Genomic DNA, 55,837 nt, shown 5'->3' on the forward strand with positions numbered 1-55,837 from the left:
TGCTCCTCGAAGGGCGTGTCCACGTGCGCGCCCTGTACCCGCAGCACGTACTCACCGCGGTCCGTCGTGACGGCGTAAACGCCCGCGCCGGACTTGCCCATCTGAAACGCCTCGACGGCCTTTACGGTTCCCACTGCCGAGGCGGGCAGCAGCGGGCGAAGGGATTGACCCACATCCACGGGCGGAGTCTAAGGTCGCCATGGACGACAGCAAGTTCTTCCCCGACCTGGCGCAGCAGGTCATTGCTGGCCTGCAGCGCGCACGGGGGGACGAAAGCGCGGAAGAAGCCGTGCTCAAGAAGCTGGTGAAGGATTACACGGCCGCCGCGCGGCAAGCCGGGGAAGCGGGGGAGCTGATGATCCCGGAGCGCTTCTGCGAGGACGAGTACGAGCACCACTTCTCCGTCATCGAGACCGCAGCGGGAGACTCGGAAGACGACGAGTTCCGTTGGCGCGAAATGCTGGCGGATATCTGCGGCTACTGATCCGCCCGCCGCACCGTCGCCTGTACTTTCACGGGCTTCGTGGTGGTGTCGAAGATCGGCGAGTGGGTCTGCGCCGCCTCCAAGATTTCCGCGAGCGTCGCGTCGTCCGCCTCGGCGTCGACGGAAAACTCGAGCTTCACGTTGGAGAGCCCCGGCCGCACCGGTGCGAGCCCGAAGAAGCCGTTCAGGTCGATGTTGCCCGAGACCTCCAGCTGTAGCTTCTCGACCTTCACGTCGCGCGCAGTGGCCTGTGCCGCAAACGTCCCGGCCATGCACGCGCCCAGCGCCGCCAAATAGGTCTCGATGGCCGTAGGACCGGTGTTCTTCCCGAGCAGCTCCGGTGGGTGATCTCCGCGCAGGGTGAAGTGGCGATGCATCACCTCGCCCATCTGTTCGATCTCGCGGGTGTGCACATCCAGCCCAAAGCCTCCGTCCCACTCCACGCGCCCGCGCCAGGTGAGGCGTCCTGCCTCGGGTGTCTTCTTCACTTCCTCGATTGCCTCGGTCATGGCCTCCACGTTCCAACCATTGAGCTCTGTTGTCATGTTGCCTCCTTTGCTTTTGGCTACAGGCGTCAACATCGGATCTCTGGTGTGATCTGGTAAGAGCCAAATTCGACAGCACCGTTCCGTTTGCGCCAAGGTGAACGAGATGACGCCGCTCCATGTCACTCTCGTCGCGACTCCGGACACGCAGGTGTCGCCGTTGAGCGGCTTGTACGAAACGCTCGAAGCGTTTCCGCTGCTTGCGAGCATCGAAAACGACGTGCCGACCCGTCCGTTTCACGTCGATATCGTGGTGCCCAACGACGGCGTGAAGCGAGGCGCCAGCGGGCTACCCCTGGGCGCGCACCTCACCCACGACGACGTGGAGCAAACGGACATTGCCATCGTGCCATTGATGATGGTGAGCGACCTGCACTGGGAGACCGGCCGCTACCCACGCCTCGTGCGCTGGCTCGAGCGCCAGCACGCAGGCGGCGCCGTCTTGGCATCCGCTTGCACCGGCGTATTGCTCGTGGCCGAGACCGGACTTCTCGAGGGGCGGGAGGCCACGCTGCATTGGGCCTTCGCGCGCACCTTTCGCGAGAACTTTCCTGGCGTACGGCTCCGCACGGAGGAGGTCTTGATCACCTGCGGCCCACGTGGCGAGCTGGTGATGACCGGGGGCGTGATGTCCTGGCACGACCTTGCACTGCATCTGATCGCGCGGCACGTCGGGCCCATCGCTGCCCAGTCCATGGCGCGCTTGCTGATGTTGGAGTGGCACGGCAAGGGGCAGGCGCCCTACGTACATTTTTCTCCCCGCCTGGACCACGGCGACGCGGCTGTGGCCGATGCACAGCGCTGGCTCGCGCTGCATTACATGTCGGACAATCCCGTGGAAGAAGTCTGTGCCAGGACAAAGCTCTCGCGCCGCACTCTGGAGCGGCGCTTCCGCGCAGTCACGGGCCACACACCCATCGCGTACGTCCAAGAGTTGCGTATCGAAGAGGCACGGCGACTGCTGGAACGCACCACCCACTCCGTCGAGCAGATCGGAGCCGAGGTAGGCTACGAAAACGGTGGCTTCTTCCGCCGCGTATTCCGCCGCGTGACACACCTCACGCCCAGCGCCTACCGTCGCAAGTTCCAGCTCCGCGGGCTCGGCGCTTGACGTCTTTCCTTCCGCGCCGCCCCGCAATAGAGATCGGTAATGCTCACCGAGTTCGGCGTCGACCCGCGTTGGATGGCGGCCTTCGAGCCGTGCATGAACGACTACGATTGCGGCGACCGCGCGTTGTACGAGTGGCCCAACAACGTCCTGTCCGTGAAGACCGTGGTGTACGAGAACGGCGTGATCTCCAAGCAGGGAGAGCCGGTGGATCACGCCGTGGAACCCGACGAGCTCGCCCTGTGCAAGCGTCTGTCGGACGCAATGCACGCCTTCGTGGCCGACGTGCTCGTCGGCATGAAGAGCGAGGCTGACGTCCACTGGGTGCCGTACTTTTGCGCGACCAGCGCCGGGTCTTCCGAGTTGGACGAAGCCAGTGTGCGCGCGCTCTTTGGCGGCACCATCATGCCGCTGGATCGCGTCGTGGTAGAGCCCATGAAAGAAGCGGGCAGCTTCTGGGACGACCTGTGCTCGGGAGAGGACGAAGCGACACTGGCAGCCTGGCGTAAGCTGATGAGCTTCGTCGAAGCGGAGCCGGAGCTGCAGAGCGGCTGGTTCGTGCAGATCGGCTTCTACGAGTACGGCGAGACGCTCGACTTCGAAGGCGAGCCGCCCGCAGGCTACGAGATGAAGGGCAGCTGTCTGCCGCGCATGGCGCTGGCGCTCACGAAGGCGGGCAGCGTCGTGGGCGTGTTTGGCCACGTCGTGTGGACCTGAACGCGAGGTTCCGCGGCGAGCCAACAAAGGAAGCCGTACCCTCCACGTAGGCTTGTTGGTGCGGCGCGATGCCCGTCAGATGGGCGGATTGAAGTAGCACGTGCCGGCGATGCAATCGCCCAGCACGCAATCTGCAGTCGTCGCACATGACGTCTTGCACTGCGAGCCGCCGCACACCAAGAGCCCGCACTGCACGGTGCCCTTGTCCACGCAGGTGCCCGTGCCGTTGCAGGTGTCGGGATTCGTCTGCAGGTAGGTGAAGTTGTTGGCCGGGTCGAGCTTGCAGTTGCCCAGCGTGCACACCGTTCCGCCGGGCCACAAGCGACAGCCGCCGGACCCGTTACACGTGCCGTCCTTGCCACAGGTGGAAGCGGCTTCTTGCGCGCAGTCGTTGTCGGGATCCTGACCCGCGACCACGTTGCCGCAGGTGCCGTTGGCGCCCGCTCCCTTCTTGGCGGCCGAGCAGGCCTGGCACGAGGCGGTGCACGCGGTGTTGCAGCACACGCCGTCCACGCAGTGCCCGCTGGTGCATTCTTGTGCGGAGCCGCAGCTGGCGCCGTTGGATTTCTTTCCCTCACAAGTGGAAGACGAGCAGAAGCTCCCGTTCACGCACTGATTGTCGGCGCTGCAGCTGCTGCCGCAGGTGGCTCCGTTGCATAGATACGGGCTACAGCCCGTGGTGCCGTTGCCCCCGCAGTTGCCCTGGCCGTCGCACGTCTTGGCGTTGGTCTGCGTACTACCGGAGCACGTGGCGGCGGCGCACACCGCGGTGGGCCCGTACTTGCGGCACGCGCCACTACCGTCACATTTTCCGTCGTTTCCGCAGCTGGCGGCACCTTCGTCCGCGCAGTCGTCGTCGGGATCCGTTCCGGCAACCACCGGCGCACAGGTTCCGCTTGGAGCCAGCGTCAGCGATCCATTGCAGGCCTGGCAAGCGCCCGTGCAAGCGCTCTCGCAACAGGAGCCATCCACACAGAAGCCGCTGCCGCACTGCGAAGGTTGAGAGCACGTCTGCCCCAGGTCGACTTTCGCGACGCAGTCCCCCGTGAGTAGATCGCAATACTCACCGCTCTTGCAGGACGCGTCGTTGGCGCAATCACCGGAGCAGACGTTGCCGGCGCAACTGGCGGGCTGGCACTGCTCCGACCCGGAAGCGACGCACTGACCGGCGCCATCGCACAGCTTGGGCAAGGTCTTGACGCCACCGCTGCAGGTGGTGTCGCTGCACAGCGTTCCGGCGGGGTGCTTCTCGCACGCTCCTGCGCCATCGCATTTGCCGTCGTTGCCACACGTGGAGGGCGCTTCTTCGTCGCAGTCACCACGCGGATCCGTGCCGGCTTTGGCGGGACCGCAGGTGCCGTCCTTCTCGCCGCTCTCCTTGGCCGCCGCGGCGCACGCCACGCACGGCGAGTCGCAGGCGGTGTCGCAACAGATGCCGGCAGCGCAGTGACCGGACTGGCAGGTCGCGTTGGCTGCGCACAGCGCGCCGAGGGGCAAGCTCGCCCCGCTGCCCGCGCTCCCACCACCGGTGCCGGAAGCGCCGCTCGCGCCCCCATCTACGGACGCGTTGGCCTTCAGGTCGTCCAGGCTCTTGAACGAGCACGCCGCACAGACGAGCACACAAGCGAAGGCCACCCCGCGCCCCGAGAGTCCCATGGCAGAAGTCTTACCCGTTTACCGGGAGAAATCTCGCGGATCTTCGCGAATCCGAGCGTCGACCCCTAGGCGGACGCACCCAGATCCTTCCGCGGGCGATCGTGCTTGGCGCGGTTCACCTTGCGCAGGGCTGCCAGCGCGGTGCGCCGGTCCCGCTCTGGCAGCCGAGCGACGGCGGCCACGAAATCCGAGTAGCTTCGCATCGCGAAGCTCAGGAACAGTGGGTTCGTGATGGCGTCCACCTCGCGCCACAGCTTGCCGAGGGGCGTGGTGAGCAGAGCGACGGTGAAGCCACAGGCGTCCTTGCGGCTCCAGCTGCTCCAATAGCTCACCAAGCTCCGCTTCCCCGCGAGCGCGGCGTCGAGCTGGGCGGTCCATTTCTTGGGCCACTGTGCGCTTGGGCCGCGGGCTTGGGAGTGCCCGTGGGGTGGCCCAAGCGGCGAGAGGCGAGAGGCGAGAGGCGAGAGGCAAGAGGCAAGAGGCAAGAGGCAAGAGGCGGAGAGTTGCAGGGATGAGAGCGCGCAAAACCGTTCGGAGCCGAACGAATTTCGCGAAGCGCGAGGGGGGATGAGAGCGCGGGAAAACCTCGAAGTGCGGAGGGGGATGAGAGCGCGGAAAACCGTTCGGAACCGAACGAATTTCACGAAGCGCGAGGGGGGCGGAGAGCGCGGGAAGACCTCGAAGTGCTGAGGGGGATGAGAGCGCGGAAAACCGTCCGGAACCGAACGAATTTCGCGAAGCGCGAGGGGCGGGAGCTGGAGAAGCATGGCAACCGTTTGGAGCAAAGCCGACGTTCCCTTCCGCTGGTCGCCGAGAGCACCCACGAGAGTGTTGGGGAGCCGGGCGAGCCGGCCGATCCGAGAGTGTTGGGCGAGCCGAGAGTGTTGGGCGAGCCGAGAGTGTTGGGGGGAGCCGAGAGTGTTGGGGGGAGCCGAGAGTGTTGGGGGAGCCGGGCGAGCCCCAATCGAGACCAGTCTGATTTTGTCGCGGCGGCGCGGAACCTCGCGGCCAACCTGCTACAATTTGGCATGCACAAGCATGGGGTGGGCTTTCTTGCGGTAGTGGCAGCGCTGTTTGCGGCAGCGCCGGCGCGGGCGGAGGATTCGGCGCGGGCGGAGGATTCGGCGCGGGCCGAGGATTCGGCGCGGGCGGAGGATTCGGCGCGGGCCGAGGATTCGGCGCGGGCGGAGGATTCGGCGCGGGCGGAAGATCCGCCGAGGCGCGGCCTGTACGTCCAGCTCGCGGCGGGGCCGGACTACGTCAAGGGCAGCGTGGACGATCCGTCCGTCGTCGATGGCGACTTTGCCGCCGGCGGCGCTTCGCTTCGCTTCGGCGCGGGCTACGCACCGCTGGACGGCCTCGCCCTCGCCGTCGGTTTCGACGCGTCCGTGGCCGGTGGCGAGGTGATACGCAGCGACGGCACCGACTCCGGGCTCGGAGCTTGGAGCATCGGTCCGCTCGTGGACTGGTATCCCAACGCGCAGGGCCCGCTTCACGTGGATCTCGCAGTGGGTTATGCGGTTGCGGGCTTCATGTCCGGGAGCCGAAACGGCGGTGGTGGAGGCGGCACGAGCGACGGCGGCTTGGGCGGCGCCGGCATCGGCGGCCACACTGGCGTGGGCTACACCTTTCGCAGCGGAGGCGTCGGGCTCGGACCGATGCTGTCCGTCTCCGCGCTCCACACCGAAAACTCCCACGCCACGCTGAACGCGTTCGGCGCGGCGCTCTTGATCCAGGGTGTGGTGCTGTAACCGGTCTTCGGCGATCACGTTGCGGCAAACGTCTAGGGTCATTCCCTCACGCTTCGCGATTTTCCCGCGCTCTCATCCCCTCGCGCATCGCGAAAGTCGTTCGTGCTGTAACCGCGGTCTTCGGCGATCACGTTGCGGTGCACGTCCAGGGTGAGGTGCTCGAACCGCGGTCTTCGGCGATCACTTAGCGGTACACGTCGAGGGTGTGGTGCCTTAACCGCGGTCTTCGGCGATCACTTTGCGGTACACGTCCAGCGTGCGGCGCGCCATCTTCTCCAGGCTGAACTGCTGGGCGCGAGCCACGCCCCGCTGCGCGAAGCTGAAACGTGCGTCGGGGTCGGTGGCGAGCTGGACGATGGCGTCGGCGATGGCGTCGGTCTGCTCCGGATCCACGAGCACGGCGGCGTCCCCAGCGATCTCCGCCATGCTCGAGCGGTCGCTGGTGATCACCGGGCAGCCGGTGGCCATGGCTTCCACCACCGGGTAGCCGAAGCCCTCCGCGCGGGACACGAACACCTGTGCCACGGCGCCGCGGTAGAGGGCCGCGAGCTCGTCGTCGGGCACGTAGCCGATGAGACGCACGGCGTCCTCCACGCCCTCTTGCCGCGCGGTGCTCACTAGCAGCCGTTGCGTCTCGCTGCCCAGGCGCGCCGCCCATACCAGCATGAGGTTCTGATCCGCCACGGACTTGCGGGCGCGGGCCAGCGCTTGGATCGTGCCCACCGGGTTCTTGCGCCAGTTGGCGGCGCCCACGCCCAAGATGTAGCTCGCCTCGCTGAGCCCGTAGCGCGCGCGCACCTCGGCGTCGCCCTCTCCCGGCTCGCTGCTCCAGCGCGAGAGATCCACGCCGTTGTACACCACCGTCACCTTTTCGGCGGGCACACGGAGCAACCCGATCAGGTCGTCCGCCGTGGTCTGGCTCACGGCGATCACGTGACGCGCAGAGTGGTAGCGCCGGTGATCGAGCTTCTCGCGACCGACGCGATAACCATCGCGCCAGGTGAGGTAGTGCTTCGGGTAGTGCAGCGGAATGAGATCGTGGCAGGTGGTCACCCGCGGGCAGGGCAAGTCCCCGATGGGCGTCGCGTTCGGGTGACCGGTGTGGATCAGATCCGGCGCCACGCTCTGCGCGGCTGCCGCCAAGGACACGCGCACGCGATACGCCCAGTTGGCGTGCGCGCGGGCCGGCACGCTCAGATCCGTGAGGCGCTCCACGGCGCCTTCGAGATCTTCCGTCACCACGGAGTTGCCGACCCAGCCCAGGCGCTCGATACCGAGCACCCGCAGATCCGTGGTCTCGCGTTTGGCCCGCGCGATACCCAGGGCGAGATCCGCCACGTAACGCCCAATCCCGCGCGTGCGGGTGTTGGTCGCGAGCACGGAGAGATCGAGAAGGGTGGTGGCCATCTACTCGGGCGCGGCCGCGCTCGCGCTGGGCGCGGGCTTCACGGGCTTCACGGGCTTGTCCGAGTCCTCGATGTCCGGCGGCGTGTCGCCCTTCTGCACGAGCACCGGCGCGTCCCGCACCGTGAGGCTGTCCCCGGTGGACGCTTGCAGTCGACCGCGCAACACCTTGCCGTCCTGCTTCACCAAGAAGAAGCCGGTGAACTTGCCGTCTCCCGGCTCCTTGGGAACGAGCCGCACGCGGAACGAGGTCTCGTCCACCTCGCCGGAAGCGACCAGCTCGCCCAGCGGGCCCTTGGAGCTTCCGACGATGGTGCCGCCTTCCGTCACGTCCAGAGAAATGGTGCCTTCACCGCTGCCCGCACCGCCGTCGTCTTCGGCCCAGTTGCGGACCACGCCGTCGCTCTTGCTCATCTCGATGAGATAGTGCTGCGCGTCGTACGCTCCACTGAAGTGACCCACGAACCACGGGAGCTTCTTTTCCGGTGGGGCCGCGGAGCTGGCAGCCGGCGCCGCGACTGTTGCGGCCGAAGCTTTGGGTGCTGCCGGCGCGGTCTTCTTTTCGTCGCAGGCGGAAACCGCGAGCACCAGTGCCAGGAGCAGGACTCGTCGCTTCATTCGTTCCCCGTGGACAGCGAGCGAATGCGCACGCCGACTTCACCTTCCACGCTCACGAGCTCGCCCCGCGCGACCTCGCGCCCGCCGATGCGCAGCACCACCGGATCCGCGATGCGATGCCCGGTCTCGATCACGTCTCCCGGTCGCAGCGCGGCCCATTCCCGAGCGCTCAGGGTCACGGAGCCGACCTCCACGCGCACCACCAGCGGAGCCTCCGCGATCACGTCCCCCACGTCGCCTTCGCCGTCTGCCATGTCCACCTCGGCGCTCAGCGCCACGAGATCGCCCCGTACCACGATTCGACCGTCGGGCGAGAGATCCACGCCCAAGCCGTGCTCCGTTCCCGGCGCAGCGAGCGCAGCGCGGCCGGCGCCACCCGCGTCGATCCAGAGCCCTTCACCCGGAAGCCAAGCGTCGCCGACTTGCAGCGCCGTCAGCTCGCCGGGATCCGCGAGCCCGAGCGCCACCACGACGCCGAGGGCTACCGGTGTGTGTCCCAAACGGGACAGCACCCCGCCGACCGAACCGCGCGTGGGCTGAGGGGGCAAGCGCACCCAGGCGCGCGCGCCGAAGCCGCGACCATCGAGCAGCACCGTGGCCACGGCCTCGACGCCGGGCCCGGCCGCAGCCGGCAGTGACGGCCACACCGACAGCAGATCCTCACCGTGCGCGCGCCGTGCGATCTCCATCACCAACGCGGCGAAGGCACCCCGCAGCGCGGGGTCCGTCGGACGGTGCGGCGCGCCGAGCTTCACGGGCTGCGAGAGCAAGCGCGCCACCGCCGTGGCCGCCAGCTCGTCGTCCACGGTGAGCGTGATCTCCGCCGAGCCATCCCGCGTGCGGGCGGAGATCGCCGTGCCCTCGGTCGACGAGGGCGCGTCTGCCGCGCGGATCTCCTGCAGCACGACGATCACCTCGCCGGCCAACACCGCCGACGCCGCCTCCGACAGCCGGTCCACCCGTACCGCCCGCGCCACCGCGTGGCGCGCCCCGGTGGAGAGCGCGACCGCCGAGTGGCTCAGCCGCTCCAGGGCATCCCAAGGGTAGGGGGAGATCCGCATCCGACCGGCATCGTACACAGCCTCTCCCCCATGGATAGACGGGGGATTTTGTCGGGGCAGCGCGGGTACACATTTGTGCAGCGCACGTCAGGGCTACGGACCGGGGCGTACCCGCGGCGCACCAACATCCAGGCGCGGAAAGCCGGCAGGGAAACCAGCGCTTTTCGCCTGTTGGGCAGAGCATGGTAGCCTCGGCGGCGGAGGCACGATGAAGCGCTTGGTCGGAGCTCTGGTGGTGGCAGCGGTCCTGATCCCCTCGGCGGCAGCGGCGCAGAAGCCCGCAGCGAAGGACAAGGCCGCGGCCAAGGGCGACAAGGGCGGCGACAAGGCCACGACCGGCGGCAATGGTGACGTGCGACGGGATCCCAACGGCATCAAGGGCATCAGCCCGTTCTGGGAGAACGTGAAGAAGGGCGACGACCTCTACGTCGCGCGCGACTTCGACGGTGCCATCTCCGCGTACAAAGATGCGATCACCAAGGAGCCGCAGAACGCGCTCGGGCACTATCGCATCGGCGAGGCGTACTTGGCGAAGGGCAGCATGAAGGACGCCGAGGAGTCCTGGGTGGCGGCGCTGCGCTACGTCGGCCGCGACGGCGGACTGAAGGCGAAGATCTTGTTCGTGCTCGCGGACCTGCGGGAGCGCCAGAAGTCCTACGACGACGCTACGGATCGCTGGATCGCCTACGAGACTTTCGCCAAGCAAGCGACGCAGACGAAGACCTATCCGGCCACCGCCGCGGACCGCAAGAAGCGCGTCGCGGAGTGGAAGCAGCTGCTCGAGCAGTACGGTGCGGTGAAGAAGCGCATCGAGCAGCGGCTCAAGGAAGCCGACGACAAGGCCAAGAAGAGCGCGCAGTAGCGGAGAGAATGGTTCTTCAGCGTCGGCTCATCCAGTTTTGGACGGGCGGCAATCGCGGCAACTTGACCGCTTACGAACGGGGGCTTCTTGCCTGCTCGCTCGAGGCGGGCTCGCTCGGCGCCGTGCCACGCGGCTGCGCGCTCATCGTAGGGCAGGATCGGCAACGTGGGTCGTACTACATCGTTCAGGAAGGTCTGCAGCGCTGTCCTGCGTTTGCCGCGAGGAAGCCGCTGCACACCGAACTGGAGCTCGTGCCAGACCGGTGCGCATATCGCGCACGCACCGCCGTGGACGCTCAACTGATCGAGGACGCCGGGATCTGATCTCGTAGCTCTTGAGCCCAGTCCCTCTCCACGCCTACTTCACTCAGATCCGCCTCTTTGCGGAAGGTCTCATAGGCTGTCATGAACGCCACGCGGTCGCCGTGTAGCCGTGCGTATCGCGACGTCGATAGCAGGACCGCCACTTTCTTCCCTCGCCGGGTCAGCTCGACATCCGTCCCGGCGGCGACCTCGTCCACGATCTCCGCAAGGTTCGCGCGGGCGTTGGCCACCGTGTAGCTCTTCACCATTCAAGTAGTGTACATTTAGACCCACTATTCACCTGGGTTGACCACAACAGACGCCACTCTGAAGAGAACGACTGACGGTCGCGCTGCCGTTGCCGCGCGTCGTTCGCGGGCGGGCGCGCGCTGCCTTCTGAGCCAAGCGACCGGAAGAGCACAACACGAGACGAGCGCGAACTGACGACAGAATTCGTTCAGTGCCGGATGGCGCCCGGCTTGTCGTGACGTCATCGCGCTGGACCAAGGGCGTGGGCTTTGCCGGGGTGGACCCGCGGAATTGATGGGGTCTGGGGTGCACGGAAATCGGTTTACATAGCAACTGATCTAGGCGCGTCCGAAGCCCCTGATCGTTGCATCCGAAAGGGTTCGGCAGGCTTGAGAAGGGCAGAACGGGGACGCCCAGGGGTCATTGGCGTAGGAAAATCAGTTTACATAGCAACCGATTTGGGCGCGACCGCTCCCCCCTGATCGGCGAGCTCGAGCTGGGCCGGAGAGAGAGCCTGAAAGCGAAGCTCGAGCACGCCCAGGATCTGTGACGATGGATCCTCCAATGGTCGGATCTATTGCAGAGGCCACAATTTGAGCGCGGCCAAGAAGACCTTCGGCCGCGAGTGCTTCGGCGCGCCCTGGCGCTGCTTGTTCCGCGATAGGCGGGCTGATTCCGCGCCGAATCGACAAGCCACCCGATGAAAAGATCGTCGTTGAGCCGCCGCTTTGCGAGGGAGGACCGACTCAGGTGAGCACTGGGGTTAGATGTACACTTCATCGAAGGGAAGAAGCGGATTCCGCTGCGGCTCACGGGGCGGCGGCGTCTTTGTCGAGGCCGACGACGATGGGCGTCGCTTCGGTGCCGCGCCCGATGGACAGCCAACGCGCGGCGTGCCCGAGCTCTGAGCGGGGAGGCGCCGCGGCGGAAACGGCTGCGGCGGAGGCCGACGGCGCGGGTACCGGCGGGGCCGCGGCTGCGCGCGGGCGCTCGCGGCGGGGTGCGACGGGCCGCTCGGCGCGGGGCGGCTGCGGCGCGATCTCCGCGGGCGCACGGTTTCGGCGGTGACGGCGGGCGGCGCGGCCGCGCGGGACGGCGCGCTGGGCTCTGCGGCAATGGCCGGCGCCGGGCGCGCCGGCGCGCCCAGCAGCAGCATCGTGAGCACCCCCACCGCGGCGCCGGCCAGACCCCAGCGCAGCAGCGATCCGACGCTGGGCGCCGGCGCGCGCGCCACGGTCGCTTCATAGCGCGCGCGGGCCGCCGCGATCTCCACGCGGCTGGGCGCGTCTTCACGAAAGGCGCGGCGCATGCGCGCCAGGGCGACGGGGTTCATCGCTGTGCCCCCCCGGCTGCGTCGCCAAAGTACGGATCCTCGCGCAGTAGCTTCGCGAGCTGGCGATGTCCGTCGCGCAGTCGCGACTTCACGGTGTTTCTCTTGGCGCCGACGATGTCCGCCACCTCGTCGATGCTCAGCCCTTCGAGATCGTGCAGCACCACCACGGCGCGTCGCTTCGGCGCGACGCAGGCGAGGGCGGCGCGGAGCCGCGCGACGCGTTCCCGGCGCAGAAGCTCTTCTTCGGCTAGGGGCGTCGGGTCGTCCCACTCCGGCGCCTCGCGCCCCACGATGAACCGTCGAAAGAAGCGCGACGACCAGCGCTCGTGGCTGACGAGCGCGTGGTAGCAGATGCGATAGGTCCAAGTGGACAGCTGCGAGCGGCCCTCGAAGCTCGGCAGCGCGCGGAACGCCTGCTCTGCCGCGATCTGCACCAGATCGTCGAGCTCCTGGTGACGCGCCGCCGCGATGGCCCGCATCTGCGTGTACACCAGCTCGAACACCTGGTCGGCGAGGTCCGCCGCCTCGGGTTTGGCGGCGAGCTCGGTCCAGCGATCGACGGCGGCGGCCATGGCTATCCAGTTAGACGCCCGGCGGCCGAAGGCGGAGCACTCAGCGCGAGACGCCGAAGGCAATTTTGGCGACGGAACCCTGTTTCAGCAAATCCAGCACGTGCACCACGCTGCCCCAGGCCACGTCCTTGTCCGCCCGGATCACCGCGCGAACGTCCGGATTTCCGTCGTGGGCCTGCTGGGCGATGCGCCGTAGATCGTCCACGTTGCTCAGCGGCTTGCCGTTCACGGACACGGCACCGTCCCGGGTGAGCTCGACGCTCAGGACCGGCGATACCGCTTCCGCCGTGCCGGCCGTGGGTAGCGCCACTGGCGGCGCGAAGTCTTCCGTTTTCGGCAAATCGTAGGGCACGGCCTTCACGGGTGGCGGCGTGCTCTCGCTCTCTCTCGTGCTCGTCGGCGTTGCCGGTGCTGCCGCAGGCGTCGGCTCCGCGCAGCGTGCCGGAGGCGGCGTCGTTGTACTGCAACCGGCAGTGAAAACTACAAATAGCGACAGCGCTGCGCGAATCATGGCGCCGATCTTATGCGTCGAGTTGCGCGCTGCACGGACAAATCGAACCTCCGCCGGTTGTGCACCCCTCGCGTCTCGTGAGAGAAGGAAGGATCTATCCTCAGGCCAATTTGCCGAGGATTGCAAAAGGGAAGAGATCAATGAGACGAGACACGAGGTCCCTCTACGGGGGACTGATTGCGGGAGCGGTGTTGCTCCTCGGCGCTCTGGCTCCCATCGGTTGCGGAAGCGACTCGAGCAGCTCGTCGCCCGGTGGCGGCGGTTCGGGGGCAACTGGTGGCTCTGGAGCGACCGGCGGTTTCGGCAATACCTCAGGAACCGGCGGCGGAAATGCCGATGCCGGCCCGCAGTGCCCTGGCGCGACCTTGTGCAACGGCGCTTGTGTGCAGACCAACTACGATCCGGCGAACTGCGGCTCCTGCGGCAACGCCTGCGCGACGGGTGAGGTGTGCTCGAGCGGCACCTGCGGCCTGACGTGCACCGGCGGCAGCACCCAGTGCGGAACGACCTGCACCAACACGGACGTGGATCCCGCCAACTGCGGAGCGTGCGGCACGGCCTGCGCGACGGGTGAGGTGTGCTCGGCGGGAACCTGCGCGTCCCAGTGCCTGGGTGGCACCACGGACTGCGGCGGCAAGTGCGTCGACACCGCCCTGGATCCGGCGAACTGCGGAGCGTGCGGCACGGCCTGCGCGACGGGCGAGGTGTGCTCGAACGGCACCTGCGGCTTGGCGTGTTCCGGCGGCACTTCCAAGTGCGGGACGGCGTGCGTGGACACCAACACGGATCCGGCGAACTGCGGCGCGTGCGGCACGGCGTGTGCGACGGGCGAGGTGTGCTCGGCGGGCACCTGCGGCCTCAGCTGCGTGGGCGGCACCACCAAGTGCGGGACGGCGTGCGTGGACACCAACACGGATCCGGCGAACTGCGGAGCGTGTGGCACCGCGTGCGCGACAGGCGAGGTGTGCTCCGGCGGCACCTGCGGCATCGTGTGCGCCGGCGGAACGACCAAGTGCGGGACGGTTTGCGTGGACACCAGCACGGATCCGGCGAACTGCGGCACGTGCGGCACGGCGTGCGCGACGGGCGAGGTGTGCTCGGGCGGCACCTGCGGCCTGTCGTGCTCGGGCGGCACCACCAACTGCAGCGGCCAGTGCGTGAACCTGCAGACCGACGTGGCCAACTGTGGTCAGTGCGCGAAGCCCTGCGCTACGGGTCAGGCGTGCGTGGCCGGCGCGTGCGAGCTCACTTGCGGTGGCGGTACCACCAAGTGCGGCACGGCCTGCGTGGTGCTGGACAACGATCCGAACAACTGCGGCGCCTGCGGTACCGTGTGCGCTGCAGGTAATTACTGCGCGGCGGGTGTGTGCAAGGCGGCTTGCTCCAATCCGACGCCCACGGTGCTGTTCACCGAGGACTTCTCGAGCAACGGCGCCGGTTGGACGCTGGGGACCGACTGGGGCATCGGCAACGCCACGGCTTCCAGCGGGCAAAACCACTTCAATCCGGATCCCGCCACGGATCACAGTCCCTCCGGTAACGGCGTGGCCGGTGTGGTCATCGGTGGCAACGCGCCAACGGCCCAGCACGGCTTCTACTACCTCACCAGCCCCATCATCAACGCGGCGGGCGCCACGTCGCTGCAGCTGAGCTTCTGGCGCTGGCTGAACAGCGATTACACGCCGTTCATGCAGAACAACGTGCAGGTGTTCGATGGCACCAACTGGGTCACTGTGTGGCAGTCCGGGCCCTCTCCCGGCATCCAAGACAACCAGTGGACGCAGCTCACCTACGACATCAGCGCGTACGCCAACGCCAACCTGCGGGTGCGCTTTGGCTACAGGATTGGCAACGCGGGTGTGTACACCGTGTCGTCCTGGAATCTCGACGACGTCACGGTGACCAAGGTCACCTGCAACTAGTCGTCGAAGCGACGTGAACCGTGCCCCCCGCTGGCCGCGCCGGCGGGGGGCGTTTCTTTGTGGGCGCGGGGTTCCGCGGCGTCGCGACAAACCCAAACATCGAGCCTTGGTGGAAAAGGGCGGCTCGAGTGGATTTATCGAGGCGTATCGAGCTGGAAACGACGCTGCCGAGCTTGCAGGATCGAGCCGGGAGGAACTTTTCGTGACGAAGGGTGTCGCGAGCGAGATGGCTCAACCGGACTTGTTGCATCCGACACCGCGGGTGCGGGTGGATCCGCAGGGGACGCGGCTCGCGGTGGAGCTGGCATTTGCCGGAGGCACCGGCGGCGGGCTGTTCGAGGAGACGCTGGATCGCGCGAGCTTCGCGCCTTCGAGCTGGGAGCCCGCGGCTTTCATGAACGACCTGTTCCTGACGCGCTTCGTGGCGGGCTGCTTCAAGATCCGACTGGGCAAGAACGAGGTGCTGCCGCTGGGCACGCACCTGGTGCGGCTGCTTGGGCAACCTCCCAAAGAGCTGGCCATCGTGGAGCACCGGCGGGCGATCCTGCGGGAGCTGTCGGCGTCGCCGGAGCTGGTGAAGGAGCTCCGGGAGCTGTACGTGGCGCTGGCGCGGCTCCGGGCGCTGCTGGAGAACACCGGCGGCGGGCGCGATTGGGATCCGGTGCGGCGTCAGCTCGACATATTGCAAGCGCTCAAGCTGGTGTTCGATCGCATGGCGACGGGGTTTGCGTCGTCGCGCTCGGGGCTCTCGGTGCTGGCGGAGTTCGGCTTGCGGGTGCAATCGGGGGAGCCGTATCAGTCACTCTCGGATCTGCTGCGCTACGACGAGCGGCGCGCGACCCTGAGCTTGAACATCGGCGTGGGGGCGGACGGGCGCATCCGCGGGTTCGAGGTGGTGTCGGTTCAAGAAGACGCGGACAACCCCTTCACCAGCTCGCCGCTGCGGCGCCTTCTGTCCAAGGTGGAGCTGTTCTTGCGCGGCTATCGCTTCGGTGATGGCGAGGTGATGGCACGGCTGGTGGACGCGGTGTTCTCCGGTGTGGTGGACGAGGTCGTCGCGCTGATTCAACTGTTCGGCGACATGGAGCTGTATCTCGGCGCCATCGGGTTTGCGGAGCAGGCTCGGGCGGCGGGTCTCGAGGTGTGCTTGCCGGAGCTGGTGGAGCCCGAGGCGCCGCGGAACCTCGAAGGCCTGTTCAATCCGCTGCTGCTCATCAGCGGGATCCAGCCGGTGCCGTGCAACCTGCAGACGGCGGAGCTCTGCACCACGGTGCTGGTCACCGGTCCGAACTCCGGCGGCAAGACGCGGCTCCTGCAGTCCGTGGGGCTGACACAGCTGATGGCGCAGTCCGGCTTGTTCATTCCGGCGCGGGCCGGGGCCGTGTCGCTCACGTCGAGCTTGGTGATGTCCCTGATCCAAGAGACGAAAGCGGATCAGGCGGAAGGCCGGCTCGGGATGGAGCTGATCCGCATTCGCGATCTGTTCGAGCGCCTGCCCCCGGGAGCGATGGTGCTCTTGGACGAGCTATGCTCCGGGACGAACCCGAGCGAAGGCGAGGAGATCTTCGAGCTGGTGGTGACCATGCTGGCGAAGCTCCAGCCGCAGGCGTTCATCACCACGCACTTCTTGGCCTTCGCGGCGCGGCTCGCGCGAGAGCAGAAGATCCCGAAGCTCGCCTTCATTCAGGTGGAGCTCGACGAAGAACGGCGCGCCACGTATCAATTCTCTCCTGGCGTGGCCACCACGTCCCTCGCGGGCCACGCGGCGGAGCGCCTGGGCGTGACGGGGGAGCAGCTGGAGACGCTCATCGAGCGGAACATCCAGCGCTGGAAAACGGCCGCTGAATGACGCTGCTGGCCAACAAGAAGATGTCCCCGGAGCTGGCCGCCCGGGTGCGCGCCAGCGTCTCCGGCCGGGGACAGTCCGGGGCGCGGCTGCCGCCGCGGATGATGGCACTGGTGCGCGCGGGGCTGTTCACGGTGATCGTCGCGGGCATCGCCTGGCTGTCGTGGACCTTCCGGCGGGCACAGAAGGAGATCGACCGGCAACGCGCCGAGCTCTTGGAACGCGTGCGGCGAGAGTCCGCCGGAGTAGACGCGGAATCTCTGGAGCCGCGGCTACGACCGTGGCTCACGCTGTTTGCCGGGCGTTACGACGGCGACAAGGTGTCGGATGCGCTGCGGGCACCCGGTGCCCTGGAGAAACAGCTGGCGGACGCGACCATCTACGTGCGAGGTCCGGTGTCCGGATTCGGCGGTGGCGAGCTGGCGGAGAGCGCGGCGCACTCTTACGAAGACGCCTTCGTGCGCTGCCTGGTGAAGCCGCCCAAGAAGCGCACGGAAAAGGAGCTGCGCCGCCGTGCGCGCAGCCGCAGCGAGCTCGACAACGTGCTTCGCTTGCACGACGCGTTGGTGGGCGCCGCGTTCATGAACGAGAAATGGCAGGAGCTGGTGGCGACGGCGACCTCACCGGACGAGCTGACGCGCCTGTCCAAACAGCTGGACAAGGCGCCGCTGGAGGAGACGCGCAAGGCGGCCAAGGCTCGCCTGTTGCTCGTGGCCATGGACGAGCCGGGGGATCGCGAGAAGCCCGCGGAGCTCGATGGCGAGCGGCCGCACCAGGTGCGGGTGGGGCTCGTGGATCTGGCGTCCAAGAAGGTGTTGCTCAAGCTGCGCCGTCCGGTGGATCCGAGCTGGGTGTCACCCGCGGCACGCGCCGAGCTGGCCAACGGCATAGACAGCTGCGCACTGGCGCTGGACGTGCGTGAAGCCATCACCACGCCTGTGGCATCGGACGCACGTTGAGGGCGTAATTTTGCTGGAATTCCCAGCTGGAACGGTTTCTGCTCTCCGCTTCTGCCATGAAGAAGCTCGCACTCGTTGCAGTCACGTTCCTGGGGGGATGCACCACGCTCGGCCCGATGCCGGCCACCACCGGGATGGTCGCGCCCGCCGTCGGCAAGGCCGGGGTGGAGCTGCAAGCTGGAGCGGTGCCCGGGTACTACCTGAGCCAGTCCACACGCGAGGAAGCGAAGGGCACGGCCATCGGCCAAGCCGGCGGCATGATCGAGCCGGTGGCGGGGGTGGGCGTTGGCGCGCGCTACGTGAACAGCGCCGGGAGCGACGGCTACGTGGAGCCGATGATCCGCTACCGCACCCACGTAGACCAAGAGAAGCGCTTCACCGCCGTGGCCGTGGGTTATGGCACGCACGCCAAGGGCGGCGAGAGCAAGGCCGACTACAGCGCCACCCGCGGCGGCCTCGAGCTGGGCGCGGATGCGCTGGTGTCGCCGGAGAGCAAGTGGGCGGAGGTGCACGCCTTCGCGGCGGCTTCCGTCACCGGGCTGGACGTCAGCGGGCACTACTGCATGGACGGCAAGGGCTACGGTACGGATTGCGGTGACGCGGGCGTGGCCGTGGCGGCGGATGCCGGTGGCTTCTACCCGGCGGGCACCGCGGGCGTCGCGTTGGACTTCGGGCGTCACCTGGACTCCGTGTTCCACGGCGGGCGGCTGGCGCTGATGGGCAGCGTGGGGACGCAGCCGGCGCTCCAGAACGCAGAGCAACAGAGCGCACGGCCGTACGTTGCCGGCGGGCTCACCCTGACGCTCGGGGGTGGCGCGTCAAAGTGAGAGCACGCGCAACATCGGCTCGACGAACAGCGGGGAGCAGCCGAGCACCGCGCACACGGTCCACACGTGCTGCGCGGCGCGCGGCCAACGCGCCACCTGAACGCGGGTTTCGCCCACCGCGATCAGACCTTGCGCCAGGAAGAAGCCGGCCATGGGCAGCGCCCAACGGACGCCGATGGGCGCCGCGACGAGATAGAAATGGAGCAGGGCGCTGGTGACGAACCCCGCCGCGACGCCGAGCCGCGCATGACCGCGGCGGGCCAAGGGCAAGAATGCGTGGCGACGGAACCATGCTTGCACGTTGAGGTTCCAGTGCTCGCCCCAAAACTGACGCACCGTGTGGGCGCGAATGGGGGAGCGGTGTTGCGTCGGTACGCGCAGACCGCCGGCCGCGAGGACGCCCACGGTGAGCGCATTGGCGGCATCCGCCGCGGCGTACACGAGCACGGCACCGCCGAGCCAGCGCAGGGTGAGCCCCGACGCGCCGCCCACGGCGGGGGCAACGCGCACGACGAGCGCGAGGCCCAGCGCGCCGAGGGTGGCGTAGGCGATGAACGTGGCGAAGTGGCGGAGCTCGAAACTGCGGGGGATGCGCCGGCGCGCGCGCACGTCGAACACCGCGAACATCAGCCACACGCGGTCCACTGTCGGCCACTGACGCGAGTCCCGCGCGAGGTCGATGGCGCGCACGACGAACACCATGCAGCCGAAGGCGAGCAGCACCCGCGCGTAGAGCGGCTCGACGAGCAGCGGTAGTGCCAGGGTCGTCAGGGCCAGCGCGACGCCCAGCGCTCGCGTGCGCCCCGCCGTCACGACGCCCACGGCAATGCCAGCGACGGCAAACGCAGCCAAGGCGACGGGGGCGGACAGCATCAAGCGAGCATGTAGCAAGGCACATGCCGCGCAAATCCGCGACGTTTCCCCCGTTGCGCCGCTGCCCACCGCACTTTGTGTCAGCGCCGCCGCAGGGGCACTGCCAATTCGTCATTCATCATGGGGATGTTGGTCCGGCGCGAGCCCCGTCTTGTTTGCGGAAGGCGAGGAGCGCAAGATCACGGCGCGATGTCGGACGACCGCGATCGCCGTGCCATCCTCGCGCGCCGCAAGCTGCTCGTCGCGTCGGCCCTCGCCGGACTCGCCGCCACCAGCTGCGACAAGGTGAATCCGTTTCGGCCGTGCCTGTCGCCGGCGTCGATCCCCGAGGGCGGGACGACCAATACGGGAGGGCCGGCCACGGCGCAGCCGTGCCTCGAGCCGATGCCGCCGCGGGACGCCGGCGCTCCGGAGCCGTGCCTGTCACCCCCGCCGCAGCCATGCTTGTCGCAAACCGCGCCGCAGCCGTGCTTGGCTCGAGCGCCACCCACCGACGCAGCCGCCGGTGCGGAGCCAGAGCCGCAGGTGTGCCTGAAGATCGCGCCGCCGCCCATGCCGAAGAAGTAACGCTCGCGGAAGGGTCGAAGCAGTGGCGTGCGCGGGTTCGGGCCGGCAGTGCCCGCGGCGGACCAACACCCATTGCAACAGGATCGCAACAGCGTGATTCCCGCTTAGCGCCTAGCTTCGATGGCGGAAGCGAGGTTTCACGATGCACCAGTGTTCCGCCTTTGAATTCGCGAAAGTGCAGCTTTGGGCGCTTGCCGTCGCCGTTGGCGTTTGGCTTGCCCCGGCCATCGGGCACGCAACGACGATCGTGGTCGACACCACGGCGCAGGCCACCGCCACCTCCGCGGCGGACGGGAAATGCAGCCTGGCAGAGGCGATGGTGGCCGCGAACACCGACGCGGCGGTCGACTCTTGCGCCGCCGGTCTGGGCAGCGACGTGATCCAGATACCGGCGGGCAACTACGAGCTCTTGTTGCCCTACACCACGACCCAACCGGGCGACGCGCTGCCGATGGTGTCCAGCACCATCACGCTGCAGGGACCGACGGCGGGAACCGCGACGCTCACGTTCAATGCGGCGGCCTCGACCCTGCGCCTGTTGAGCAACATCGCTCCAGGGCAGCTGACGCTGGAAAACCTGACGGTGACGAAGGGGCAGCACCAGGATGTGATCGACAACGGTGCCAAGCTCACCATCAAGGGCTGTACCTTCCAGAGCAACGGCAACGCGAGCGACCCCGCGTCTCGTAACGTCATCACGGAAGGGCCCACGGCCAGCTTGACCGTGAGTGACTCCAAGTTCCTGGCGAACAACGCCGTGTGCATCCGGCAGGATCTGGGCAGCGGCACCGTCAGCCTGGACAACGTGGAGCTGACGGCCAACAAGACCAACACCATCGACTTGGTCGACGCAAACCTGACAGTCACGAACTGCGCGTTCGATCAGAACACCGCGCTGAACCAGGCGGGCGCCATCTTCGTCAGGAGCAAGGACGTCACCGTCACCACCAGCGTCAGCGACAGCACGTTCACCAACAACTCCGGCACCACCGACGCGCCCGGCGTCTTCCGCAACGCCGGTGCCATTGTCGACATCAAGCGCTGCACCTTCGATGGCAATCATGGTGGACGTGGCGGCGTGCTGGAGAACACCAGCGGGGGAAAGCTCACTGTCGAAGCGAGCACGCTTTCCAATAACTCCGCCGACGGCGAGGGGGGCGCGTTCCGGTTGCTGGGCGCCTCCGGCACGGTGACCCTTCGCAACACGACCATCGCGAACAACACCGCGGGCACGGTGGGCGGCGGGATCGAGTCGGAAGGACAGGACGTCGTGTTGAACAACGTCACGCTGTCGGGAAACTCCGCGGGCTCCAGCGGCGGAGGCATCGGCATCCCGAACAACGCCGGCGCGGGGACCTTCACCGTGTCCAACAGCGTCATTGCGGGCAATGTCAACCCGACGAGCTCACCCGAATGCAGCGCGGCCAACGGCAAGTTCCTCATCTCGAAGGGCTACAACGTGCTGGGCAGCGACACCGGCTGTACGTTCGTTTCAGCGGCGGGGGATCAGGTCGGCACCGGCGGCAGCGCCATCGATCCGAAGCTTTCGTCACTGTCGGACAACGGGGGAAGCACGCAAACGCTGGCGCCGCAGTTCGGCAGTCCCGCCATCGACAAGGGCAATCCCGCCAGCAGCGGCGAAGGAGCATGTGAGCCCGTGGACCAAACCGGAGCCACGCGGCCGCTGGGTGCCGCGTGCGATGTCGGTGCTCTCGAGCTGTCACCGGACGCGCCGGACGCGGGCGCGGGTGGAAGCGCCGGCAGCGGTGGCGGCGCGGCGGGCACCGGCGGCGGCAGCGGGGGTGGCGCAGGCGCTGGCGGAGGCGTCGCGGGAAGCGGTGGTGGCGTTCAGGCCGACGCCGGGCTGGGCGGCGCTCCGAGCTCCGGCGCGAGCTCGGATGACAGCGGCGGCTGCGGTTGCCGGCAGGCCCGCACCACGTCCAACCAGGGTTTCGGCCTTCTGGCCCTCGCCTTCGCACTCCGGCGTCGACGTCAAGCGGCTGGAAATACTTGAGCTTTCTCTCCGCCGAGGGCGCTGCGTTGGAGATCGGGTCGGGTTGTAGTTTGCTAGCCCCCGATGGGGGAGCCACGTGTGCTTCTGGTCGAGGACGACGACACGCTTCGCGGCGTCATCGCCATGCATCTGGAGCACGAAGGCATGCAGGTGCACTCCGTCGACGACGGCAACGCCGCGCTCTCGGCCTTTCGCGAGACCGCTCCGGACATTCTCGTCTTGGATGTGATGCTCCCCGGATTGTCCGGCTTGGAGGTAGCGGCTCGCGTTCGAGAAGAGACGCAGCCCTCTCCCGGAATCGTGATGATCACCGCGCTGGGCGGGGAAGACGACGTGGTGAATGGATTCCGTGCCGGCGCGGACGACTACGTCGTCAAACCGCTGCGCCCCCGCGAGCTGCGCTACGCGCCCGCGGAGGGAACCATCCGAGTGGAGACCGGTGTGGGGTCCGTTGCGTTCGTCGTGGTGGAGGACGACGGCCCCGGTGTGCCGGACGAAGAGCTCGAGAAGCTGGGCGAGCGCTTTCATCGTCCCGACCCCTCGCGCAGCCGGCGTCGGGGAGGGCACGGGCTGGGCCTGGCGATCGTGCTGGCCATCGCCCATCGTCACGGCGGTGCGGTGATCTTCGATCGGTCCGCGCTCGGCGGGCTGTGCGTGAGGGTCGAGCTTCCGCCCGCGGGTTGACGACTCAAGCTGTGGTTGGCGAGCAGCGAGGTCAGCTCGCCCCGAGAGCCGACGTCGAGCTTGGCGTAGATGCTGGCTATTTGGTTGGCGATGGTGCGTTGGGAGCGCCCGCGCCGGCGAGCGATCTCCAGGTTGCCCAGCCCGGCGAGGATATGGCGACAGATCAATTGCTCGGTGCGAGTGAGCGTCAGCGCCTCTGTACGCAGGGGAAAGCGGAGCACCATCTCGTCGGGCGCAGCTCGCGCTGCGCGGAGTCCGGCGGGTGGAAGGAGCGTCTGGCTCCCCGAAGCGAACAGCATCACGAGCTGTGCGCGGGTCCGGACGCCGAGCTTCTGCATGGCAGAGGCGAGGTGCTCGCTGGCCGTGGCCGGGGCAATGCCGAGCTCGAGGGCGATGAGCGTCACTCCGCGGCCGCGGGTAGCGCCGAGCACGACGGCGCACTCCCGCTTCGTCAGGGGAGGAGCCGTTGGATCGACCCGTCGAAGCAAGAGGCGGCGCTCGTCGGCTTCGTCCCAGTGCGTGACCAGGCGGGAGCTTCCGTCCAAGAGCCCGCGCCACCAAGCTTCGGCGTCCTTCGGCATGGCCACCGAGATCAGACATCGTCGCCGTGGTCGGGGTTGTTGCGATTCGGTTGCGATGGCCCACGACCGAAGGAATGCTCATGATCTCCATCGCGGCGTGGCCCACTCTCGCTGCATGGCTACATCACGAAGAGCATTTCGAACGCTGCTGATCGGGTCCGTCTCCTTCGCGCTCTTGGCGTGTGCAGTGGATACCGACCCGGGTGCTGGTGACGAGGTTACGGGGGAAACGGCGGAGGCGGTGCAAACCACGTGCTCCGTTCCCGTCTATGGCGGCGCCTACTGCCGCCAGGGAACCCAGATCTGTTCGGCCACCAGCTGCACGTGTCAGGCCACCTATCCGCCTGTGATGTGGGCGACCGGACCCGAGCGCTGCGAGCAGTCTCCCGCCCTCGACGACGACTGCGACGGCTTCATCGACGATGGCTGCCCCGTCGGCAACGAGCTCGTGCTGCAGTCGGCCACCCCGTTGGTCGGTGGACCGGGGGGCAACGGCTACGGAGTCCTGTGCCCCGCGGATAGCGTGATGACGGGATTCTACGGGGCCAACCAACACGGCGGTGTCATCAGCGGCCTCGACATCCGCTGCGCGCCGCTGGACCTGAACACCCTGGTGGCCGGGCAGCCGGGCTTTCCGCTTCACGCGGGTGGGACTGGCTGGGACAAGTGGTCCGAGAACGTGCCGTACTATCCCTTCATCATCTTCAAGACTACCGGGTTCGACATGGACTGCCCGACGGGTCAGGTGATGATCGGTCTCAAAGGGCGCAGCGGATCCTTGGTCGATAGCATCCGCCCGCAGTGCGGCGATCTTCACGTGACGAACGACAGTCAGCTCGCGGGAACCTACACCGTGGAGGGTACGTTCCGGGGTGAAGCATCGTTCTGGCCCAATCCGTTCTACCACTATCAGAACCCCGGGCCCGGAAACGGCGGCGGTGAGTTCTCTCTCAGCTGCGGGACGGACGGCGTCGTGCTCGGCATCTACGGTCGAGCCGGATCGCTGATCGACGCCATTGGCCTGTACTGCGGACGAGTTCGCGTGGTGGAAGACTGGTAGCGCGCGTCACAGGACGCGGAGCCGTGGGTCGCCCAGGCACAGCAGCGCGGGGGCGAGCTCGCTTGGGCCCACCGGGTCGCGGGCGAGGCGGCGGATGGTCTGTGGATGTACGCCGATGGCGCGTGCGTTCTCGTTGGTGACGCGCCAGCCCACGGTCCGGGCGAGGGTCACGAACACGCGACGTTTCAGGCTGATGGATGACCAGGGCGTGGCGGCGCGAACGGCCGCCGCCACGTCCGCGAGGGGAACGCGCGCAATGGCGGACGGCTGGGCCGGCACCGGAAGCGGCGTGCCCGCGACCGCGACCGTCGGATCTCCCGACACGTAGGCGTGCAGCCAACTCGGTACGTGCTCCGCGGGGTAGCCGAACCACGCCCCCAGGCGTTCGGCCGATACCCACGGGTCGATCTCCGCTCCAATCACGCCGCGGTGCGTGGAAAAGAACCACGCGAGGGGATCCTTGCACAAGAAATCACGACAGGGATTGAGGTGTACATAGCGGATGTCGCGCAACAGGTGCTTGTCATTCGGGTGCACCGCGGGCGGTGGGATGGGCGCCCACAGATTGCCCCCGCCCACGTGGCGCGAGTAGCCCGAGAGCACGGCTCCCAACCGGGACACTGCCGCCTTGGCGCTGAGCGCGGGCGTGATGACGTGCAGGTGGTCCGGAAGCAAGCATGCCGCCAGCGCGTGCGAGAAGCTCTGCCGCGTGCGGCGCCAAAGCCAGGCCGCATGCTCGCGCCGAGCCATGACGTCGTACCCGCGAACGGTGCTCGCAACGAGATGAACCAGCACCTCCCCCGTTCGCCCGTCCGCGCCTCGAGTTTCTCGGAGAGGGTCGAGAAAATGCTCACAATGGTGATCATTTTCCCGACATGGTCGACCATGCCCCCCGAGATGATCACGAATCTGAGCAGATAGTTGCCCTACATTTGGGGGTTGGGACGGCGCGCCCAAGGACATCGACGTCACCGTCCAACGTCGCGCACGGCACGCCGTCGCGGCGCGCGGTCCGACGAAACAACGTCGCGGAGAGACGTCGCGGCGCGAGGTAGTGCGTCGCGGAGAGACGTCGCGGCGCGAGGTCCTGCGTCGCGGAGAGGCGTCGCGGCGCGAGGTACTGCGTCGCGGAGAGACGTCGCGGCGCGAGGTAGTGCGTCGCGGAGAGGCGTCGCGGCGCGAGGTAGTGCGTCGCGGAGAGGCGTCGCGGCGCGAGGTAGTGCGTCGCGGAGAGACGTCGCGGCGCGAGGTAGTGCGTCGCGGAGAGGCGTCGCGGCGCGAGGTTCCGCGCCGGACCAACAGGATGCGTCAGCTGCCGAGGCGGATGCGCACGGTGGCGTTCAGGGCTTCGTCGGCCTTGCGCGCGAAGTCGACGAAGCGGGCGTACTCGTCGGGTTGCACGCGGCCGGCGGGGATGTCGATCACGCGATCGAGGATCAGCGTGCTGCCCTCCATGCGGTCGTTCACGCGGATCAGCTTGTTGCCGTCCTTCACGGTGGCCTTGTCGGCGCCGGCGACGCTGGCGCCGGCGGGGAGCTCGAGGCGCAGGCGCACCTCTTGGTGCGTGGTTTCGCCAATCAGCAGCGGAGTCTGACGCTTGGGCAAGGTCGCCAGCTGGCTCACGTGGGGTGAGAACGGCGGCGCGACGAGGAGCTCCGCACCGTTCGGCGGGGCGAAGTTCGACATGTCCGCGATCATGTGGAGAACGAGGGGCTTGTCGAGGTCGTCGCGCGCTTCCACTTCGTACTTCATCAGGCGAGCGCCACGTAGCGAGCGGCCCAGCAGGCGGGACTCCACCAGATCCCGGAGCTGACCTTCGGACAGCTGCGCCACCGCGCTGCGGACGGCCATGGCGTACTTGCCATAGAAGCGCTGCACCAGATCGATGCGCGCGCTGCCGTCCCGCGCCACCTTGAAGGTGCCTTCGTAGATGACGCTGTCCTCCGTGCCCGTCACCGGCGTGGTCACGCGCTTGGGCTTGTCGCCGGCGAGCACGTAGGCGGGCACGCCGCGAATCTCCACCGGCACGTAGCCGAAGGGCGCGTACTTGCTGCCCAAGGTGAGCCACACCGGGCCTTCGTCGGTGTCCAGGCGCAGGAGCGGCTCCGTGAACTGGGATGCGCGCTCCAGCGGGCCCACCGGCGGCGGCGCGAGCTGGTTCTTGGCAGCGGCGTACTCCACGTTCATGCCCAGCGCACGGCACAGCGCCATGAAGCCGCGCCAGCGATTGCCGTGCTTGCCCACCACCACGCGGCGGCCGTCGGTTTCGGGGCCGTCCTCCACGTTGGCCAACACCCAGCGGTACAAACGCTGGGCGCGCTTCTTTTCCGCCTTCTTGGGCAACGGCGAGACGATCTTCTTGGCGATGCGCACGATGCGCGGGTCCACCGGCGTGATGTCCTCCAGCGTGTCCGCCAGGCGCTGCACCCGCTGCTCCAGCGTGATGCCCCAACCCAGGCGTACGCTGGGGAGGAACTCCGTGATGGGTGCGGACCCGGGCTCCTGCGGCGCAGCCGGGCTCTCGTCCACGCGCCAGTCGTGCACCACCAGGCCGTCGAGCTTCTGCACCTTCGGCGGCGGTACCTGGCCGCGCGTCTCGATCACCAGCTGCTTGTCTTCCGGCGTGATGACCACGAACTCGCTGCGAGCGTAGGCGACGTTCTCCTCGCGGAAGAACCAATGGGGGCTCAGGTACTGGCGGCCGCCCTCGCTCTCGCTGGCCTTGGTGATGATGTGCTCAGTCTCGATGTAGTCGCCCACCTCGAGGTGCGGGAAGGTGACGGAGGGCTTGCCCGGAACCAGCTCCGGCTCGAGCACGTGACCGTCCTTCTTGATGACCCGCATGTGGAGCACGAGCCCGTCCGGCTTGACCTGCTCCGCCAGCTTGCTGATGGCCTCGGGGCTCTGGATGCGAACCACCTCGTGCTCCAGCATGCGACTCGAGCCGTCCGCGTGAACCCAGATGGCGGCGTAGTCCAGCACCCGCGCTGCGGTGCCGGGCAGGTGCTCGCCCTTCTTCTCGTAGTCCTTGATGATCTGGAGGGCATCGAGCCGGTAGGGCTCGAGCTGCGTCATGCCGTCGACCAGATCCAGGGCGTCTTCCAGACCCGAGGTGCCGGCTCCGTGGGCCACGGCATCGACCAACGCCTTGCGCAGCGCGTCCTTCTGACCGCCGGCGTAGCGGGCGTCCGCCAGCGCCAGGCGCGCCGGCCCGCTCTTGGGCTCCTTGTCGATGGCGGCTTCCAGCTTCTTCCAGCTCTCGCTGGCATTGCCTGCGCGCACCATGACGTCGAACACACGCTCCGCGATGTCCTTGCGCTCCGGGCGCCGTTCCCCGAGGCGCTTCAGCTCCGTGAGGGCGGTCTTGTAGTCCTCGCGCTCGAGGGCGCGGGAGAGCCGCACCTCGCTGTCGGGATCCAGCTTCATGATGCGGGCGACCAGATCGTCCGCTTTCGCCCGATCTCCCTGAGCGTCATATACGGACAGCGCCAGGGTGAGCGCCTCCACGTCCTCGGGGAAACGCACCGCGAGCTGCTTGGCGGTGTTTGCGTACTCCGCCGACCAGCCGAGCTCGCCGTACAGGCGCGACAGCGCCAGCAGCACGCCGGGGACCTGCGGGAACTCGTCCACCAGGCCCCGCACCGCCGTCACCGCGTCCGCCGGCCCCGCGCGCTCCGCCTTCCACAGCGCCAAAGACAGCGCGGCCTGCCACGCCTCGGGATCCTTCTTGACCGCGCGTTGGTGCAGCTCCCGCACCAGGTCCTTCACCTGCGTGCGGTCGAACAGCGGATCCTTGTCGGCGAAGGTGGCGGACGCCACCAGTACCGGCCCCGTCGCCTTGGACATGTCCTTCAACAGCGGTTCCGAAAGCACCGACGCGACGTCGCCCTGTCCCTCGATGTAGGCCAGGCTCGCCGCCAGGTAGCGAAGCAGATCGCTCTTTGGATCCACGACGTTGCCACGCTTGATGTAGCGGCCCAGCACGTTCGGGTTCTTGGTGACCCGTGGCGGGACGATGCTGTACGGCGGTGCGGCGTCCACGCTGCTCTTCGCGCCGAAGGGCGCGCCGTCGTTGCTCACCACGCGGATGGACGTCTGCGGGTTGGCGAGGCGCGCCAAGATGCGGTGGCGCCCCGCGGGCAGCCACACCTGCACGCCGAACTCGGGCCACACGCCCCACTTGCGCGGATCGCGATCGAGCACCTGGGTGTCGTCGACCCACAGAGCGAAGGCGCCCTGAGCGGCGATGATCACCTCTCGCGGCGTGTCGAGCTCGAGGAAGGACTCGCCGTAGTAGATACCCGCCGGGGTGCTCTCGTCGGCGTGCACGAAACAGCCCTCCTGCTTGCTCTTGAGCAGGTGGGGCGTCTCGCCGGTGAGCTCGTTCGGCTTCCAGCGAGTGGGCCAAGGTCCGGGTTGCTCCGCCGGGAAGTGACGATAGGTGTCCGGCGCCACGCCGCGGCCGAAGGGGCCGGCCAGGCGCACGTTGGCCAAGCAGCCCGACTGCTTGGCGGCGGCTTCGTCGACCTTGCGGCGCGCGGCGGAGTACGCCTCGTCCGCCCACCACTCCGTGAGCTCACTGCGGGCGCGCCAGCCCAGGTGCATGGGCTCGCGCATGGCGTCTTCCACGAACGGCCTCCAACGCTTCCACAGATCCGGCGCGTTGTGCCGCAGCGCCACCGCCTGGTGCGCGGCGTACCAAGCGATGAGCTCCGCGTCGTCGCTGTCCGCCGCGCGGGCCGCGCGCACCGCTTCCAGGAAGTGGTCCGGTGCCGTCGCCAGCCGCCCGTGTACGGCGTCGTCCAGGCCGCGAGCGAGGGACGCGTACAGCGACTTGTCCGACAGCTCGTCCAGGTGCTTGCGCGCCTTCTTGGCGCTGCGCGCGTCCCCTCCCGGCGACAACATTTCCGCCAATAGCCAGCGGCCCACGAGATCGGCGTCGTCGGATTCGCGCGCGTCTTCTCGGAGGGACGAGAGCATGGTGGGCGCGCCTTTCGCGCCGCTGCCTCCACAGCCGCCGACGACCAGCGCCAGCAGCAGGACGATCCACAGTGCGCGCTTCACGGCCCCACCGTGACTCGCGGAGTCAGTGCGCTGTCCGCGTCCGCGCAGAACTTCTTCCATGCTGCGTAGTCCTTGGGGTGAATGCGCATCACCTTGACTGCGAGGCGGCTCTTCACCGTGATTTGCCCCGGCTCTTCGCTGACCTTCACGCTGAAGCTACCGAAGGGGGTGTCCACGTTCTTCTCGGGCGGCGCGCTGGTGAGCTTCATGCCCGCGGGCAGCTTCAGCACGAAGGTGTCTTCCTGGGTGGAAAAGCCCTGGACGACCACGTCCTGCGTGCGGCTGGACAGCGACGCGTAGCTGGGCGTCAGGCGGGTGCTGACGGTGGCCGCGATGCTGAGCTGCTTGCCCTCGCGCCGAGCGAAGCCGGGGGCGCTGCCGCGCAGGGTGAGGCTCACCGGCTGCTCGATGTTCTCGAGATCGCTGGTGGTGATGCCGGCGGTGCCGGGCAGGATGTTGAAGCCCGGGAACTCGCGGCCGATGTCACCGTTCACGCGCTCTCGGCGCGTGGCTTCGGCGTGGTAGCGGCGCCGCCACTCCGACGCATTCACGCCCTTCGTGTGGTACTCCATTTCGAGCTTCGCATTGCCGCCGCTCTCCACGTTGGCGACGACTTTGCGCTCGGTGACGTTCTTGGTCGGGTCCGCCACCGGCAAGTGCACGAGCTTCGCGTCACCGCGGTTGATACGCAGGCCCAGGGCGCCCATGTCCATCATGGGTAGCTCGGTGGAGCCGGTGTATTCCGCGGTGCCGTCCAGATACAGATCCATGCTCGGCACGTACACGATGGCGTGATCGAACGGGGCCAGGCTCGCGACCTTGGAGTCGAAATCGCCGCGCATTTGCGTGCGCAAGATCACGATGGTGGAGGGGATGCCGACCTCCTCCAGAAGCGTCGCGATCACCGTGGCTTTGTCTTTGCAGTCACCCCAACCGCGGGCCACCGTCTGCACGCAGCGTCGCGGCTTGTAGCCGTAGATGCCGAACTCCAGCGCCACGTAGCGCGTGTTCTCCACCACCCAGTCGTAGACGGCCTTCACCTTGTCGGCGTCGGTCTTCTTGCCCTTGGTGATCTCGCGGGCGAGCTTGCGCGTCTCGTCGTCCAGGTCGAACTGATCCTTGACCAGACCCCAGTACCACTTCCCCAGCTCCTGCCAGGACTTGTAGGTGGACACGTGCACGTAGCCGAGCACCTCGGGCCAGGGCGGCATCGCGGGTTCGGAGCTGGCCGGTGGCACGTACTTGGAGAAGAAGCGGTAGATGCGCTGAGAGCCGGCTTCCTTCACCTCGCGCTTGAGGTTGGGCACCTTCTCGTCCACGTACAGGGTGCGGCTCTTGGGCGTGATGAGCACGTACTCCGCGTTCTGCGTGGGCTCGTCCGACTGCATGTACACGACCTCGCCGAAGTAGTCCGCGAGCTCGTTGTTGGGCGTGATGTCGTCGATGCGGTAGCGCAGCTCCACCACGTCTCCGGGATCCAGCCGCGGCAGCTGCACGTAGAAGTTCCGCGCCGAGGTGTACATGCTGATGGCGGGGTTGTCGGCGGCGCCTTCGCCCGACTCGATGGCTTCGTCCACCTTGCCGTCGCCGCGAAACACGCGCGCGCCACGGAGCTGCACCACTTCGCGGTCCGCCTGGTACTGGAACGCATACTGCCGCGCCACGGCCGCGGCGGCATCCGTGAGCGGCTGGAACACGACCTGTCGGAACTTGCTCGAGAGCCCGTTCTCGAACACCGTGGTCACCGTCAAGTCGCGCAGCACGCGCTTGGTCTCGCCGTTCTTGGGGGCATGGCGGAGCCTGAGGAAGCGCTTCTGGTTCCAGGCGTAGGCTTCGTCCGGCCGCGGCTTCGACGGCTGGATGTGCTCCACGTACTCCCGCACGTCCTTGTCCTGCGGACGGATCTTCAAGATGTTCCGCAGCAGACTGAGCTGTTCGTCGCGCTTGCCGAGCTCGCCGTACAGGTCGGCCAGCGCGCGCAACGTGCCCACGTCCTCCGGGGCGAGGTTCAGCGCCTCACGGTAGGCGGCAATGGAGCGGTCCGGCTGCCCCAAGGCGCGGTACGCCCGCGCGGCCACGCCGTGGGCCCACTGGCTGTCGGGGTCCGCCGCGAGCAGCCGCGAAACCCAGCGTTCCGCGGCCTGCTTGTTGCGGCGTGCCACCGCCAGATCGATCTGCGCGTTCAAAAAGGTGCGATCATCGAAGCGCAGCGAAGCGTAGCGGTCCTCCGCCACCGCGGCTTCGGTGTCCCGCCCCAGCGCCCGCAGCTGCGTGGCCAGCATGTTCAGCAGGTTCACCGAGCGCGGGTTGCGATCCACTGCACGCTCCAGCGCCGCCAGCGCGGTGCGCTTCAGCCCCGCGTCGTTGTTCAGCTGCACGCGAGCTTGCATCGCGTCCACGTTGTCGGGGTCGATGGCCAGCGCGCGATCGAGATAGGGAACGGCGGCGCGCCAGTTCGGGCTGGACAGCTCCAGGTCCGCCTGGGCCAAGAGCACGTCCACGTTGGGACGACCGCTCTTCTTCGCCAGGGCCACGGCCTTGTCCACCCACTCCTTGCGCTGGTTCTTGTCCTCCGCCAGATCCCCGGCCAAGAGCAAGCGCTCCACGGTGGGCTCGCGCTCGGCGGCGCGTCGCGCCAGGTCGCGCGCGTCGTGGTCCGCCGGGTCGTCCCCGCCGGTGTTCACCAAGTAGTCCGCGTAGGCGTACAACTGCGAAGGGGTCGCGTTCTTCTGCCGAGCGCTTTGCTCCAGGCTCTGCATCGGCCCTTCCAGCTTGGCCCGCGGCGGCGCCGCCTTCTTCTTGACGAGCTCCGCCACGTGCTTGGCCGCGGCCTCGCTGGCTGCGATGGTCGCCGTGACCTCCAGGTTCGGGTCCGGTGCGCCGCGCTCGTCTCCGATGCGCACGCTCACCAGCGGCGCCGCGTCGTCTCCGCACACCTTCAGCGTCAGGTCGTTTTCCCCTGGCTCCAGCGTCACTGCCGTCGCAAAGCGATCTGCATCGTGGGCGCGGTAGCCAGGATCCGTGAGCACTTGCTTGCCGTTCCAGAACAAGCGAAAGGCGCCGCCGTTGCCGACCCACAAGCTGATGGCGCGCGGCGTGCGGCTGCCCTTCTTCGCGTGCACGAAGGTCCGAAGCACGCCGCAGATCTTCCGATCCGGTCGCAACAGCGAGCTCAAGTCTACCCAACCGTAGGGAAACGCCTTGGGCACCACGCGCCAGCGCACCGGTCGCTCCTTGCCGGAGTAGGCGCGGCCCGGAACGATGGGTTGGGTCAGCTCGGCTTCGGGTCCCTGGTCTTCCGCCAGCCCCTGCTTTCCTTCGTTGTCGAAGGGGCCGACCACCAGCCACTGGTCGATGTAACCCAGCGCCGCGATCTTCTTCTTCGCGCCGGCCAAGTCACCGCGCCGCGTGCGCGCGTGGGCAGCGAGCCAGCCGGCGTACGCCCGAGCGGGGGGCGACAGCTTGGGGGAGCTCTCTGCCAGCAGCAGGGCTTCCTCCACGTGTGTCGGATCGGCTCGGTCCCAAGTGCTCCAGATGGCACGCAGCGCTGCGTAGGCTTCGGCGCCGCGTGCCGTGTCGAGCTTCCGTTGGGCCAGAACCAGGTCCGGATGGAACGGGGACGAGGATGCTCCGGCGTGGGCAGCCACGCTCACGAGCACGCAAATCAGCGCGAGTAGAAGTCGTTTCACGGGCCCGACCTGCTTAGCTGGATGGCCGAGGTCCGGCAAGCGCGCCGGCTCCCCCAACGTGGGGTGCTTCCCGCCGGCCGGGAGCCAGCCCGAATCCAACCTTTTCGCCGCTCTCGAGGCTTTTTCCTGAACCCCGCGCTTGCTGGGCCGGGAGGGGTCATATAGAAGGGTGAGACACTAGGAGCTCGCCCCTCGGGGCCCGGTGACGACGCGCGTCACCGTCGCCGGCGGGGGTCATCTCGGGTCTCTCAAACAGGGGCTCGCGGTGGTCGGTATCCCGAAATACGGGCGCTGCCGAGGTCGAGCTCGCGGAGGTTCGCATGGTCAACCCGCAGATGGTGATGTACGAGGAGGAGTTCAACCAGATCCAGGCGGTCGTGGACCGTTTGGTGAAGGAAGCGAACGCCAAGGTCGTCTTCATCGTCGACAAGAATGGTCAGCTCATCGCCGCCAGCGGTGACATAGACAATCTGGACACCACGTCCTTGGCTTCTCTCACGGCGGGCAACATTGCCGCCACGGGCGGTATCGCCAAGCTGCTCCGTGAGAACGAGTTCGCCGCTCAGTTCCACGAGGGGCAGAACGCGAACATTCACATCCAGCTCGTGGGCAACCGCGTGATTCTGGTCGTGATCTTCGACGCCAAGTCGAGCCTCGGGCTGGTTCGGCTCCGCGTACGCAAAGCCACTGACGAGCTCAATCGCATCTTCGAGGCTCTGCTCTCCAAGGTTCAAGAACCTGGGTCAGACTCTCCGTTTGCCGAGATCACCGACGAGGACATCGACAACCTCTTCAACGACTAAAGGTCTCGGGCGATGAGCTTCATCAACTACATGGCCCGAGAGATCAACTGCAAGATCGTCTACTACGGGCCTGGCCTCTGCGGGAAAACGACGAACCTGCAGTACATCTACGAGCGCACGAATCCCGACGCCAAGGGCAAGATGATCAGCCTGGCAACGGAGACCGAGCGAACGCTCTTCTTCGACTTCTTGCCACTCTCACTGGGGGAAATTCGCGGGTTCAAGACCCGCTTTCATTTGTATACGGTCCCCGGTCAGGTCTTCTACGACGCCAGCCGCAAGCTCATCCTCAAGGGCGTGGATGGCGTCATCTTCGTGGCGGACTCTCAGATCGAGCGTCTAGAAGCGAATCAAGAGAGCATGGAGAACCTGCGCACCAACTTGGCGGAGCAGGGCTACTCCCTCGAGAAGATCCCGTTCGTGATTCAGTACAACAAGCGTGACCTTCCCAACACCGTACCGGTGGAAGAGTTGCGTGAGCTGTTGAACCCGATGCGCGTCCCTGACTACGAGGCGAATGCGCGCGCCGGGAATGGCGTTTTCGACACCCTCAAGGCCGTGAGCAAGCTGGTGCTCACGGAGCTCCGCCGCGGCGGTTGAGCTGAGGGCGCCCGCTGCCCGGAGTGGCAGCCGGATTTCTTGATTGTCGGTTCGCCGCGGTAACGTCGCGGCTTGACGGCGCGGCTGGGTGTGCTCCCCTCCGCGGCATGACGCATCCCCCCGTCGAGCCGCACGGTCCCGTCCAAGAACTTCTCGACGGCGTCTTCTGGGTACGAGGATCGGTACGGATGGGTCCGGGAGTCCGCATTCCGCGCCTCATGGTCATCGTGCGTTCCGGCTCCGACCTGACGTTGATCTCGTCCCTGCGGCTCTCGTCACAGGGCGAAGCGGAGCTCGAGCGCCTGGGCACGGTGAAGCACGTCGTGAAGATCGGGTACGCCCACGGCATGGACGACGCCTACAACCTGCAGCGCTTCGGCGCACAGTACTGGGCGCTTCCGGGCGGAGCCCGCGCGAAGGATCCGAAGCCGGAGCAAGAGCTGACGCCGGACCACTTGCCCTTCGACGACGCGGAGTTGTTCGTCTTCGAGCAAACCCTGCAAAAGGAAGCGGCCCTCCTGGTGAAGCGCGCTGGCGGCATCTTGATCACCTGCGACGCCGTCCAGAACTGGCCGAGCACCGAGGGTTGCAGCTTGATGGCGAAGCCCATCACGCACCTGATGGGCTTCACCGCGCGGCCGGCGCAGATCGGTCCGCCCTGGCGCAAGGGCATGACGCCGCCGGGCGGCTCCCTCCGCGCGGACTTCGAACGCCTCGCCGCCCTCGACTTCAAGCACCTGATTGGCGGCCACGGCGCGCCGCTGCGCGATACGGCGAAGGCGGATCTACAGAAGACGGTCGAAGCGACGTTCGCCTCTTAACACTGCGACGGGTTGTCGCAGACGCCGGTCCGCGGGGTGGCGCTGTCTTTGCCGATGCCGCACCACTCGGGCATGTCCGCGGGCAGGCCGCCGGAGTACGGCGACTCTCCCGGCGCGAGCCAGTACGGGTGGTCGAGCACGAAGTCCCACAGGCCCTTGTACTTGGAGTAACCCGCGGGCCCCGCGAAGGGCGGCTCCGAGTGACCACAGTTGTGCACGCACTCCACGAAGAAGTGTCCGTCCTTGATCAGCTCGTCTTCCAGGGTGTGGGAGATGTCCTCGAACTTGAGCAGGCCCGCGCAGTTGTCCGTGGGGCCGCCCCAGAGCACGATGCCGGGCAGCTTGTGGGGCGCGCTCTTCCACGGTCGGATCACGCCGCCCACGCCGCCGGAGAGCGAGATGAACGACGATAGATGCGTGCTCCGCTCGTGGGCGAGGATGTCCGTCCACAGCGCGCCCGCGCTCACGCCCACGCTGGAGACGCAGGACTCGTTCACCGTGAGCTCGCTTCCGACGCAGGCGAGCATGTCGTCGAAGAACGCGAGCTCTTCGTCCACGCGGGCTTGCGACTGGACGCCTTCCACCGGCCAGGTGAAGAGCACGTCGCCCTTCTTCTCCGGCAGCACCGCGACGAAGCGCTGGGTGTCGACCGCGGCTTGGATCTCGCCCTTGTCGTAGAAGCCTTGGGCGTCCCCGCCGAGCCAGTGCCACAGGAAGACCACCGGAAAGACTTCGCCGGGCTTTGGGTCAGCCGGGAGCGCGAGCATGAATTTGCGGTCGTTGCCCGAGCTTTGAATGGTGTTGCTCCCCGCGACGAGAGCCGGGCACGTGCCGGCGTAGGACGGGAGCGGATCCGGCTGGGCCGCACCGGGCGGGGGTGTCGCGCCGCAGCCGGCCACGCCGCTGAAGGGCGCACCGCCGGACCCTGCGGCCGCGCCGCTGCCTGCGACGCCGCCAGTGTTCGCGCCGCCGGCTCCGCCGCTCCCCGCGTCCGTCCCGGCCGTCGCGCCGCTGCCGGCCGTGCCGGCGGTACCACCGCTCTCCGGGCTTTCGTCCGAGCTACCGCCACACGCCGCCGCCGTTGCCAGCGGCGCCAACAGCAACAGTGCCGCCCACTCGTGCATCCCCATGCGCTCAGTCTACGCCGCGCGCCGCTCGCGGACCACGACGCTTCCGCGGCGCACCGACCAACTTGCCTGTGTCAGTGGAGGCTTGCAGCCCTGGCGGCTAGAGCCCAGCACCCCCGACCTTGGGCGGCGGATCGAGGGGCCACTTCGTATATACGATCTCGAGGATCGCCTTACCTTCCCCGGTCGGCGTGATCCCGAGCTCGATACGCTCACCGCTGTCCCACCACCAAGATGAGTGAAGCTTGGCCCGCTCGTCCGCGAGACACGCGTCGAGCGTCTCCGTGGTGCACTCGTCAGGAACGTCTTCACTGGTTTCCTGCGCCTGCTTGTACTTGCCGGAGAGCGCATCACGAGCTTGCACATACACGTCTTTCCAAGAGGCGGACGGCAGCTTGGAATCAGACAGGATCTTGATCTCGCAAAGGCGCCCGTCACAGAAACGCACTTCGCTACGTGCGGTGATTCCCACGCCGGCAGGAGTTCCGCTGCACGAGTACGTAGTCTGCTTCACCGGATTCCACTCCAAGGAAGCATCCGTGCAAGTCCTCTGCGACTTCTCCAGCATTTCTCCGTAGACGAAGCCCGCGGCGCCCGGCGGACGGGGACGCTCGTTAGGGTTGGCGTCGGCCTTCTCTGGCTTCGCGTCCTGGGCGGAAGGCGGCTGATCTTCCTTCCACACGATGCAGGCTGCCTTGATGCCTTCGAGCGTGCCGGTGCTGTATTGCCCTCCAACGACCACCGAGTTGTCCCCTGTGACGACGATTCCGTCGCACCCGCGCTTGCCCGCCTCCTTGCGCAGAGCGTTCAGGATGTCTGGCATCTCGTCCGCGGAGTATTCGCGCTTTCGAGCGAATAGCATTCCCACCTCTACGTAGGGCCGGTCCGGCAGACCAGACGAGAACACGGCCACCTCTGTAACGCTCCGAGGAAACATCGGCCGTGGAGGCGCGTTCGTTTCGGAGTACTGCACCTTGGTTCCACAGCCTGAAACAGCCACGACCACAAAGACGGTCGCGGCCGACCACCAAGTTCTCATTGCCACCACCTATTCACCCCCCAATGCAGCCGGAGCATACGAAACAGGAAGGGGCTTGGGCAAGCGGAACGAATCTCCTTAGCTGACGCCTGTCGTCCATGTCGCACCCACTGGCGGGGCACCACGACGCTTCCGCGCCGCACCGACAAACAAATGGGCATGGTGGTGAAGTGTTTCAGTCGTGGCGGTGGTCGACGCGTCGTGCCAGCATCGCGCACCATGGATCTTTCCGATCTGCCCTTCGAGCTCGATACCATCGTGAACGCGCGGGAGCCGCTGCTTCGCGTGGGCATGGACGCCGACAAGCGGCCGAACCGAGCGCAAGCTGCGGCGCGGGTGCTCGCCCCTCCGGAGCGGGTGTGGCAGGTGGTGTCCGACGTGGAGCGCTACGCCGGGCGCGTACCGATGATGGACAAGGTCACGCTGCGGGACGAGATGGCCACGGTGGGGCTCAAGTTCCGCATCGCCGTGTTCTCCGCGAAGTTCTCGTTCAAGGCGCGGGCGCGCAGTGAGGCGGGGCGCATGCTGGAGCTGTCGCACGTGGAAGGCGAGCCGCGGGACTTGGTGCTGCGCTTCGACGTCTTGCCGGTGGAGGATCCGGCGCAAAGCGTGCTGGTTGCGGGCATCGGCTTCGACATTTCTTCGTTGGGTTGGCTGGTGAAGTTCTTTTTGAAGCATCACCCGGAGATCCAGTACGGCGTGTTTCCCGGCAGTGCGCTGACGCTGGTGGACACGCTGCGGCGCGAGGCCGAGCTGGCATTCGTGCCCGGCTCGGCATAGATCCACAGCGTGGCGCGGCCTTCCAGTGACGTGCGCGAACGGATCGTGAGTGCGGCGCATCAGCTGCTGCGGGAGAACGGCGTGCGCGCGGTGGTGCAGGTGCGCGTGGCGGAGGCCGCGGGCGTGCCGCAAGGGCACCTCACCTACTACTTTCCGAAGAAGAGCGACTTGCTCGTGGCGGTGGCCCAGCGCTTTCGGGAGGACACGGTGCGCAGCGTGGCCAAACTGTTGGAGAGCCTCGAGCCGGATCTACGAACGCGATTGCTCGCAGTGGTGGAGCTGATGGCCGCAGATCGCACGCGGACGCGAGCCTTGCTCGGATTGACCATCGAAGCGGACGCACATCCGGAGCTGCGCGCCGAGCTCGAAGAGGGTGCTGCCAGGGTGCGACGCTTCTTGACCGCCATCCTGGGGAAGAGTCAGCCGGACGCCGACGTGGACGTAGTGCTGGCGCTGTTCTGGGGGTTCGGGGTGGAGCGGCTGGTGCTCGGAGAGACACAAACGGAGGAGCAGGGCCGAGAAGCGTTGGCTCGCGTGGGCGAGGTGTTGGCCCGGCATTTCGGCTGGGAAACGGCTTCGAGTTGACGCCAATCCTGTTCTTGGTAGAAATACCAATAACGGGAGGCGAGAGATGCGGCGAGCGGTTTTCCTGGGGTTTGTGCTGCTTTCGGGCTGTGGCAGTGATCCGGCGACGGAGCCGCCGGTTCAGCAGCAGGACGATGCGCTGTCGTTCCACTTCGAAGCCGACGTGGGCGCCGGGCAGGAGGTGCTGCGCTGCGCGTTCATCCAGATGCCGGCGGATCGCGGCGCCATGCACGTGGGCAGCATCGATCACGTGTACACCGCGGGTAGCCACCACTTCCTGGTGTACCGCACGGGACTGTCGAGCATTCCAAAGGGTGCTCCCACGGCGCTGACGGACTGCGACGAAACGGGATGGATGTCCAAGGTGCGTGGCGTGGCCTACGCGGCACAGGATCCGAAAGGACAGTTCTTGCTGCCCGACGGCGTGGCTCAGAGCTTCGATCCGAATGAAGTGCTCCTGGTGCAAGCCCACTACTTGAACGGCTCCGCTCAGGACCTGCACGCCACCATCGATTTTTCGATGCATCTTCTCGATGCAGACAAGCCGGTGACCGAAGCGGGCGTGCTTTTCTTCTTCAATCCCGCCATCTACATCGATCCCCAGGCGGCGAGCACGGCAGAGCTGACCTGCCCCGTACCGACGGACGTGCATCTGGCCTTTGCTGCTTCCCACATGCACAAGCGGGCCGTCGGCTTCCGCGCGGAATCTTCCGACGCCGCCGTCTCCTCTGCCCTCGGTCCGCTGTACGAGACCGACAACTGGGAAGAGCCCGTGCCGCGGGTGTTCACTCAGGAGCCCCCCGCGCTGCTGCCCGCCGGCAGCTCCATCAAGTACCACTGCGACTACCAAAATCCCGACACCTTCGGCGTAGCGGCTGGGCCGAGCGCCGACACCGACGAGATGTGCATGTTCGTCGCGATGTACTGGCCTCGAGCTTCGGAAGACGTCGAGTTCTGCCGGGACGGCCTGGTCACCGGAACGGGAACCGCATCCGGTGCCGAGACCCTCGGCTGCATCACGAGCTGCGCGGGACAGAGCGCGGAGTGCCGCGGCAAGTGTCTGACGGACGCCTGTCCCAACGTTCCCATGAAGCTCGCACCCTTTGCCCAGTGCATCTCCGACAACTGTCCGGCGTGCGCACAGGACTCGAAGTCCACCGACTGCACGTCCTGCGTGGCGGCGTCCTGTGCCTCGGCCTACAAGGACCTCACCTCCGCGACCTGCAACTGAGCTACCACCACCACACCTCCACGTCTCCGTTCGCGCGCTGACCGATCACGCGCATGTTCTCCCCGACAGCCCAGCGCGAAAGGTGAGAGTAGCCGTCCGGACCGTTCCACCCCGTTCCGAGCGGATGGCCACCGCCACCGTCCGTGCGTTCGGCCGTGAGATTGCCCTCGGCGTCGTCGGCGACGACGAACGGCGTGTTGTCCACGTAGCCGATGTGCTTGGCCCACTGTCCTTCGATGGGCTTGTCCGTGATGCGCTCGCCGTCGTCCAGGCGGAACACGTTCAGGTGGTCTTCGATCAATGAGCACCAGGCATCCACGAGGGCGTTCCCTTCCATGCGGTAGCAGGCGGTGGCGTGGCTGACGGTGTCGAGCTCGATCCCCGCCACCTTGCTGGTGACCTTGGGCCCGACGCCGGACGTGGGATCGAGCGGGAAGAACCACCAGGGGACCGAGCTCGGATCGCTCTGCGGGCGCGGCTTCGCGATGCCGTAGCCGCTATCCAAGCTGACGCTGACGAAGTCGTACGGTTGACCGGCGAGCAGCGGTTCCGTTTGGGTCTGGGGCAGCACCGTGTCGCTGGTCACGTCGTAGGCGAAGAACGTCGCCTGGGAGCCCGTGACGAAGTAGCCGAAGGCCAGCGCGTGCCCTTGGTTTCTGGCCTTGCCGACACTGAGGCCTTCGCTCGGGCCGAAGTAGACGTCTTCGTCCTTTGCCTGGCTGCCGAGAGCGGCGTTCAGCTTTGCGGCATCGAGCAGGTCCGTGGCGTCGGCGGTGTCGGCGTGCACGCGGTACAAGTGGTGGTCTGATTTGACGACGTAGAAGTAGCGCTCGCTGTCGTCGTCGAGATCCCACTGCACGTGGAGCGCGCCGCCGCCGGTGACCATGTTGCCGCCGGATCGTGTGGGAACGTCCTTGCCGTCCGCCAGATCCGCGGTGTCGTACAGCTCCCAGTAAGCGGCGATGATGGAGTTGTGCTTGGTGAAGCTGCCGATGGACGGATGCGCGGGCCGGTTGGCATCCAGCAAGCGACTCTTCTTGGGCGTCTGCCAGCCTTGCGGCAGCGTGGCGCTCACCGCTGCAGAAGTGCTCTGGAACGGCGGCAGCCCCGGAAGCTCCATGGGGAAGCTCGCCGTGGAGCCGGCGCTGCCGCCCGTGGCGCCGCTCCCGGCGCTGCCGCCCGAGCCACCACCGACGCCAGCTGCGCCCGCGTTGCCCGCGTTGCCCGCGTTGCCACCGGTGCCGCTCCCGGCCGCGCCGCCCGCGTTGCCGCTCGGGTGGTCGTTGGATTCCGAGCTACAGGCCGCGAGCACGAGAGCGAACGCCAACAGACCGCGCATTCCCTCACGCTATCCCGCCGTGCGCGGAGGTCAACGCGGTTCACTCTCCCTGCTCGGCCCGCTACCCTGGGCGGATGAGCTCCCAGCGATCGATCCACACCACCGGGCGCGTTCGTGCCACCAGCCGCCCCGTGAAGAGCTCCATCAGCGGCTGGGAAGCGGCCGCCATCCACTACACCCTGAGTTACGACCAACGCACGACGGACAGCGAGGGCCGCAGCACCACGCGGCGCGTTCACGTGGGCAGCGTGGATGTCTCCGGAGATCTGACCCTGGACACGGACCAAGGTGCCGTGCGGGTGCCCAGCGGCTCCTTCATCTTCGACGTGGGCAGCGTTCCGGTGAGCCCGATGCCTTCCACTGGTCGCCTACCGCCGGAGCTCGAGGCTCTCACGGGTGGACGAGTCGAAGCGTGGCTCGTGGGCGAGCGCACCCTGGGCGTGGGCGATCCTGTCGAGCTCGTAGGCACGGTGCAGCCGGCATCGCCACCCCACGCCCTCGAGGTCGTGCCCCAGACGAACACACGGATCCGCGATCAGAGTCTGGATGACATGGCCGACGACCTCGCCGCGATGGGCATCGATCCAAAGGCCAAAGGGCGCGCCGCGTTGGTGGCGTTGGCGCTGATCGGCACCGTGGTGGTCGTGGTGCTCATCATCGTGACGATCGGCCTCGTGGGCTGAGTGGATCACTTCACGGCAAGAGTCAGTCGGTTCCCTGCCCTGCGCTCGCCGCTCTCGTCCAAGAGCTCCGCCACCAGCGTGGCGCTGCCGGCCGCGCTGGGCACCGGGATGCTCACGGACGCGGCGAGCGGCGCGTAGGGCGGCAGGTCGAGGGACTGCTCGCGGCTCTCGCCGTTGACCCACGCCAGCCGTAGCGTGCGCTTCTCGCTCGCGCTCGACGACCACTGGCTCAGCCGCAGCGGAACGTCCACAGGTTGTCCGGCGCTCACGGTCTGGGTCGGCAGCCAGTCGAAGGCGACGAACTCGCTGCCGAACAGATCCGCGAGGCCCACGCCGTTTCGCTCGCACAGATCCGGCTTGGGGGTGCGGTCGTAGCTCACGAAGCCGTTGAGCTCGTACTCCACGTCCGTGAGCTGGGTGATGACGTAGCCCACGAGCTTCGGCTGGCGGTGGAGCTCGTTCAGGATGCCGAACAGGTCGCAGAAGATGCCGGGACCTTCCGAGCCGCCCAGGGTGGAGAAGCTCGCGATCTCCGAGTTCCACCATGGATCGCCGTCTTGCGTGGCGCCACCGACGAAGTTCTCGGAGCTGCCCGGGTACGTCGCGGCGGCCTGTTGGTCGAGGAACGCGCGGAGCTTCGCTGGATCGTTCTCGTAGACGTGGAAGGAGTTCGAGTCCGTATCGATGTGCTCGAACGCGCCGACGACGCCGCCCGCGCTGTTGTCTTCGACGGGATGGGTGGGATCGAGGTTCCGCGCTGCCCCGACAATCTCTCTCACCCAACCCTGGAGGTCAGGGCTGTCCGCCAGCTTCGTGGGGTTCAAGATGGAACCGGAGGTCATCAAGCCCCAGTTCTCGTTGAAGGTGACCCACAGGGCCAGGCTCGGGTGGTTCTTGTCGCGCTCCATCACGGCGCGCATCGTTTCTTCGAAGTACTGGCGACCCACGAACCCCGGCGTGTTCTTGGAGAGCAGGTCGAGGGAGGGAATGTCGTACACCAGGTAGAAGCCCAGCTCGTCGATCAGGCGGAGCTTCACCGGCTCGTCCGGCTTGATGTGCAAGCGGATGCAGTTGAACCCGAGATCCTTGGCCAGCTCTAGATCCGCGCGCATGGCCTCGAGGCTGGGTGCGGTGTACACGCCGCCCGGGTAGTACGACTGATCGAGCACGCAGCGGAGATAGGTGGGCTTTCCGTTGGCGTAGAAGGCCTTCTGATCGCTGCCGGGGAGAACGTCGGTGTGCACCTCCGAAAGCCCGAAGTAGCTGCGCACGTGGTCGCCGCTGCCGGTGGTGGCGTCGAGGTCGTAGAGCGTGGGGTGCTCGGGGCTCCAGAGCTCGCTCTGCGACAGCGCGAGAGAGAGCTCGCTACCAGCGTTGCCATCCACAGTGCCGACGGTCTTGCCGTTCAGGCGCGCTTCCAGGTGCACGCTGTCCTTGGCGGTGGCCTTGGGCGTGACGAGCACCCGGCCTTCATTGGGTAGCGGGCGGATCGTGAAGGACGTGAGATGGGTCTCGGGACGCTGCTCCAGATACACCGTCTGCCAGATGCCGCTCGTGCGCGTGTACCAGGTGCCGCCTTGCTTGCCGACGGGCTGCGCCAGATCGTTCAGCTCCGTGAGATCTTCCACACGCACCACGATGTCGAAGGGCGCTTCGGCATCCGTCGCCAGATCCACGGAGAATGGGTCGTAGCCGCCCCGGTGGTGACCCGCTTCGCGTCCGTTGATGAACACGGTGGAGTCGAAGTCCGCCGCCCCGAACACCAGGTGCCAGTGCTTGCCCTTGGCTTTGGGCAGGGCCTCCGGGTAGTGCAGGCGATACCAACCGACACCGCGATAGGTGGTGGCCTTCAAGGTATCCACCAGCGCGTAGGGCCCTTCGTGCGGTGGCACCAGGCCCGACAGCGGCGCTTCCCAGGCGTAGGGCAGCTGGATGCGCGCGGTGAAGACGTCCGCGCGGGTCGCCCAGTCTTGGAGCAGACCTTCGTCGTTCGGATCCTCGGCGAAGTCCCACTCCGTGTTCAGGTTGATGAACGTGTCGCGGCGAAAGTCCGGGCGCGGGTGCTCGGGGCGCTGTACCGCAAACGTGGGGCCGTGGTGAATCGTGGGCTCGCCGTCGCCGCAACCGACGGCCAGCAGTGCGAGGGTCGCGAGGTATCTCCTCACGGCAGGCCGAGGTGGCTACAATCCCGCACTTTTCGCAGCTCCTTCTTGGCCACGCGGTATCGCTGACCGTCGAAGTGATACTCCGTGTACATGAGCTCCTCGCAGCAAGTGGGCTGGCACGCTGCAAGCCCGCCGAGATCCCGCAGGCCGTGGCTGAAGGTGTCCAGAGGCTCGATGCTCGCGTCCACGTTCAGCTGACCGACGAAGTACCCGCAGCCATTGCGCATGACGTAGATGAAGTAGCGGTGCGTTATGTTCTCGGCTCCGCCGTTTCGGATTTCGTCCGCGTTTCCGTCTCCATCCAAATCGTCGCTACGCATGACGTAGACGAAGTCCTTCCAGGACGCTGCTTTGCTGCCGTGGATGGCCTGCTGCATCAACCGAGTGGCGTGAAGCTCGGTGTTCACGCACCTGCCGTGCGGCCGAAACGGCGCACCCTTGGGTTTCGGAAGTGCCACTTGTGCTCGCGCTTCCGCGCTTCCGTCTCCGCCTTCCGCGGGCGCGTCGAAGCTTGCGTCCGCCGCGTCGACGCTCGCATCCGCTTCGACGGTCGCGCTCGCGGCCGTGATGGGAGGTGGAGCACCAGCGTCCACCACTGCGGCGGTCGGGGTGGGCGTGCTGGCTGTGGTTTCGTGCGTGGCGCAGCTTGCCACCAACCCCAAACTCACGAGTACTGCGATATCCGAGCGAGTCATCCGCGTATCCGGGTGGTTGCGAACCTGTGGACTTTGGTCCGGTCGCGGTCCAAACAGTTGGAATGAAGCGTATCGGCTCGGGAGGGCCTTGGGAAGACATCGTGGGCTACAGCCGCGCCGTGCGCGTGGGCGCGCACATCGTGGTGGCGGGCACGACCGCCACGGACGAGAGCGGGAATGTCGTCGGTGTGGGCGATGCCTACGCGCAAGCGCGGCGCGCCTTCGAGAACGCCCTCGCCGCGGTGCGGGCGCTCGGGGGCGGCGTGGAGCACGTGGTGCGCACGCGGATGTACGTGACCGACGCCAGCCGCTGGCAAGAGGTGGGCCGCGCACACTCCGAGCTCTTCGGACACGTGCGCCCGGCAGCTACGCTCGTGGAAGTGCGCGCGCTGGTCGCGCCGGAGCTCCTGGTGGAGGTGGAGCTCGACGCGATCGTGGCGGAGCCGACGTGAGGCACCCCGGCGTGAGTCAGCGGGCGGGCGGGACGTTCACGCGGGTGGCGCGGACAGTCGCCGGATCGACGTCGACAACCGTCGGAGCGCGCTCGCATTCCCACGTCGTGACGTTCGCGAACAGGGTTCCGTCCACGTCCCAGGCGCCGCCGTCTTCGTGGATGTGACCGAAGAGATGCAGCGCGGGGCGGACCGCCTTCACGCGCAGCAATAGATCGGCACACCCCTCGCGACGATCCACCGAGCAGCGGTCGCCGATGCCGGCCGGGGGACCATGCGTGACAAGCACGTTCGTGTCATCCGGGATCAGCGCCCACATTTCCCGCAACGGCTCACCGCGCGGCAGATTGAACGCCCAGTCGTGAAACTCCGGCTGCCAGGGGCTGCCCCAGAAGCGAACGCCGCCGAGAGTCACGCCGCTGTCTTCCAGGTAGTGGGCGCCCGGTGGCATGAGTCGCAGCGCCGCGGTCCGCTCCCGCGCGAAGGCCCAGTCGTGGTTGCCGGCCACCACGATCTTGTCCCGGTGGGGCAGCTCCGCAAGCCAATCCAGCGCGATGGCCAGCTCCCGCAGGTGACCACCGCGGCACAGGTCGCCCGCGTGGATCAGGACGTCTCCATCGGGCACGGACAGCTCGCGATGGAACAAGTGGGTGTCTGCCATCGCGACGATGCGCACCGGCACAGGGTAGCATTGCGGGGTGGGATTTGCGCCTCACGAGGAGCGCAATCCCAGTCGTCTTCCGACCGCAGCATACGGTCGAGCTTCCAACCCACGTGACAGGCGACATACGGCATGGAAAGGTCCGGCGCATGCCCAAGCGCGAGCGTGTTCCGCCGGCGAAGAAGCTCACCCGCGAAGCGCTGGAGCGGGCGGCGCTGCGCTACTTGGACCAGTTCGACACGTCCGCCGAGAATCTGCGGCGAGTGCTGGAGCGCCAAGTGCGGCGCGTGCAGCGTCAGGTGGAGCCGGACCTCGCGGAACGCGCCTTCGGCATCATCGAAGAGCTGATTGGACGGTACAAAGGCTCAGGGCTCTTGAACGACGAGCGGTACGCCGAGAACCTGGCGTCGAGCTTGCGGCGCCGCGGGGCGTCGGGCCGCGCGATCGCGCACAAGCTCGCGGCCCGCGGCGTGGATGCGAGTGCCGTGACGGAAGCGCTGACGCGCGCGGATCGCGACAGCGAAGACGCGGAGCTCGACGCCGCGCGGGCGTTCGCGCGACGCCGCCGTCTGGGGCCGCACCGTGCCGCGGAAGAGCGTGCCGCGCGGCGCGATCGCGACTTGGCGGCGCTGGCTCGCGCCGGCTTCGGCTTCGACGTGGCGCGCCGGGCACTGGACGAAGAGTGACGTCCGTTCGGGTGTTTCCGCGGCGGACCGACATGTAGACGTGAGCGGACGACGGGGGCGTCGGAAAGCGTCGCTTTCGCCGTGGGCTGCGCGAGCGCCATGCTGAGGAGATGAAGAGGGTGATGGCGGCGTTTGCCTTGCTGCTCGCGGCCTGCGGCTCGGATGCGAGCGGCGAGAACGCGGGTGGCGGCTTTCCGGCGGACACGACGTGCGGCCTGGCGATTACCAGCGACCTGGGAAACATCACGGCGCAGACGTCCGTGGCCTGCGCCACGCTGCTCGCCTTCGATGCGGGCTTCGAGACGGACTACATCGCGACCGAGGGCGAGCTGCGCCGGGTCGATCTCGCAGTGGACGAGGTGACGCGAGGTGAGACGGGAAATGGATTTCCTGCGACTCTCACCCTCACGGACGCGGCTCAGGAGCGCTGGGAAGCGGGCTGCATGGCGAACGTGTCGACGCACGAGCTGGTGTCGGGAAACGACTACAAGATCGCGGGCACGGGCAGTTGCTCGGCGCCCGCTACATCCCAGAGCAGCGCAACGAACGTGACGGTGGGGGACTTCGCGTTCGTGACGGTCGTGAACTGGACCCAGTAGCTACTCTGGAAACGGCGCGACGGGCTTGTGCTCTCCGGGCTTCAGGGGACCGACGTGCTTCGAGATCTCGTCGTACTTCGGATCGCCCTTGGGGTAGCGCAACAGGCCGTCCCCGTGGACGCCCCCCGGACCTTCAGCGCGAAGCTGCAGCACGATCGTGCCGTCAGGCTCCATCGTCGCCATCCCGATGGAGCCGCTTGCTGCGGCAGCCGGCGCGGTGCTGGTAGCGGGTGCCGCTCCAGGCTCGGTCGTCGGCTTGCTACACGCACCGCACAGCAGAAGCGCGATGCCCCAGTGCCAGCTCCGCATGCGTCGAGTGTAACTCTCGACGCACGTGAGCTTTGCCTACTTCTTCAGCCGTGCGCGGCGACGCCGGTTCTTGGCGGCGTGCTTGGCGTTGTAACGCGCACAGCGGTTGCGGGTCTTCTTACGGCGGGAGCGAGTGGGCAGGTACATGAGGCCGGGGATTTAAGCGCATTTCTCCGGCTTAGCAACCGCCGAGTCACTCGCAGCGCTTGAAGGGCAGGCCTTCCACGCTGGGCCCCCCGGCCGCCATGCAGGCGGAACCGCTGGGGCACAGGCCATCGCGGCTGCAGTCCCGCGAGCACTTTCCGACGTTTCGGTTGCAGTAACCAAAGAAGCAGTCCTGATCTTTGGTGCAGGGTCCCCCGACTTCGCCGGAGCCGTAGGCCGGCAGGCACAGGCCGATGCGGCCGCCCACGTTGCCGAGGGCCACGCAAGCGAAGGGATAAGGGCAGCCCCCGGCGAAACGGCAGGAATCCACACAGGCGTCACCTGGGAAGCCATCGGTGGTGACGGGAGACGCGCAGTTGACGGAAGGCGTCGCGGGAATGGTGAAGCCGTCGAAGTCGATGTGCAGCCCATCTCCACAAACGGTGACGGGTTGCGAGGCGAGGTTGCAGGCGTACTGCGCGGGCTTGAAACCGCCCTCCAAGGGTCCGTAGATCGCCGTCGCTCCGCTGGACGGTCGGCGGCACAGGCCATCGCAGGTCCACGAAGCGAGACCCTGGGCACGGACCGGGCAGTCCGCCACGGTGTTGCAGGCCAGGGTGCAGCCGCCGACGCTGAGGGTGGCGGAGGTATCACACGCTGCGGGCACGATGCAGGCGCCGGTGTCCCCGGGACCACAGGGAGCTGCGGCCTTCACGCACACTTTCTGTCCGCCCACGGGTTGGCAGCCCCAGCCGTTGGGACAGTCCGCGCCGACGTTGCACTTGCTGGTGCAGTAGCCGGTGCTGGTGACGCAGGCGAACTGGCAGTCGTTGGCGACGGAGCACGTCTTTCCTACGTCCGACGCCATGCAATACGTCTCGCTGCCGACGGCCTCGCAACGCGTGCCCGTGGCGCAGCCGCTGGTGTCGCCCACCGTGGTGCAGGTTCGCGTGCAGCGCTTTGCCAGGTTCTTGCCCCACGGGCGGCACAGGAGACCCGTGGCGCACTCGCCGTCCGACGCGCACAGATCCAGCTCGACCTTCTGCGCCGTGACGCCGCCGGTGCCACCGCCGCCGCCGCTGCCACCGCCGCCGCCGCTGCCAGCGGTTCCGGCCGTGCCAGCGGTTCCGGCCGTGCCAGCGCTCCCGGCCGTGCCCGCGGTTCCGGCCGTGCCGCCGCTGCCCGCGCTGCCGTCCGGTGCGGTTCCGCCGGTGCCGGCGCCGCCATCTGCGGTGGTGGGTGGATCACAGCGGCCGATGTCGCGGTTGCACACCAGGCCGAAGGTGCAGTCGATGTCGTACTTGCAGTCCTGGACGCAGCTGCCAGAAACGCAGTGGGCGAAGGCGCAGTCGCTGTTGCGCTCGCACTCGTCTCCCGAGCACGCCGTGGGCCCCAGGGCGACCACGCCGATGTACAGAGCGGTGGGGACCAGCCAAGACCAACGAAAGAGCCGAAGCATGTTCGGCTCAGATTAGAGCGTGTTGGCCGTCTCCGCCAACACCGCCCTTCGCGGGCTGGCGTTTGTCGTCTCAGAGATCGTATCGAAACACGTCCACGCCGGTCCCTTCGCCCCGCAGCACGAACAGATCGCCGTTGGCCGTGACCATCGCGTGGCTGTGCTGAACCGTGGTCTTCGGTGCGACAATGGGCTCGCCCCAAGCGTCCGCGGCGGGGTCGTACGCGAGAATGGAGTATCCGAAGTCCACGTAGATCTTGTCGTTCACGCTCACGGCCCCGTAGGGCTCGAAGACCAAGTGCTCCGGCGCGACGAGATCCGGTTTCGTGGTCCAGGCGTTCGTGCTCGTGTCGTACACCGCAAACACCCATTTCCCGTAAGTGGAGGCTTTGTCACTGCCGATGACGTACAGCTTTCCGCCTGAGGCTGCGGCGACGGCAAACCCGACGTTCCACGGCGCGCTGGCGATCGACCCGGGCGCCGACCAGGTGTCGCTGGCTGGATCGTAGGCCTGGACGACATCGGTGTAGTTGGTGCTTCCCACCTCGTAGATCTTGCCGTTCAAGAGGGCGGCTCCGGGCCTGTCGTGAACGTTTCCTAGCGGGTCCATCGCGGTCTTCGACCAGACCTTCGTGGAGATGTCGTAGCGAAAACCATCCGCCGCGAGGCAGTAGAGCGCGCCGTCGAGACCGATCGGGAAGGAGGATTCGCCGGGCTTGTCCACGCCGGGGAACGCGTCCGGATTCGGGGTCTCCGTCGTGAGCTGCTTCGTGACCACGTCGTACGACAGGAACACTGCGGAAGCGCCCGCGTTGGCGAAATAGATGCGGTTTCCGAGGGACCCGATGTAGTCGATCCCGGACCCGAGGGAGGGCACCGTGAGCGCGTCGAAATGCTCCCAGGACGCAATGCAATCGGCCCCCTCGAATCCCGGCTTGCACGTGCACACGACTCCCGTGTTGCCGACGGAGCACGTCGCCGTGTACGGGCATCCCCCGTTGTCGGCCGCGCACTCCTGGCAATTGGTGGGGAGCGTGCAGTACCCCGAGACGCAGGCTTCGCTGCCGTTGCAGGCTTGTCCGTCGTCGCATTCCGCGTTGGTCTGGCACGCCGCTCCCGGGACGGAGCCAGCGTCGTTCAGGCTCGGCGCGTCGTCGGTGGAACTGCACGCCGTCGTCATGGCGGTGAGGAGAAGAGCGAGACCCAGGAGCTTCATGGCGCCTCCGCCGAGTCACAGAGATTCGGACCGAAAGTGCGGGCCTTGACGCGTTGCCCACCCTCGTTTTGGGTCCAAACGGCGAGGTAGCCGCTCGGACTCCGAACGATGTCCAGACTCGAGAGAAACGAAGGGTGCTCGTCGAGAACCACCACGCCGGGGAGGAAGTTGCAGGAAGCGTCCACCCGCAAGAGCTCGAGCCTTTCGCCGCCTTCGCGCGAGTACGCGCCGATCAGGTAGCCGCCGTTCCAGGGAACGATGGTCAAGGGGAGCTTGCTGCCCATTCCGAAGAACTGCGGGCCACACTTGGTGACGAGCTCCCCGGAGGCCGACTGCTCGACGATCGCCACCTCGATGCTGTCGTCGTCACCCGCAAAACGATCCCACGCGATGGCGTACTCCCCGCCGTCCCCAGCCGCGATGACGGGACTGGAGCTTCCGGTTTCGACTGGGGGTGTCGGCTCCGTCAGCGCAGCGGACCAGCTCACCGAGCTGCCCGCGATCGATGCACCCCACACCACGTCGTTTGGTCCGGTGGCGAACGACCTGCTGGACCAAACCGCGATCGCCCCGGCTTTCGTGGAAGCGAGGTGGGCGAAGGAGGTCGCGCCCGGCTGCGTGCTGATCTGGATGAGCGACGAGGGCGTTCCGAAAATCGTCTTCGCGAGGACCTGAGAGTCACCGTGCCAGGCCACGAGCCAGCCGCTCTCGAGGGCGGCGATGTCTGGAGGGCTCAGCTTGCTCTGGGTGGCCACGAGGATCTCCGGACCGTTCGGGGACCCGTTCGCAGCGAGCTCACGGAAGTAGATGTCGCTCTCGACGGTGGGCGGTAGTGAGTGGGTCCACACGACTCCGATCTTGTCGCCGCTGGATGCCATGCCGTAAGGCGTGTGAAATCCCGGCGAGTCGCTGACGTCGCTCGTCCCCAAGGCCTTGCCGGTTGCATCGAGGCGCGTCAGCTGGATCTGCGAAAGCAATCCCGTGTACGCCACCGCGTATGTCTGCGTCGCTTCGACCCAGACCGCCTTTGGCGAGAACCCCTCGCCGACCGTCAGGGTGGTGCCGCCGAGCGGTTGGCTCGCCATTTCGTCGGCCCCGTCGCAATCGTCATCGATGCCGTTGCAGACCTCTTCCGCCCCGGGGTGAACGGTCGCGTCATTGTCGTTGCAGTCGTCCCCCGGGGCGAACGCACACGCCGTCGTTCCGTGCCCATCGCCGTCCGCATCCTTCGCTTCGATCGCGCAACGTCGATCCGAAGTGACGCAGCTCACCGCACAGTTTTCGGGATCGGGATTCGCGCATTCCACCGAGCTCTGGCACGAGTCCGCGGGCAAAGAGTCGGTCACTCGTCCACAGGCGGGAAGGAGCAGCAAACAGAGGCGAATCCAACTTGGTGGGTTCATCGCTTCTTTGCACAAAGCAAAGTCGGGACCGCAGCAAAAGGCTGGGCAAAGGGCCCGTTCTTCCAACGCTTGGTGCAATTCCTGACGGGCGTTTCGTCATCTTTCTTCCGACGAACACCCGCTGGGCGGCTTCTTTTGTTGGTTCCGCCGCGGAACCGCCCCTGACCGTTAGCCGCTGCCCTGGTGCTGGGTGAGGAGCTTCTGAATCAGCGCCTCGGAGTACTCGCTGAGCTCCTTGAACACCACGCCCATGCCGGGCGGATTCGTCTCCACCCGCACGACCTCGCCGATGCCCTCGATGGTCTCGATGTCGTCCATGATCACGGTGAAGCGCAAATTCACTTCCGTGCCCACGGGCAGGGGCGTGTCCGTCTTGATGAAGGCGCCCGTGCGGGAGATGTTCGTCACGTACTCTTGAATGAACTGATCGAAGGAGTCGAACTCCTTGTTGATCGTGACTCGTTCCTCCCGCCGCTCGTTCGTCATCCCCTACTTCCCCTGCAGGTCGAACTGCTCGATGTGATACTCCGTGCGCGGGATGAGCTCGATGCGACGCATGTAGCGACGCTCGGCTTCCGCGACGGCGGCCTTCTCTTCCGTGTTCAGGAGATCCACGATCGCGGGGTGGGCGTTCACCACCACGCTGTAGCCGGCGAGGCTGTCGCGCTCGCGCCGGATCTGACGCAGGATTTCGTAGGCGATGGTCTGACGTGATTGGATCTGCCCGGTGCCGTCGCAGTAGAAGCAGGGCTCGTGCATCGTGCGGCTCAGGCTCTCGCGAGTGCGCTTGCGCGTCATCTCGATGAGCCCCAGCTCGCTGATGCGATTGATGGTCGTCTTGGCCTTGTCCTTGGCCAGCTGGGCTTCCAAGGCGCGGTACACCTTGTCGCGGTTTTGGGCGATCTCCATGTCGATGAGATCGAGGATCACCAAACCGCCGATGTTTCGGAACCTGAGCTGGTAGGCGATTTCGTCTACCGCCTCCAAGTTGGTCTTCAGCGCGGTCTCTTCCAGATCCTTGCTGCCCTTGCCCACGAAGCGGCCGGTGTTCACGTCGATGGCCGCCAACGCCTCCGCCTGATCGATGATCAAGTAGCCGCCGCTGGGCAGCGGCACCTTGCGGCTCAGCGCCCGGCCGATCTCGTCTTCGATGCCGTAGGCGTCGAAAATCGGCTCCTTGCCGCTGTACAGCTCGATGTCCTTCACCCGCTCCGGCAGGAACATCTCCACGAAGCGAACCAGCCGGGCGAACTGGTCACGGTCGTCGATCACGATCTTCTCGATCTCGTCCGTGAACAGGTCACGCGCCGTCTTCAGCACGATGTCGAGCTCGGAGTAGAGCACCGACGGCGTCTTGGCGTCCTCCCGCTTGCGCGCGATGTCCGCCCACAGCTTGATCAGATAGCCGACGTCCGCCTTGAGCTGCTTCTTGGTGAGGCCTTCCGCCACGGTGCGCACGATCAAGCCGCCCATCTTGGGCTTCACGCTCTCGATCGCCGAGCGCAGCCGGGAGCGCTCCCGGGAGTTGCCGATACGCTTGGAGATGCCGACGTGCTCGACGGTGGGCAGGTACACCACGTAGCGGCCCGGCAGCGAGACGTGGCTCGAGACCCGGGCTCCCTTGGTGCCGATGGGCTCCTTGGTGATCTGCACGATCACGGCGTCGCCTTCTTTCACGACCTCCGTGATGGGTACCGAGCGAGATACGCGAGAGCTCTTGCCGTTGCCGTTGCTCGAGCGTTTGTCGCCGCCGCGCCCGCGGCGCTTGTCGTTGCCGCGGCGCCCGCGGCCTCGACCCCGTTCCGCCGGAGCTTCCTTGGTCTTGGCCTTGGCCTTGGCTTTGGGCTCGGGCTTGTCTTTGGTGTCCTTGGCGTCCTTGTCTCGTCCACCGCGCCGACGGCGCCGGCGGCGACGACGACCGCGGCCGCCTTCCCCCTCCGCCACACGGCGGCTGGTGCCTTCTTCTCCCGAAGGCTCGTCGCTCTCGTCATCGCCCTCGGTGTCGGCTTCGGCCGGGGTTTCTTCGGCCTTTTCGCTGGTGGCTTCGGCGGGCGTCTCGTCGCTCTCGGAATCGTCGCCTTCGGCGTCGTCGGGCTCGCTCTCCGCGTCGTCGTCGGACTCGTCCGAGTCGTCGGCTTCGGCTTCGTCCGGTTCGCTCTCGGAGTCCTCTGCGTCGTCCGTGGTGTCGTCGGAGACCGCTGCGTCGTCGGAGTCCTCCGCGTCGTCCGAGTCGTCGCTCTCGTCGTCGTCCTCGACGTCGTCGTCTTCGGCGTCGTCGTCTTCGGCGTCGTCGTCGTCCTCGACGTCGTCGCCCGAGTCGGGGCTCTGTTCGGAGTCCGGGCTCTCGTCGTCGTCGTCGTCGCTCTCCAGATCCTCGTCGTCGATCAGATCCGGACGCGCCAAGGCTCGCCGCTTGCCGCCGACGCCTTTGCCGGACGGCTCGTCCTCGTCGGCGCGGATGCCGCCGCTGAGGTACGCCTCGAAGTCGTCGGGTCGGATCAGATCTTCCACGTGGAGGAACGCCGCGCGATCCATGCCCACGTCGATGAACGCCGCCTGCATGCCGGGCAGCACGCGGGTGACCTTGCCGAGAACGACGTTGCCTACGGTTCCACGCTGTGCCGCTCGCTCGATATGAAGCTCGGCAATTACGCCGCCTTCAATCAAGGCGACGCGTGTCTCCCTGATGTCACAATTGATTACTAGTGTGTTACGGGCCATGCATCGGCCACGGGGAGCGCGCTCACCCGCGCCTCGGATGAGAGAAAAACCTGCGAGCGGGTCCGACAGGGACCCAGGCTCTGACACGGACAGGAACACGGCCCGGCCCGGCCTGTCAAGTGTCCGTAAATAGTGAGATTTCGGAGCCTCATCCAGGCCTTGGAGGCTTTTGGCGTTCGGAGCATCATGGCGACGTGACCAAATCCTTCCTGGTGCTCGACATCGAGACCGTCCTGGACGCCGAGCTTCCCATCGCCGAGTCCAGTGAGGCCGAACGCCTGCCCGCCCCGCCCCATCACCGGGTGGTCGTCATTGGTGCCCTGCTGTTCGACGAGAACTACGCAGTACAGCGCATCGGGGTCATCGGGGAGGGCAAGGAGGAGGCGGGGATACTCAGCGATTTCGCGCGCTTCCTCGATCGCCACCGGCCGGACATGATCACCTTCAACGGCCGCGGCTTCGATCTGCCCGTGATCGCCTCCCGCTGCCTGCGCCACGGGGTCAGCCTGCGGCACTACTACCGGTCTCGGGACGTGCGCTATCGCTTCTCCCCGGACGGCCACCTGGACTTGATGGACTACATCGCGGACTTCGGGGCGGCCAAACCGGCACGCCTCGACATCGTGGCCAAGCTCTGCGGCATGCCCGGCAAGGTGGGGGTGGACGGCAAGGACGTCGGCCCGCTGGTCCACGCGGGCCGCCTGGCCGAGGTCCGCGACTACTGCCTGTGCGACGTGGCTCAGACCGCCGGGGTGTTCCTGCGGCTGCAGCTGCTCCGGGGCGAGCTCTTCGGCGAAGCCTATCTGACCGCGATGCAAGGGCTGATCGCCGCCATCAAGGCGGACGCTCGCCTGGCTCCCGTCGCGTCTGCCATGAACGAAGAGCGACTGCTCACCATCGCCGACCCCTGAGAGGAGGACCCATGACCGATCTGACCACCCAGAGCTGCCAACCGAAGGTCGACAAGCTCGACCAGCCCCGCGTCGACGAGCTCCTGCGCCAAGTGCCCGAGTGGAGCGCCGCTACGGATCTCTCGAGCATCGAGCGGAGCTACGGCTTCGAC

General features: G+C 67.2%; 54 protein-coding genes (2 of these 54 running past the window's edge). 26 read left to right on the forward strand and 28 right to left on the reverse strand.

Going from position 1 to position 55,837, the window contains the following annotated elements; translation table 11 throughout:
- Positions 1–179, reverse strand: partial view of an aminoglycoside phosphotransferase family protein gene (locus H6717_34815; protein MCB9582259.1) — the start only. It extends 766 nt beyond the left edge of the window; the window shows 179 of its 945 coding nt (coding positions 1–179); its start codon is at positions 177–179; its stop codon lies off the left edge, out of view.
- A gap of 20 nt (positions 180–199) precedes the next feature.
- On the opposite strand from H6717_34815, the gene H6717_34820 reads away from it, so the two are divergent.
- On the forward strand, positions 200–484 hold the full coding sequence (locus H6717_34820; protein ID MCB9582260.1) for a hypothetical protein: 285 nt from the start codon (positions 200–202) through the stop codon (positions 482–484).
- Here the strand turns inward: H6717_34820 and H6717_34825 are convergent.
- Positions 478–1,029 (reverse strand): OsmC family protein, encoded by a 552-nt coding sequence (locus H6717_34825; GenBank protein ID MCB9582261.1) that lies wholly within the window; start codon positions 1,027–1,029, stop codon positions 478–480. The genes H6717_34820 and H6717_34825 overlap by 7 nt on opposite strands.
- A gap of 106 nt (positions 1,030–1,135) precedes the next feature.
- Between H6717_34825 and H6717_34830 the strand changes: the two genes are divergently transcribed.
- Both H6717_34830 and H6717_34835 read left to right on the forward strand, forming a co-directional pair.
- Positions 1,136–2,140, forward strand: coding sequence for a helix-turn-helix domain-containing protein (locus H6717_34830; protein MCB9582262.1), 1,005 nt, complete (start codon positions 1,136–1,138; stop codon positions 2,138–2,140).
- A gap of 39 nt (positions 2,141–2,179) precedes the next feature.
- The gene (locus H6717_34835) at positions 2,180–2,854 is read left to right on the forward strand and encodes a hypothetical protein (GenBank protein ID MCB9582263.1); all 675 of its coding nucleotides are present in this window, start codon (positions 2,180–2,182) and stop codon (positions 2,852–2,854) included.
- Positions 2,855–2,929: 75 nt separating this feature from the next.
- Here the strand turns inward: H6717_34835 and H6717_34840 are convergent, their stop codons facing one another.
- A complete protein-coding gene (locus tag H6717_34840) occupies positions 2,930–4,510 on the reverse strand; it encodes a hypothetical protein (GenBank protein MCB9582264.1) in 1,581 nt (526 codons plus the stop codon).
- A gap of 65 nt (positions 4,511–4,575) precedes the next feature.
- Entirely contained in the window at positions 4,576–4,842 is a 267-nt protein-coding gene (locus tag H6717_34845) for a hypothetical protein (GenBank protein MCB9582265.1), read from the reverse strand.
- Positions 4,843–5,538: 696 nt separating this feature from the next.
- Here H6717_34845 and H6717_34850 point away from each other — a divergent pair.
- The gene (locus H6717_34850) at positions 5,539–6,261 is read left to right on the forward strand and encodes a hypothetical protein (GenBank protein ID MCB9582266.1); all 723 of its coding nucleotides are present in this window, start codon (positions 5,539–5,541) and stop codon (positions 6,259–6,261) included.
- A 213-nt stretch (positions 6,262–6,474) separates the two neighbouring features.
- On the opposite strand, the gene H6717_34855 is transcribed toward H6717_34850, so the two are convergent.
- Genes H6717_34855 through H6717_34865 form a run of 3 tightly spaced genes read right to left on the reverse strand, consistent with a single transcriptional unit; the run spans position 6,475 to position 9,344 of the window.
- A complete protein-coding gene (locus H6717_34855; GenBank protein ID MCB9582267.1) occupies positions 6,475–7,668 on the reverse strand; it encodes a glycosyltransferase family 4 protein in 1,194 nt (397 codons plus the stop codon).
- The gene (locus H6717_34860; protein ID MCB9582268.1) at positions 7,669–8,283 is read right to left on the reverse strand and encodes a hypothetical protein; all 615 of its coding nucleotides are present in this window, start codon (positions 8,281–8,283) and stop codon (positions 7,669–7,671) included.
- Positions 8,280–9,344, reverse strand: a complete 1,065-nt coding sequence (locus H6717_34865) for a FliM/FliN family flagellar motor switch protein (protein ID MCB9582269.1) — start codon at positions 9,342–9,344, stop codon at positions 8,280–8,282. Before H6717_34865 ends, H6717_34860 begins: the two co-directional genes overlap by 4 nt.
- Positions 9,345–9,552: 208 nt before the next feature.
- Between H6717_34865 and H6717_34870 the strand changes: the two genes are divergently transcribed.
- Both H6717_34870 and H6717_34875 read left to right on the forward strand, forming a co-directional pair.
- Positions 9,553–10,206, forward strand: a complete 654-nt coding sequence (locus H6717_34870; GenBank protein MCB9582270.1) for a tetratricopeptide repeat protein — start codon at positions 9,553–9,555, stop codon at positions 10,204–10,206.
- A gap of 8 nt (positions 10,207–10,214) precedes the next feature.
- A complete protein-coding gene (locus H6717_34875) occupies positions 10,215–10,529 on the forward strand; it encodes a hypothetical protein (GenBank protein ID MCB9582271.1) in 315 nt (104 codons plus the stop codon).
- Here the strand turns inward: H6717_34875 and H6717_34880 are convergent.
- The 4 genes from H6717_34880 to H6717_34895 all read right to left on the reverse strand — a co-directional run bounded on the left by H6717_34880 (position 10,502) and on the right by H6717_34895 (position 13,173).
- Positions 10,502–10,777, reverse strand: coding sequence for a type II toxin-antitoxin system Phd/YefM family antitoxin (locus tag H6717_34880; protein ID MCB9582272.1), 276 nt, complete (start codon positions 10,775–10,777; stop codon positions 10,502–10,504). The two genes, H6717_34875 and H6717_34880, sit on opposite strands and share 28 nt — an antisense overlap.
- A 743-nt stretch (positions 10,778–11,520) precedes the next feature.
- The gene (locus H6717_34885; protein MCB9582273.1) at positions 11,521–12,090 is read right to left on the reverse strand and encodes a hypothetical protein; all 570 of its coding nucleotides are present in this window, start codon (positions 12,088–12,090) and stop codon (positions 11,521–11,523) included.
- Complete coding sequence (locus tag H6717_34890) at positions 12,087–12,662, reverse strand: RNA polymerase sigma factor (GenBank protein MCB9582274.1); 576 nt, start codon at positions 12,660–12,662, stop codon at positions 12,087–12,089. The genes H6717_34885 and H6717_34890 overlap by 4 nt, the downstream gene beginning before the upstream one ends.
- A gap of 40 nt (positions 12,663–12,702) precedes the next feature.
- Entirely contained in the window at positions 12,703–13,173 is a 471-nt protein-coding gene (locus tag H6717_34895) for a biopolymer transporter ExbD (GenBank protein MCB9582275.1), read from the reverse strand.
- Positions 13,174–13,313: 140 nt separating this feature from the next.
- On the opposite strand from H6717_34895, the gene H6717_34900 reads away from it, so the two are divergent.
- From H6717_34900 to H6717_34915, 4 genes are all read left to right on the forward strand, one after another.
- Entirely contained in the window at positions 13,314–15,095 is a 1,782-nt protein-coding gene (locus tag H6717_34900; protein MCB9582276.1) for a choice-of-anchor J domain-containing protein, read from the forward strand.
- Positions 15,096–15,321: 226 nt separating this feature from the next.
- Positions 15,322–16,944, forward strand: coding sequence for a DNA mismatch repair protein (locus tag H6717_34905; protein ID MCB9582277.1), 1,623 nt, complete (start codon positions 15,322–15,324; stop codon positions 16,942–16,944).
- Positions 16,941–17,900, forward strand: a complete 960-nt coding sequence (locus H6717_34910) for a hypothetical protein (protein MCB9582278.1) — start codon at positions 16,941–16,943, stop codon at positions 17,898–17,900. The genes H6717_34905 and H6717_34910 overlap by 4 nt, the downstream gene beginning before the upstream one ends.
- A gap of 56 nt (positions 17,901–17,956) precedes the next feature.
- Entirely contained in the window at positions 17,957–18,727 is a 771-nt protein-coding gene (locus H6717_34915; GenBank protein ID MCB9582279.1) for a hypothetical protein, read from the forward strand.
- Here H6717_34915 and H6717_34920 read toward each other — a convergent pair.
- Positions 18,719–19,600 carry a hypothetical protein gene (locus tag H6717_34920; GenBank protein ID MCB9582280.1) on the reverse strand — a complete coding sequence of 294 codons (882 nt, stop codon included), beginning with the start codon at positions 19,598–19,600 and terminating at the stop codon, positions 18,719–18,721. The two genes, H6717_34915 and H6717_34920, sit on opposite strands and share 9 nt — an antisense overlap.
- Before the next feature lie 189 nt (positions 19,601–19,789).
- On the opposite strand from H6717_34920, the gene H6717_34925 reads away from it, so the two are divergent.
- The 3 genes from H6717_34925 (at position 19,790) to H6717_34935 (ending at position 22,865) form a co-directional block, all read left to right on the forward strand.
- Complete coding sequence (locus H6717_34925; GenBank protein ID MCB9582281.1) at positions 19,790–20,167, forward strand: hypothetical protein; 378 nt, start codon at positions 19,790–19,792, stop codon at positions 20,165–20,167.
- A gap of 175 nt (positions 20,168–20,342) precedes the next feature.
- The gene (locus H6717_34930; GenBank protein ID MCB9582282.1) at positions 20,343–22,181 is read left to right on the forward strand and encodes a right-handed parallel beta-helix repeat-containing protein; all 1,839 of its coding nucleotides are present in this window, start codon (positions 20,343–20,345) and stop codon (positions 22,179–22,181) included.
- A 78-nt stretch (positions 22,182–22,259) separates the two neighbouring features.
- Entirely contained in the window at positions 22,260–22,865 is a 606-nt protein-coding gene (locus H6717_34935; GenBank protein MCB9582283.1) for a response regulator, read from the forward strand.
- On the opposite strand, the gene H6717_34940 is transcribed toward H6717_34935, so the two are convergent.
- Positions 22,787–23,452 (reverse strand): helix-turn-helix transcriptional regulator, encoded by a 666-nt coding sequence (locus H6717_34940; GenBank protein ID MCB9582284.1) that lies wholly within the window; start codon positions 23,450–23,452, stop codon positions 22,787–22,789. The genes H6717_34935 and H6717_34940 overlap by 79 nt on opposite strands.
- Positions 23,453–23,561: 109 nt before the next feature.
- On the opposite strand from H6717_34940, the gene H6717_34945 reads away from it, so the two are divergent.
- Positions 23,562–24,506, forward strand: coding sequence for a hypothetical protein (locus H6717_34945; protein MCB9582285.1), 945 nt, complete (start codon positions 23,562–23,564; stop codon positions 24,504–24,506).
- Positions 24,507–24,512: 6 nt separating this feature from the next.
- Here the strand turns inward: H6717_34945 and H6717_34950 are convergent, their stop codons facing one another.
- The 3 genes from H6717_34950 to H6717_34960 form a co-directional block, all read right to left on the reverse strand.
- Positions 24,513–25,256, reverse strand: a complete 744-nt coding sequence (locus tag H6717_34950) for a hypothetical protein (GenBank protein ID MCB9582286.1) — start codon at positions 25,254–25,256, stop codon at positions 24,513–24,515.
- Positions 25,257–25,814: 558 nt separating this feature from the next.
- Positions 25,815–29,570 (reverse strand): hypothetical protein, encoded by a 3,756-nt coding sequence (locus H6717_34955; protein MCB9582287.1) that lies wholly within the window; start codon positions 29,568–29,570, stop codon positions 25,815–25,817.
- A complete protein-coding gene (locus H6717_34960) occupies positions 29,567–33,259 on the reverse strand; it encodes a DUF3857 domain-containing protein (GenBank protein ID MCB9582288.1) in 3,693 nt (1,230 codons plus the stop codon). The genes H6717_34955 and H6717_34960 overlap by 4 nt, the downstream gene beginning before the upstream one ends.
- 320 nt (positions 33,260–33,579) lie before the next feature.
- On the opposite strand from H6717_34960, the gene H6717_34965 reads away from it, so the two are divergent.
- The 3 genes from H6717_34965 (at position 33,580) to H6717_34975 (ending at position 35,483) form a co-directional block, all read left to right on the forward strand.
- Positions 33,580–34,062, forward strand: a complete 483-nt coding sequence (locus tag H6717_34965; GenBank protein ID MCB9582289.1) for a roadblock/LC7 domain-containing protein — start codon at positions 33,580–33,582, stop codon at positions 34,060–34,062.
- Positions 34,063–34,074: 12 nt separating this feature from the next.
- Positions 34,075–34,662 (forward strand): gliding-motility protein MglA, encoded by a 588-nt coding sequence (locus H6717_34970; protein ID MCB9582290.1) that lies wholly within the window; start codon positions 34,075–34,077, stop codon positions 34,660–34,662.
- A gap of 188 nt (positions 34,663–34,850) precedes the next feature.
- Positions 34,851–35,483, forward strand: coding sequence for a hypothetical protein (locus tag H6717_34975; protein ID MCB9582291.1), 633 nt, complete (start codon positions 34,851–34,853; stop codon positions 35,481–35,483).
- Here the strand turns inward: H6717_34975 and H6717_34980 are convergent.
- Positions 35,480–36,613, reverse strand: coding sequence for a hypothetical protein (locus H6717_34980; GenBank protein MCB9582292.1), 1,134 nt, complete (start codon positions 36,611–36,613; stop codon positions 35,480–35,482). The two genes, H6717_34975 and H6717_34980, sit on opposite strands and share 4 nt — an antisense overlap.
- A 97-nt stretch (positions 36,614–36,710) precedes the next feature.
- Positions 36,711–37,472, reverse strand: a complete 762-nt coding sequence (locus tag H6717_34985; protein MCB9582293.1) for a hypothetical protein — start codon at positions 37,470–37,472, stop codon at positions 36,711–36,713.
- Positions 37,473–37,868: 396 nt separating this feature from the next.
- Here H6717_34985 and H6717_34990 point away from each other — a divergent pair, with 396 nt between their 5' ends.
- The 3 genes from H6717_34990 to H6717_35000 are packed head-to-tail and all read left to right on the forward strand — an operon-like array spanning position 37,869 to position 40,245.
- Positions 37,869–38,429 carry a hypothetical protein gene (locus H6717_34990; protein MCB9582294.1) on the forward strand — a complete coding sequence of 187 codons (561 nt, stop codon included), beginning with the start codon at positions 37,869–37,871 and terminating at the stop codon, positions 38,427–38,429.
- Positions 38,430–38,459: 30 nt separating this feature from the next.
- A complete protein-coding gene (locus tag H6717_34995; GenBank protein MCB9582295.1) occupies positions 38,460–39,014 on the forward strand; it encodes a TetR/AcrR family transcriptional regulator in 555 nt (184 codons plus the stop codon).
- A gap of 46 nt (positions 39,015–39,060) precedes the next feature.
- Positions 39,061–40,245 (forward strand): hypothetical protein, encoded by a 1,185-nt coding sequence (locus H6717_35000; GenBank protein MCB9582296.1) that lies wholly within the window; start codon positions 39,061–39,063, stop codon positions 40,243–40,245.
- 1 nt (position 40,246) lies between these two features.
- Here the strand turns inward: H6717_35000 and H6717_35005 are convergent, their stop codons facing one another.
- A complete protein-coding gene (locus tag H6717_35005; protein MCB9582297.1) occupies positions 40,247–41,584 on the reverse strand; it encodes a hypothetical protein in 1,338 nt (445 codons plus the stop codon).
- A 74-nt stretch (positions 41,585–41,658) separates the two neighbouring features.
- On the opposite strand from H6717_35005, the gene H6717_35010 reads away from it, so the two are divergent.
- Positions 41,659–42,267 carry a hypothetical protein gene (locus H6717_35010; GenBank protein MCB9582298.1) on the forward strand — a complete coding sequence of 203 codons (609 nt, stop codon included), beginning with the start codon at positions 41,659–41,661 and terminating at the stop codon, positions 42,265–42,267.
- A gap of 5 nt (positions 42,268–42,272) precedes the next feature.
- Here the strand turns inward: H6717_35010 and H6717_35015 are convergent, their stop codons facing one another.
- Both H6717_35015 and H6717_35020 read right to left on the reverse strand, forming a co-directional pair.
- Positions 42,273–44,432 carry a hypothetical protein gene (locus H6717_35015; GenBank protein ID MCB9582299.1) on the reverse strand — a complete coding sequence of 720 codons (2,160 nt, stop codon included), beginning with the start codon at positions 44,430–44,432 and terminating at the stop codon, positions 42,273–42,275.
- The gene (locus H6717_35020) at positions 44,429–45,100 is read right to left on the reverse strand and encodes a hypothetical protein (GenBank protein ID MCB9582300.1); all 672 of its coding nucleotides are present in this window, start codon (positions 45,098–45,100) and stop codon (positions 44,429–44,431) included. Before H6717_35020 ends, H6717_35015 begins: the two co-directional genes overlap by 4 nt.
- An 89-nt stretch (positions 45,101–45,189) precedes the next feature.
- Between H6717_35020 and H6717_35025 the strand changes: the two genes are divergently transcribed.
- Positions 45,190–45,579 carry a RidA family protein gene (locus tag H6717_35025; GenBank protein ID MCB9582301.1) on the forward strand — a complete coding sequence of 130 codons (390 nt, stop codon included), beginning with the start codon at positions 45,190–45,192 and terminating at the stop codon, positions 45,577–45,579.
- A gap of 16 nt (positions 45,580–45,595) precedes the next feature.
- On the opposite strand, the gene H6717_35030 is transcribed toward H6717_35025, so the two are convergent.
- Positions 45,596–46,240, reverse strand: a complete 645-nt coding sequence (locus H6717_35030; protein MCB9582302.1) for a metallophosphatase domain-containing protein — start codon at positions 46,238–46,240, stop codon at positions 45,596–45,598.
- A gap of 149 nt (positions 46,241–46,389) precedes the next feature.
- Between H6717_35030 and H6717_35035 the strand changes: the two genes are divergently transcribed.
- On the forward strand, positions 46,390–46,926 hold the full coding sequence (locus H6717_35035; GenBank protein MCB9582303.1) for a RecX family transcriptional regulator: 537 nt from the start codon (positions 46,390–46,392) through the stop codon (positions 46,924–46,926).
- Between the two features lie 110 nt (positions 46,927–47,036).
- Complete coding sequence (locus H6717_35040; protein MCB9582304.1) at positions 47,037–47,525, forward strand: hypothetical protein; 489 nt, start codon at positions 47,037–47,039, stop codon at positions 47,523–47,525.
- Here the strand turns inward: H6717_35040 and H6717_35045 are convergent, their stop codons facing one another.
- From H6717_35045 to H6717_35070, 6 genes are all read right to left on the reverse strand, one after another.
- Positions 47,526–47,834, reverse strand: a complete 309-nt coding sequence (locus tag H6717_35045) for a hypothetical protein (GenBank protein ID MCB9582305.1) — start codon at positions 47,832–47,834, stop codon at positions 47,526–47,528.
- A 193-nt stretch (positions 47,835–48,027) separates the two neighbouring features.
- Positions 48,028–49,437 carry a hypothetical protein gene (locus H6717_35050; GenBank protein MCB9582306.1) on the reverse strand — a complete coding sequence of 470 codons (1,410 nt, stop codon included), beginning with the start codon at positions 49,435–49,437 and terminating at the stop codon, positions 48,028–48,030.
- A 70-nt stretch (positions 49,438–49,507) separates the two neighbouring features.
- Positions 49,508–50,650 (reverse strand): hypothetical protein, encoded by a 1,143-nt coding sequence (locus tag H6717_35055; protein MCB9582307.1) that lies wholly within the window; start codon positions 50,648–50,650, stop codon positions 49,508–49,510.
- Positions 50,647–52,053 carry a putative metal-binding motif-containing protein gene (locus H6717_35060; GenBank protein ID MCB9582308.1) on the reverse strand — a complete coding sequence of 469 codons (1,407 nt, stop codon included), beginning with the start codon at positions 52,051–52,053 and terminating at the stop codon, positions 50,647–50,649. The genes H6717_35055 and H6717_35060 overlap by 4 nt, the downstream gene beginning before the upstream one ends.
- 168 nt (positions 52,054–52,221) lie before the next feature.
- Positions 52,222–52,539, reverse strand: coding sequence for a PilZ domain-containing protein (locus H6717_35065; GenBank protein MCB9582309.1), 318 nt, complete (start codon positions 52,537–52,539; stop codon positions 52,222–52,224).
- Between the two features lie 3 nt (positions 52,540–52,542).
- Positions 52,543–54,774: an Rne/Rng family ribonuclease gene (locus tag H6717_35070; protein ID MCB9582310.1), complete on the reverse strand. Its 2,232-nt coding sequence runs from the start codon at positions 54,772–54,774 to the stop codon at positions 52,543–52,545.
- Positions 54,775–54,968: 194 nt separating this feature from the next.
- Here H6717_35070 and H6717_35075 point away from each other — a divergent pair, with 194 nt between their 5' ends.
- On the forward strand, positions 54,969–55,685 hold the full coding sequence (locus H6717_35075; protein MCB9582311.1) for a ribonuclease H-like domain-containing protein: 717 nt from the start codon (positions 54,969–54,971) through the stop codon (positions 55,683–55,685).
- An 11-nt stretch (positions 55,686–55,696) separates the two neighbouring features.
- Positions 55,697–55,837: the start of a 4a-hydroxytetrahydrobiopterin dehydratase gene (locus H6717_35080; protein MCB9582312.1), read on the forward strand. Its footprint extends 183 nt past the window's final position; only the first 141 of its 324 coding nucleotides appear in the window; its start codon is at positions 55,697–55,699; its stop codon lies beyond the right edge, outside the window.

The sequence above is a fragment of the Polyangiaceae bacterium genome (genome assembly GCA_020633235.1).
Taxonomy (GTDB): Bacteria; Myxococcota_A; Polyangia; order Polyangiales; family Polyangiaceae; genus JACKEA01.

Excerpts from the sequence above, each read along its gene's own strand:
- H6717_34820 (MCB9582260.1), top strand. The coding sequence starts at position 200 with ATGGACGACAGCAAGTTCTTCCCCGACCTGGCGCAGCAGGTCATTGCT.
- H6717_34825 (MCB9582261.1), bottom strand. The coding sequence starts at position 1,029 with ATGACAACAGAGCTCAATGGTTGGAACGTGGAGGCCATGACCGAGGCA.
- H6717_34830 (MCB9582262.1), top strand. The coding sequence starts at position 1,136 with ATGACGCCGCTCCATGTCACTCTCGTCGCGACTCCGGACACGCAGGTG.
- H6717_34835 (MCB9582263.1), top strand. The coding sequence starts at position 2,180 with ATGCTCACCGAGTTCGGCGTCGACCCGCGTTGGATGGCGGCCTTCGAG.
- H6717_34840 (MCB9582264.1), bottom strand. The coding sequence starts at position 4,510 with ATGGGACTCTCGGGGCGCGGGGTGGCCTTCGCTTGTGTGCTCGTCTGT.
- H6717_34850 (MCB9582266.1), top strand. The coding sequence starts at position 5,539 with ATGCACAAGCATGGGGTGGGCTTTCTTGCGGTAGTGGCAGCGCTGTTT.
- H6717_34855 (MCB9582267.1), bottom strand. The coding sequence starts at position 7,668 with ATGGCCACCACCCTTCTCGATCTCTCCGTGCTCGCGACCAACACCCGC.
- H6717_34860 (MCB9582268.1), bottom strand. The coding sequence starts at position 8,283 with ATGAAGCGACGAGTCCTGCTCCTGGCACTGGTGCTCGCGGTTTCCGCC.
- H6717_34865 (MCB9582269.1), bottom strand. The coding sequence starts at position 9,344 with ATGCGGATCTCCCCCTACCCTTGGGATGCCCTGGAGCGGCTGAGCCAC.
- H6717_34870 (MCB9582270.1), top strand. The coding sequence starts at position 9,553 with ATGAAGCGCTTGGTCGGAGCTCTGGTGGTGGCAGCGGTCCTGATCCCC.
- H6717_34875 (MCB9582271.1), top strand. The coding sequence starts at position 10,215 with ATGGTTCTTCAGCGTCGGCTCATCCAGTTTTGGACGGGCGGCAATCGC.
- H6717_34880 (MCB9582272.1), bottom strand. The coding sequence starts at position 10,777 with ATGGTGAAGAGCTACACGGTGGCCAACGCCCGCGCGAACCTTGCGGAG.
- H6717_34885 (MCB9582273.1), bottom strand. The coding sequence starts at position 12,090 with ATGAACCCCGTCGCCCTGGCGCGCATGCGCCGCGCCTTTCGTGAAGAC.
- H6717_34890 (MCB9582274.1), bottom strand. The coding sequence starts at position 12,662 with ATGGCCGCCGCCGTCGATCGCTGGACCGAGCTCGCCGCCAAACCCGAG.
- H6717_34895 (MCB9582275.1), bottom strand. The coding sequence starts at position 13,173 with ATGATTCGCGCAGCGCTGTCGCTATTTGTAGTTTTCACTGCCGGTTGC.
- H6717_34900 (MCB9582276.1), top strand. The coding sequence starts at position 13,314 with ATGAGACGAGACACGAGGTCCCTCTACGGGGGACTGATTGCGGGAGCG.
- H6717_34905 (MCB9582277.1), top strand. The coding sequence starts at position 15,322 with ATGGCTCAACCGGACTTGTTGCATCCGACACCGCGGGTGCGGGTGGAT.
- H6717_34910 (MCB9582278.1), top strand. The coding sequence starts at position 16,941 with ATGACGCTGCTGGCCAACAAGAAGATGTCCCCGGAGCTGGCCGCCCGG.
- H6717_34915 (MCB9582279.1), top strand. The coding sequence starts at position 17,957 with ATGAAGAAGCTCGCACTCGTTGCAGTCACGTTCCTGGGGGGATGCACC.
- H6717_34920 (MCB9582280.1), bottom strand. The coding sequence starts at position 19,600 with ATGCTGTCCGCCCCCGTCGCCTTGGCTGCGTTTGCCGTCGCTGGCATT.
- H6717_34925 (MCB9582281.1), top strand. The coding sequence starts at position 19,790 with ATGTCGGACGACCGCGATCGCCGTGCCATCCTCGCGCGCCGCAAGCTG.
- H6717_34945 (MCB9582285.1), top strand. The coding sequence starts at position 23,562 with ATGGCTACATCACGAAGAGCATTTCGAACGCTGCTGATCGGGTCCGTC.
- H6717_34950 (MCB9582286.1), bottom strand. The coding sequence starts at position 25,256 with ATGGCTCGGCGCGAGCATGCGGCCTGGCTTTGGCGCCGCACGCGGCAG.
- H6717_34965 (MCB9582289.1), top strand. The coding sequence starts at position 33,580 with ATGGTCAACCCGCAGATGGTGATGTACGAGGAGGAGTTCAACCAGATC.
- H6717_34970 (MCB9582290.1), top strand. The coding sequence starts at position 34,075 with ATGAGCTTCATCAACTACATGGCCCGAGAGATCAACTGCAAGATCGTC.
- H6717_34975 (MCB9582291.1), top strand. The coding sequence starts at position 34,851 with ATGGGTCCGGGAGTCCGCATTCCGCGCCTCATGGTCATCGTGCGTTCC.
- H6717_34980 (MCB9582292.1), bottom strand. The coding sequence starts at position 36,613 with ATGGGGATGCACGAGTGGGCGGCACTGTTGCTGTTGGCGCCGCTGGCA.
- H6717_34985 (MCB9582293.1), bottom strand. The coding sequence starts at position 37,472 with ATGCTATTCGCTCGAAAGCGCGAATACTCCGCGGACGAGATGCCAGAC.
- H6717_34990 (MCB9582294.1), top strand. The coding sequence starts at position 37,869 with ATGGATCTTTCCGATCTGCCCTTCGAGCTCGATACCATCGTGAACGCG.
- H6717_35000 (MCB9582296.1), top strand. The coding sequence starts at position 39,061 with ATGCGGCGAGCGGTTTTCCTGGGGTTTGTGCTGCTTTCGGGCTGTGGC.
- H6717_35005 (MCB9582297.1), bottom strand. The coding sequence starts at position 41,584 with ATGCGCGGTCTGTTGGCGTTCGCTCTCGTGCTCGCGGCCTGTAGCTCG.
- H6717_35010 (MCB9582298.1), top strand. The coding sequence starts at position 41,659 with ATGAGCTCCCAGCGATCGATCCACACCACCGGGCGCGTTCGTGCCACC.
- H6717_35025 (MCB9582301.1), top strand. The coding sequence starts at position 45,190 with ATGAAGCGTATCGGCTCGGGAGGGCCTTGGGAAGACATCGTGGGCTAC.
- H6717_35030 (MCB9582302.1), bottom strand. The coding sequence starts at position 46,240 with ATGGCAGACACCCACTTGTTCCATCGCGAGCTGTCCGTGCCCGATGGA.
- H6717_35035 (MCB9582303.1), top strand. The coding sequence starts at position 46,390 with ATGCCCAAGCGCGAGCGTGTTCCGCCGGCGAAGAAGCTCACCCGCGAA.
- H6717_35040 (MCB9582304.1), top strand. The coding sequence starts at position 47,037 with ATGAAGAGGGTGATGGCGGCGTTTGCCTTGCTGCTCGCGGCCTGCGGC.
- H6717_35045 (MCB9582305.1), bottom strand. The coding sequence starts at position 47,834 with ATGCGGAGCTGGCACTGGGGCATCGCGCTTCTGCTGTGCGGTGCGTGT.
- H6717_35050 (MCB9582306.1), bottom strand. The coding sequence starts at position 49,437 with ATGCTTCGGCTCTTTCGTTGGTCTTGGCTGGTCCCCACCGCTCTGTAC.
- H6717_35055 (MCB9582307.1), bottom strand. The coding sequence starts at position 50,650 with ATGAAGCTCCTGGGTCTCGCTCTTCTCCTCACCGCCATGACGACGGCG.
- H6717_35060 (MCB9582308.1), bottom strand. The coding sequence starts at position 52,053 with ATGAACCCACCAAGTTGGATTCGCCTCTGTTTGCTGCTCCTTCCCGCC.
- H6717_35065 (MCB9582309.1), bottom strand. The coding sequence starts at position 52,539 with ATGACGAACGAGCGGCGGGAGGAACGAGTCACGATCAACAAGGAGTTC.
- H6717_35070 (MCB9582310.1), bottom strand. The coding sequence starts at position 54,774 with ATGGCCCGTAACACACTAGTAATCAATTGTGACATCAGGGAGACACGC.